The 57671-nt window shown below is 39.8% G+C and carries 34 protein-coding genes and 1 tRNA gene (2 of these 35 cut by a window edge); 18 read left to right on the top strand and 17 right to left on the bottom strand.

Annotation, left to right across the window (positions count from 1 at the left end):
* The 4 genes from BGO84_RS13015 to BGO84_RS13000 all read right to left on the bottom strand — a co-directional run.
* Positions 1-319: the start of a glycoside hydrolase family 3 C-terminal domain-containing protein gene (locus BGO84_RS13015; protein WP_291029771.1), read on the bottom strand. It extends 2222 nt beyond the left edge of the window; the window shows 319 of its 2541 coding nt (coding positions 1-319); its start codon is at positions 317-319; its stop codon lies beyond the left edge, outside the window.
* A gap of 303 nt (positions 320-622) precedes the next feature.
* On the bottom strand, positions 623-1327 hold the full coding sequence (locus BGO84_RS13010) for a DUF3823 domain-containing protein (RefSeq protein ID WP_135104511.1): 705 nt from the start codon (positions 1325-1327) through the stop codon (positions 623-625).
* A gap of 12 nt (positions 1328-1339) precedes the next feature.
* The gene (locus tag BGO84_RS13005) at positions 1340-3151 is read right to left on the bottom strand and encodes a RagB/SusD family nutrient uptake outer membrane protein (RefSeq protein WP_291029755.1); all 1812 of its coding nucleotides are present in this window, start codon (positions 3149-3151) and stop codon (positions 1340-1342) included.
* A 12-nt stretch (positions 3152-3163) separates the two neighbouring features.
* Entirely contained in the window at positions 3164-6334 is a 3171-nt protein-coding gene (locus BGO84_RS13000) for a TonB-dependent receptor (protein WP_291029753.1), read from the bottom strand.
* A gap of 531 nt (positions 6335-6865) precedes the next feature.
* Between BGO84_RS13000 and BGO84_RS12995 the strand changes: the two genes are divergently transcribed.
* The 6 genes from BGO84_RS12995 (at position 6866) to BGO84_RS12970 (ending at position 13699) form a co-directional block, all read left to right on the top strand.
* Positions 6866-7423: a hypothetical protein gene (locus BGO84_RS12995; protein ID WP_291029751.1), complete on the top strand. Its 558-nt coding sequence runs from the start codon at positions 6866-6868 to the stop codon at positions 7421-7423.
* A 256-nt stretch (positions 7424-7679) separates the two neighbouring features.
* A complete protein-coding gene (gene uxaC, locus BGO84_RS12990; protein ID WP_291029748.1) occupies positions 7680-9086 on the top strand; it encodes a glucuronate isomerase in 1407 nt (468 codons plus the stop codon).
* A 109-nt stretch (positions 9087-9195) separates the two neighbouring features.
* Positions 9196-10350, top strand: coding sequence for a DUF4861 family protein (locus tag BGO84_RS12985; protein WP_291029746.1), 1155 nt, complete (start codon positions 9196-9198; stop codon positions 10348-10350).
* Positions 10351-10378: 28 nt separating this feature from the next.
* Positions 10379-11416 carry a sugar kinase gene (locus BGO84_RS12980; RefSeq protein ID WP_291029744.1) on the top strand — a complete coding sequence of 346 codons (1038 nt, stop codon included), beginning with the start codon at positions 10379-10381 and terminating at the stop codon, positions 11414-11416.
* Positions 11417-11578: 162 nt separating this feature from the next.
* Positions 11579-12253 carry a bifunctional 4-hydroxy-2-oxoglutarate aldolase/2-dehydro-3-deoxy-phosphogluconate aldolase gene (locus tag BGO84_RS12975; RefSeq protein ID WP_291029742.1) on the top strand — a complete coding sequence of 225 codons (675 nt, stop codon included), beginning with the start codon at positions 11579-11581 and terminating at the stop codon, positions 12251-12253.
* Between the two features lie 9 nt (positions 12254-12262).
* Positions 12263-13699, top strand: coding sequence for an MFS transporter (locus BGO84_RS12970; protein ID WP_291029740.1), 1437 nt, complete (start codon positions 12263-12265; stop codon positions 13697-13699).
* Between the two features lie 100 nt (positions 13700-13799).
* Here the strand turns inward: BGO84_RS12970 and BGO84_RS12965 are convergent.
* The 9 genes from BGO84_RS12965 to BGO84_RS12925 all read right to left on the bottom strand — a co-directional run bounded on the left by BGO84_RS12965 (position 13800) and on the right by BGO84_RS12925 (position 30029).
* A tRNA-Gln gene (locus BGO84_RS12965) sits at positions 13800-13870 on the bottom strand.
* 35 nt (positions 13871-13905) lie between these two features.
* Complete coding sequence (gene tyrS / locus BGO84_RS12960; RefSeq protein WP_291029739.1) at positions 13906-15198, bottom strand: tyrosine--tRNA ligase; 1293 nt, start codon at positions 15196-15198, stop codon at positions 13906-13908.
* 385 nt (positions 15199-15583) lie between these two features.
* Positions 15584-18079: a DUF4965 domain-containing protein gene (locus BGO84_RS12955; RefSeq protein WP_291029737.1), complete on the bottom strand. Its 2496-nt coding sequence runs from the start codon at positions 18077-18079 to the stop codon at positions 15584-15586.
* Positions 18080-18107: 28 nt separating this feature from the next.
* A complete protein-coding gene (locus BGO84_RS12950) occupies positions 18108-20282 on the bottom strand; it encodes a hypothetical protein (protein WP_291029735.1) in 2175 nt (724 codons plus the stop codon).
* Between the two features lie 241 nt (positions 20283-20523).
* Positions 20524-21342 carry a DUF3823 domain-containing protein gene (locus BGO84_RS12945; RefSeq protein WP_283686618.1) on the bottom strand — a complete coding sequence of 273 codons (819 nt, stop codon included), beginning with the start codon at positions 21340-21342 and terminating at the stop codon, positions 20524-20526.
* A 23-nt stretch (positions 21343-21365) separates the two neighbouring features.
* Positions 21366-23420, bottom strand: coding sequence for a RagB/SusD family nutrient uptake outer membrane protein (locus BGO84_RS12940; RefSeq protein WP_283686616.1), 2055 nt, complete (start codon positions 23418-23420; stop codon positions 21366-21368).
* Positions 23421-23458: 38 nt separating this feature from the next.
* Positions 23459-26638, bottom strand: a complete 3180-nt coding sequence (locus tag BGO84_RS12935) for a TonB-dependent receptor (protein ID WP_291029733.1) — start codon at positions 26636-26638, stop codon at positions 23459-23461.
* A 21-nt stretch (positions 26639-26659) separates the two neighbouring features.
* Entirely contained in the window at positions 26660-28126 is a 1467-nt protein-coding gene (locus BGO84_RS12930) for a glycoside hydrolase family 76 protein (protein WP_291029731.1), read from the bottom strand.
* A 100-nt stretch (positions 28127-28226) separates the two neighbouring features.
* Positions 28227-30029, bottom strand: a complete 1803-nt coding sequence (locus BGO84_RS12925; RefSeq protein ID WP_291029729.1) for a carboxypeptidase-like regulatory domain-containing protein — start codon at positions 30027-30029, stop codon at positions 28227-28229.
* A 441-nt stretch (positions 30030-30470) separates the two neighbouring features.
* On the opposite strand from BGO84_RS12925, the gene BGO84_RS12920 reads away from it, so the two are divergent.
* The gene (locus tag BGO84_RS12920; RefSeq protein WP_291029727.1) at positions 30471-32966 is read left to right on the top strand and encodes a DNA-binding transcriptional activator; all 2496 of its coding nucleotides are present in this window, start codon (positions 30471-30473) and stop codon (positions 32964-32966) included.
* 99 nt (positions 32967-33065) lie between these two features.
* On the opposite strand, the gene murF is transcribed toward BGO84_RS12920, so the two are convergent.
* Positions 33066-34355 (bottom strand): UDP-N-acetylmuramoyl-tripeptide--D-alanyl-D-alanine ligase, encoded by a 1290-nt coding sequence (gene murF, locus BGO84_RS12915; protein WP_291029724.1) that lies wholly within the window; start codon positions 34353-34355, stop codon positions 33066-33068.
* 268 nt (positions 34356-34623) lie between these two features.
* Here murF and cysK point away from each other — a divergent pair, with 268 nt between their 5' ends.
* Both cysK and BGO84_RS12905 read left to right on the top strand, forming a co-directional pair.
* Entirely contained in the window at positions 34624-35571 is a 948-nt protein-coding gene (gene cysK, locus BGO84_RS12910; protein WP_291029722.1) for a cysteine synthase A, read from the top strand.
* 92 nt (positions 35572-35663) lie between these two features.
* Positions 35664-36959, top strand: a complete 1296-nt coding sequence (locus tag BGO84_RS12905) for an O-acetylhomoserine aminocarboxypropyltransferase/cysteine synthase (RefSeq protein WP_291029719.1) — start codon at positions 35664-35666, stop codon at positions 36957-36959.
* Between the two features lie 90 nt (positions 36960-37049).
* Here the strand turns inward: BGO84_RS12905 and BGO84_RS12900 are convergent, their stop codons facing one another.
* Positions 37050-39047 carry a glycoside hydrolase family 97 protein gene (locus BGO84_RS12900; protein ID WP_291029716.1) on the bottom strand — a complete coding sequence of 666 codons (1998 nt, stop codon included), beginning with the start codon at positions 39045-39047 and terminating at the stop codon, positions 37050-37052.
* A 145-nt stretch (positions 39048-39192) separates the two neighbouring features.
* Positions 39193-40581 (bottom strand): Gfo/Idh/MocA family oxidoreductase, encoded by a 1389-nt coding sequence (locus BGO84_RS12895; protein WP_291029713.1) that lies wholly within the window; start codon positions 40579-40581, stop codon positions 39193-39195.
* Between the two features lie 191 nt (positions 40582-40772).
* Here BGO84_RS12895 and BGO84_RS12890 point away from each other — a divergent pair, with 191 nt between their 5' ends.
* The 9 genes from BGO84_RS12890 (at position 40773) to BGO84_RS12850 (ending at position 56909) form a co-directional block, all read left to right on the top strand.
* Entirely contained in the window at positions 40773-41351 is a 579-nt protein-coding gene (locus tag BGO84_RS12890) for an RNA polymerase sigma-70 factor (RefSeq protein WP_135104489.1), read from the top strand.
* Between the two features lie 62 nt (positions 41352-41413).
* Positions 41414-42397, top strand: coding sequence for a FecR domain-containing protein (locus tag BGO84_RS12885; protein ID WP_291029711.1), 984 nt, complete (start codon positions 41414-41416; stop codon positions 42395-42397).
* A 221-nt stretch (positions 42398-42618) separates the two neighbouring features.
* Positions 42619-46005 (top strand): TonB-dependent receptor, encoded by a 3387-nt coding sequence (locus BGO84_RS12880; RefSeq protein ID WP_291029709.1) that lies wholly within the window; start codon positions 42619-42621, stop codon positions 46003-46005.
* Positions 46006-46017: 12 nt separating this feature from the next.
* Positions 46018-47553 carry a RagB/SusD family nutrient uptake outer membrane protein gene (locus tag BGO84_RS12875; protein WP_291029707.1) on the top strand — a complete coding sequence of 512 codons (1536 nt, stop codon included), beginning with the start codon at positions 46018-46020 and terminating at the stop codon, positions 47551-47553.
* 115 nt (positions 47554-47668) lie between these two features.
* Complete coding sequence (locus tag BGO84_RS12870) at positions 47669-50596, top strand: GH92 family glycosyl hydrolase (protein ID WP_291029705.1); 2928 nt, start codon at positions 47669-47671, stop codon at positions 50594-50596.
* Between the two features lie 14 nt (positions 50597-50610).
* A complete protein-coding gene (locus BGO84_RS12865; protein WP_291029703.1) occupies positions 50611-51465 on the top strand; it encodes an endonuclease/exonuclease/phosphatase family protein in 855 nt (284 codons plus the stop codon).
* 68 nt (positions 51466-51533) lie between these two features.
* Entirely contained in the window at positions 51534-53498 is a 1965-nt protein-coding gene (locus BGO84_RS12860) for an alkaline phosphatase (RefSeq protein ID WP_291029701.1), read from the top strand.
* Between the two features lie 123 nt (positions 53499-53621).
* Positions 53622-55076: a PA14 domain-containing protein gene (locus BGO84_RS12855; RefSeq protein ID WP_291029699.1), complete on the top strand. Its 1455-nt coding sequence runs from the start codon at positions 53622-53624 to the stop codon at positions 55074-55076.
* A 225-nt stretch (positions 55077-55301) separates the two neighbouring features.
* Positions 55302-56909, top strand: coding sequence for a trehalase family glycosidase (locus BGO84_RS12850; protein WP_291029697.1), 1608 nt, complete (start codon positions 55302-55304; stop codon positions 56907-56909).
* A 54-nt stretch (positions 56910-56963) separates the two neighbouring features.
* Here BGO84_RS12850 and BGO84_RS12845 read toward each other — a convergent pair whose 3' ends face one another.
* Positions 56964-57671, bottom strand: the end of a protein-coding gene (locus tag BGO84_RS12845) for a family 43 glycosylhydrolase (protein ID WP_291029695.1). 831 nt of this gene lie beyond the right edge of the window; 708 of the gene's 1539 nt are visible here — the last part of the coding sequence; its start codon lies off the right edge, out of view; the stop codon is at positions 56964-56966.

Raw genomic sequence — 57671 nt, 5'->3', positions numbered from 1 at the left:
GTGCTTCGTCAGAAATGGCTGTTGCTATCTGATAATGCAACTCTGGATTCCACATGCTGGCAAGTCCTATAGCTTGCGGAAAAACGGTGAACCGTCCGGGGCGTACCACTCCATGCAGAGCCTCATTTCCATGATAGTATTTAGGAATTTCTAAACGCGGAATACCGGACGAAGTGGCGGTAAGAAGGCTTATTTTTTCTTCTATCGTTAGTTTTGACAATAAGTCTATGATACGATCGTGCATAGGAGCTCTTTCGTCTCTGAATAATTGCTCTTGCTGTGCACATAATGGGATATGACTAACAAGTACAAGCCACATGATAAACAGTAGTTTACCATAACGTTTTCTAAAAAATATCATGCTTTATAATGTTGAATTATTTGTTAAATAGTTTTATAAACAGAAAGTATCAGAGCTTATTTGGTTTCGGTCTATTTATTTGATTAAAACAACGATACAGAGAAAATATATTTTGTATACTTCTGTACCGTTGTTACTTCAACCTTTTTTACCTAAATCTACATCATTATATACATCGACTCCCATCTATAACTTTTTCTATTTTTTTAAGGCTGTCTGAGAAGTGATTTTTGAACTTCTCATGACAGCCTCTTATAATCATTATGGTATTGTTATTTCTTTAATCTCAGAATAATTATATCCCTTTACGATAGGATCTGCAACACGTGCTCCGGCTCTGAGGTAGAATTTGCGTCCCGACTTAAGCCCGTCGATAGTCATAGAATGCTCGGTTGCATAGATCGTAGCATTAGTCATACCTTTCAGGTCTAGTTCATTTCGTCCGTAATCGCTTATGTATGCACCATTACCCACAAAGGATGTATTGTTTACAAAAACCTTCGCATCGGTAACCTGATACATATCCACCTCGCTCGAAATCTTGAACTTGACAGTAGCAGAAGTTCCATTCTGAATGATATCTGTTATTTCGAGATGTAAATATGGTTCAACTGTGAAATCTTGAGTTACTGTACCTTTGATATCTATTTCTACCGGATCGATGGGAACAAAAGGGCCATTTTCTAAAGTAACTCTGTAGTGTCCTTTGAAAATCATGGAATTGAAATATGTCCCATCCTGCTTATTCCCAAAGTATTGAGGGGTTGGAGTATCACTCCAGCTCAATTCTTCGAGCTTGATACGCATATGCCCTGTTTCGGTCATCATCGGTTTTCCCGTAAATTTGTCATAAACAGTTCCTTTGAGCGTTTCTTTCGGTGAATCAAAATCATCAATATCTGTCATACAAGATGTAACAGTGAATGCGATTGTGATGAAGAATAAATATTTAAATATCTTTTTCATAACTCCTGATTTTTAATATAGTGGATTATTCGGTAATAGATTAGGGTTCTTACCTATTTCACCACCAGGTATAGGTTCGTAATATTGTATTATATTGAATGTGTACCCTGTACGATGAGGCTCTTCCGCCTTCTTAAATATCCATTTATTCTCATTGATGATATAATATGGATAAAGGGCATGGTAGCGTTTCTCTCTTATTTGTTCACCTATTCTCCAACGACGCAAATCCCACCAAGTCTGGTTTTCGAAGGCTAATTCACATTGACGCTCTGTTCTGATTTTATCTATTGTCAATTCAGAAAGGTTTAACGAGTTGTCGCCACCCCTGCTTCTTATCTTGTTGATCTGAGCCAAAGCTTCTGCTTTCATTTCGCCTGTTCCCAATTCAAATGCAGCTTCTGCCCTATTAAGGAGTACCTCTGCATAGCGGATATCAATCCACGCTTGGGTAGACTTCCAAAGATTTGCTTCAGCAACACTTACTTTATAATTGTTGTACTTCCTCATGTGCAAGCCAGTAGGACTGGATGGCGATGCAGCTGTACCAATACCATCATACCCTATAATGTTGTATTCTTTACCATTGGTCGCTTTATATTTTGCATAAATATCATTGGTTCTTATCGGCTCTGCTGTAAGGCTATAATTCTCATAGAGTCCTGCCTGAACATCAACCACTTTTCCTCTGAAAACTTCTCCCGGGAAGAGGGCTATTGCTCTCTGACGTGGAGCTAAAGTAGTCAACAGATCTTCTCTTGCATTGAATTTTATAGGATTGCCTTGCGTGTCGTTTACCTTTACTTCTCCAAGCATTTCAACAACATCCAATGTAGGGCAAAGAGCACCCGCATAGCTACTCGAACTAGACCGTGGTGAAGCAAATGCATCCCAGCTGTGACGTGATCCCTCTACATTGTCCATATAAACGAAGTCTTTTATAAACACGTTTTCGGGGCTATTCGTATCCAAGAATACATCTACATAGTTTTGCACCAAATCCGAATTTTTTTGATACAGATCATAATGACCTTCAAGCAACTTAGCGGCATCGTAACTCTGCTTAAAATAATCTGTAGCTCTACCTTCAGGTATACCAACCAATCCGGCATCGTGAGCAGGAGTTCCTACAAAGTAATCTTTGCCATATTTGGCGATAGAACCGGCAAACAACATAGCTCTGGATTTCAATGCAGCTGCAACATATTTATTAGCTCTGCCGGATACGCTTCTTTCGGGTAAGTGATCGACAGCCCATTGCAAATCTTCGCTAATAAAATCATAGACAGCTTCTTCCTTATCTCTCGGAACTCTCAGCTCCTCAATGGATTGTTCAGGATATGATTGCAATTCTTTTACGATAGGCACTCCACCATAGCGTTTTACCATTCCAAAGTAATAGTATGCCCGACAAAAACGAGCCTCAGCCAACCACGCATTCACTTGCTCTTCGGTATACTTTGAAGCATATTCTCCCAAGTATTTAAGAAAATAATTTGCATTACGAATATCTGAATAAGGCCAGTAACCAAAGCCATTCCCATTTATATCCCACTGTCTGAAATCATTTGCCTGAAGCCATTCTCCTGTATTTGCTCCTAATCCCCAGAAAGCTGTAAACTTATTAAAGCCTTCTGTTCTGTTATATTTGAAGTCCTCAATGGGCAACTCACTATACAAACGTGTCAAGTAGGCTGTTACACCCGATTCTGAGTTGAAGATATCTTTATCAGTCAATATATTAGGGGGATCAACTTCGAGATCGTTACAAGCAAAGAATCCTCCAACAACCAAAGCCAATAATAAATATTTTAATTTTTTCATAATAGTATATCTTTAAAAAGTAAGACTAAAGCCGACATTATATGTACGAGTTAATGGATACATATAGCCATATAAGTCATTTTCGGGTTTATCATTAGCATCTGCTCCTCCGCCCGGATGCTCCGGATCGATATATTTCAAGCCTGTAAGAGTAAACAGGTTATAAGCATTTACATAGATGCGGGCATTGCTTACCCCAACCTTTGTTGTCAGTTTTTTAGGCAATGTATAGCCAAGCTCTATAGACTTCAGACGCAAATATGCCGCATTCTGAACTGCTCTTGTACCTTCGCCCCATGCCGACCCGTTACCTGTCATCGGGAAGAATCCTGAAGTCCATTCTGTATTCGGATCATAAACATCGGCATTAGGATCTGTCGGATGCCAACGATCCATAAAGAAATCTAAGGTGTTCTTATCAAACGCTAATGGCACATTTAACATTTCGTAATATCTTGTCCACGACTTAGCTGTTCCCTGAAATAGCATATTTATATCTATACCTTTATATTCAGCAGCCAGAGTAATACCATAATTTATATAAGGCAATTCTCTTGTGGCAATAGGAGTTTCGTCCCAACCATCAATAACACCGTCTCCATTCAGATCTTTATAGTAATAATCTCCCGGCAATGTAGCATGATTTCCTCCGCCTGCATTGACGTCATAATTAAGGATCTGGTCGTAAGAGGTAAATTGTCCGCCATAGGTTTGTCCCCACCAGATATTTTTGTAACGATTATTGTAATTACCTTTCCAATGTTCGTATGAGTTACCTGCACGTCCTTGCTCGAAATAGTCGTTTTTGGTACGAGTAAGCGACATGTTTGCAGAAACATTATAAACAAAATCACTAACTTTATTTCTGTGAGTCAAAACAACCTCATATCCCATTGTTTTATCACTATTCAGGTTCTCCTGAGGAAGTTTAGCTCCATAAGTTCCCGGTAGTGAAAGTAAACGGTCTGTAAACAGCCCTTCTCTTTTTCTGATAAAATAGTCATATTGGAAACCAAGTAAACCATCCCATAGGTCGATATCTACTCCAATATTAAATGTCTTAGAGGTGTACCATGTAAGGTATGTATTGGCTATACCACGGAATCCGATACCATTAATAAACTCACCTCCAAATACAGCACCTCCCGAAGGATAATCATATCCGGTAAGGAATTGATAATTTAATGCTCCGTCATCACCCATTTCACCATAGCTGGATCTGATCTTCAGATTATTAATAAAAGATAGTGGCTCAAACTCCTTCACAAACTTTTCTTCCGAAATTCTCCAACCGGCAGATGCAGATGGGAACCATCCCCAACGACCATTTGAACTAAATTTGGATGAACCGTCACGTCTGAAGCTGAATTCGAGTAAATATTTTGACGCATAATCATAGTTAATACGACCTACAAAACTTTTTCGCTGCTGATCATAAAGTCCTCCTGCATCCATACCTGCAATCTGACCGTCTGCATCACCCGCAAACAGGTGTAAAACCTCTAAGGAAAGATTACGTTGTGCATTGAAGTTGTCTCCTTCATTACCACTTTCTTCATAAAGGAACAACGCCTTCACATTGTGTTTTTCGAAGAATGTACGGTCATAATTTAAAGACAGCTGCATCAAATTTGAAATATTTTTACCAAATCCACGTGCAACTTTAGACGGTGTATTTTTCACATACTCATTATATGTATCATTTCCTGTATCATATTTGTAAAGTGAGTATGTTCTCACATAATTCTTCCAGTCATTATCTTTATAGTCGTAGCTATACATTGCTTTTGCCGAAAGACCTTTCACTCCGGGTACATCAAAGATCAATGCCAAAGATGACTGAAAAGAACGTCCTTTATTATTAAAGTATCCCGACTTGTTAGGATCCATCAACAACAACGGGTTTTCGTCTGTTTCGGCTGTAGGATACAGTGGATTGTTATTGGCATATATCGACTCTGTTGATTTTGCCAACCATGTATTCTTAATCAGGTTCCAAGAACCGCCATTGATATCGTTGCGTTCGTCCATCATACCCGCTACCCTGAATTCACTTCTCAAAAAGCTTGTAATCTTAGCATCAACATTGGCTCTTACATTCCACTTATCATAATTCGGATATTTAGTCTTGGTTATACCATCTTGTTTCATATATCCAAGATTAAAGAAGTATGATATATTTTTAGAAGATCCCGCCATATTCAACGAATGTTGAGACTGAGGAGTTATATCTCTCATAACAGCACCTCTCCAATCGGATGAAACACGAGTACCATTATTGAAAGCTTCAAACTCACTCTCTCCGTACGGAAGTGGTACAGGGTTAACATAGTTATTGTTGAAATTTCTTCTTGATGCCTCGTTCTTCAATGTCATATATTGAATTGCATCAGTACTGTTAGGAAAGCCAATAGGTTGCTGGAATCCGAAGTTAGCCGAATATGTTATATCAAACTTACTGCCTTCCGAGTTTCCTTTTCTTGTAGTGATCAGGATTACACCGTTAGCCGCCCGTACACCATAAATAGCGGCAGACGCATCTTTAAGTACCGATATACTCTCTATTTCGTTCGGGTCCATTCGAGCAAAGTCGTCGCGCGGCACACCATCTATTACTACCAAGGGATTTCCTAATCCTCGAATATCGAACCGGTTATTAAAGCTACCGGGCTCGGAACTTCTCTGAACAACCCTTACCCCGGGAATCTTCCCGGTCATCATGTTCACTAAGCTCTCATTTTTTGTTGTACTTATTTCTTTATTATTTATTGCAGAAACAGCACCTGTAAGGGTAGTCTTTTTTTGAGTTCCGTAACCCACCACTACAACCTCATCTAAAACCTGACGATTTTCTTCTAGTATTATAGACAGATTATTCTGATTATTTACAGGTACTTCTTTCTTACTGAATCCTATATATGATACAATTAGTACATCATTTCGGGAAGTTTCGATACTAAACTTACCGTCAACATCAGTCATTGTTGCTTTTGTAGTACCTTTGATGGTAACCGATGCTCCTATGATCGGATCATTTGATGAATCATATACAGTACCCTTTGTTATCTGGGTTTGTGAATATGCCAAAAGCGACATAAACATAAATAAGAGAAGAAATAGAAACCGTGTATGCAAGTTCCTGAATCTTTCTTTCGGAATTGATTTTTCTTGATATTTTTTCATAATCTATTTATTGTTTTTCAAAAAAACGGTTAAACAATTTTCATTACAATTTTAAGGCTCAGTCAGGAGGTGTTTAATAAGAACATACTAAAAGGAGATTTTTAAGGTTATAAAAATATGATTAGTCGTTAACGTTCGTCAAAGTAAAAGAGGAGTACTTAAAAAAGCAGAAGAATAAATGTTAGTTCTGTATTAAATATTTATTAAAATGCATTTAATTAGAATTAAGCATCCTTTTATGATTGTATCTCTCTCATTAGTAACCAATACCAAAACCGACCAATTTTCTCAAACCAGTCTATTTTATTATTAAGTATAGTCTCTTGCTATCATATACGAGAGGAACATCCGAGCATTTTAATTCAATAAAGGCATTTATCTCTTCTAACTTCTTATTTATAGAGACAAAAATAATCAAATGCTTCATAGAATTACTTCTTTTGAGAAATTAAAGAATGTAAAGCAGAGACTATGAATTCTTTCCTGATAACAAAAAATATAATATCTTAGAACCTAATTAACGACATATTGATGAATATAGACAAGATATCGGAAGAAAGGCTTTTTCAGAACAATACAAAAGAAGAAATAATTCGCTGGTGCCGCCAATTGCAGTTTTTCCATTACATGCGTTCGCGTGGAGGACACAACTGTGAGGGCGATTCGTTCTGTGTTTACTTCCAATATGACTACAGAGAGGACTTAATTGCTAAACTTTCGCAGATAGGAGTAGCCTTAAATACCTTGGCCGAAGGAGCAATTGCTTTCGATCCGTTAGAATCGTATTCTATCGATGATCTGGACAAACTTAGAATAGTAATACCACACTTCTGTGATTTGGAACAGCCTCAATACGTAGAGATATACGGATACAAGGCGCATGTGTGGGTAATGAACAACCGTTTCGAAATTTCGATATCAGGTAATAAAGACGAACAAACATATAAAGTCTCAGAAGAAGACTTCGAAGTATGCCTTGCTCTGGAAAAAGAATTTGACAAACTGGGATGGGGATCAATTTTAGACGAAGAGATCAAAAATCAAATTCATTGCATATCCAAAGAGAAGTATCCTGAATTATTCGAATAAGCGTCTAATATTTTACGTACACTATATTCTACGGAGGGGTACGATATAAATGTTTTAAAACATTTTTCAGCCCTCAAAAACTTTATAACAATCTATTATATTGCTATTTACTCTACACAGCATAAAATATGTGTGCGCACACATATTGATTAGTTATCATTAATAGTTATATTTGCAATAATTTGTGTGTGCGCACACAATTAATAAATGAAGTTAACTGGCAAACCTGATTCAAGAAAATAAAACCATAAAGCTCATGAAACACTTTCTAGATGACAATTTTGTATTGCAAAATGAAACAGCTCAGCAGTTATATCACGAGCATGCTAAATCCTTGCCTATTATAGACTACCATTGTCACCTCGATCCTAAAATGATTGCAGAAGATTATCAATTCGACAATCTGGGAGAGATCTGGTTGAGTGGAGATCACTACAAATGGCGTGCAATGCGTACAAATGGCATTAGCGAAAGATTTTGTACAGGAAAAGACACCAGCGATTGGGAAAAGTTTGAGAAATGGGCAGAAACCGTACCCTACACCATGCGTAACCCACTATATCACTGGACACACCTGGAATTAAAGACAGCTTTTGGTATTACCAAGTTGCTAAAACCTGAGACAGCAAAAGAGATATATGATGAGTGCACAGCAAAACTTCGCACACCCGAATTCTCAGCTCGGGGATTGATGAAGCATTACAACGTTGAGGCTGTATGCACCACGGATGATCCTGTAGATTCATTGGAATATCATGTAGCCTTAAAAAATGAAGGCTTTCCTATAAAAGTACTCCCCACATGGCGTCCCGATAAAGTAATGGCAGTAGAAGTGCCTCATGTATTTCGTATCTATGTAGAGAAGCTATCTCAAGTTTCGGGAATATCTATCAGTAACTTTACTGACTTGATTACTGCTCTTCGCAAACGCCACGACTTCTTTGCCGGTGTAGGCTGCAAGCTCTCCGATCACGGTATGGAAGAGTTTTATGCCGAAGACTATACTCAGAAGGAAATAGAGGCTATTTTCAACAAAGTATATGGAGGTAAAGAGCTATCACAGGAAGAGATCATCAAATTCAAATCTGCCATACTCGTAGAAGGCGCAATCATGGATTGGGAAAAAGGCTGGACTCAGCAGTTTCATTACGGTGTTATCCGAAATAACAATACGCGCCTCTTTAAGCAAGCAGGAGCAGATACAGGGTTCGACTCCATTGGCGATTTCACAGTAGCTAAAGCATTGTCAAAGTTTCTTGACAGACTGGACGTTGACAACAAATTGACTAAAACAATCATATATAACCTAAACCCGCGCGATAATGATATGATTGCAACCATGATTGGCAACTTTCAGGATGGTTCTGTTGCAGGAAAAATACAGTTCGGATCGGGCTGGTGGTTCCTCGACCAAAAAGCGGGGATGGAAGCTCAAATAAATTCTCTATCAAATCTTGGACTACTGAGCCGCTTTGTAGGCATGTTAACAGACTCCCGAAGCTTTTTGTCGTACCCTCGTCACGAGTATTTCCGTCGTATACTATGCAACCTCATCGGAACAGATATTGAACAAGGGTTACTCCCCTATTCCGAATTGCCATTTCTGGGCAAATTGGTTGAGGACGTGTCGTATTACAATGCCAAAAACTTCTTTAAATTCTAAAGGTCAATCTTAAAATATAAAATCGGACTGATGACGATATGGGCACTTTATCTACTGACAAGTTACATTAAACCTTAAGCAGATATTGTAAACTCAAAAAACAATAGAAATGAAGAAATTATATCTCATAATACTATCTACGATATTCTTATTAGCCTGTTCCGAAAAGGATGTTATAATTACGATCGAAAACCCGACGGATTTTGATCGGATGACAGAATTAGTAGAAATACCCATCGATAGCATCAAGAATAGGATTGTGGTATCAGATAGTCTGGTTTATATCATTAAAACGACCGAAGGTGAAATTATACCTTCGCAAGTGACATACGACCGCAAAATTATTTTTCAACCACAACTAAAAGCAAACGAATCAAAGTCATTTATGATAGAAACAGGCGAGGTTCAGCACTTTACAGCAAAAACATTCGGACGGCTTCTTTCCGGACATAAAGATGGCTTCGTTTGGGAAAACGACCGTGTGGCGTTCCGTATGTATGGTCCTGCCGGTATTGAAACAGATAGTCCCGGGAACGGTATAAATATCTGGTATAAACGCACCAATAACCTTATCATAGACAAATGGTATAAAGAAGATACCTCTGGAACAATATCTTATCAAGAAGATCCGAACGAGGGACTCAATGATTACAAGACAGGCTATAGCCTTGGAGCAGGTGCTATGTCTCCTTATGTAGACAGCAAACTTTGGCTGAACGAAAACTTTGTATCAGAAGAACTCCTTGATAATGGTCCATTGCGCACAACGTTCAAACTGACTTATAATAACCTGAATATAAACGCACAATCAGTAGCCGAAAGCAGAACAATATCTTTAGATGCAGGCTCTCAATTATCAAAAGTTATTCAGGCATACACCATAAAAGAAACAATGCCTGTAGCTGCGGGCTTTGTTAAACGAGAAAAAGGAGATTCAATTATCAGCTCTCTAGACAAGAACTATATTATTTACGCCGAACCAACAACACCCAAAACGTCCGGCGTATATCTAGGACTTGTTTTTCTTCAAGGTATGACAGAAAGCAAGATAGACACGTATGAGATAATTAATCCTGTAACAAACAAAAAAGAAAGACAAACTCATGTTCTGGGAGTTACAGCCCAACAACCCAACATTCCGGTAACATATTATACAGGTTATGGTTGGTCTGAATTTGGGTTCCCTATGTTGAGTGATTTTGAGCGATATATCCAAACCTTTTCAGAAGGGTTAAAACATCCATTGATAATTAAATATAACTAAACGCTAGAATATTATTAGAATCATAACAATGAAGAAAGTTGTAACATTCGGGGAAATCATGCTACGCCTTAGTGCTCCCGGATATCAAAGATTTATACAGTCAACAAGCTTGAACGCTACATTTGGAGGCGGAGAGGCCAACGTAGCCGTATCACTATCCAACTATGGTATTCCTACCGACTATGTAACTCGCTTGCCTGAGAATGATATAGCAGAATGGTGCATCTCTGATCTGAGAAAGTACAATGTAGGTGTTCAGAATATTATACGAGGTGGTGACCGTGTAGGCATTTATTATCTGGAGACTGGCGCAGTTGCCCGTGCTTCGAAAGTTATTTACGACAGGGCTAATTCTGCTATGGCAGACATAAAACCAGGAATGATAGACTGGGAAGAAGTAATTAAAGATGCCCAATGGTTTCACTGGACAGGCATCACCCCGGCTCTATCGCAAGGAGCGGCAGACGCATGCTTGGAAGCGATCAAAATAGCAAACAAAAAAGGTATTACAGTTTCTACAGACCTCAACTACAGAAAAAACCTCTGGAAATATGGCAAGTCAGCCTCTGATATTATGCCGGCTTTGGTTGAAGGTTGTGATATCATTTTAGGCAATGAGGAAGATGCTGAAAAGGTTTTCGGTATCAAGCCCGAAGGTTTTGACGTAGCACATACTGCAGGAGATGTGGATGCTGCAGAATTTGAGTCGGTATGCACTCAGTTGAAGAAACGCTTTCCACGTGCTAAGAAAGTGATTATCACATTGCGTGGATCCATTAATGCAAACCATAATACATGGGGAGGTTGCTTATATTCCGATAAGCTTTATCAATCGAAAAGATATGACATCACACACATCGTTGATCGTGTGGGCGGAGGAGACTCTTTTATGGGTGGGCTTATCTACGGACTTATCACCTACCCTGCTGACGATCAGAAGGCACTCGATTTTGCGGTTGCAGCATCATGTCTGAAACATACAATATATGCCGATTATAACCTTGTAACAGTAGCCGAAGTAGAAAACCTGATGAAAGGGGATGGCTCGGGTCGTGTTTCAAGATAAAAATTGAAAAAATAAAAAATAGTAAACAACTAAAATATGAACAGCAAGCGGGTATGATAACTCGATCCATTGTTTTTATTGATATATATATAAAACATACCTGCTTGCTCGTTCATGCTCTTTGATACAATACCTTTTAATTCTAAAATAAAACGACTATAGATGGCACGATTTTCAAGAATAAAAGCCTGTCAAGTAATGGCAGAGACAGGAATGGTTCCTGTTTTTTATCATAACGACCTCGAAACCTCCAAACAAGTACTCAAAGCCTGTTATGAAGGAGGTGTAAGAGTATTCGAGTTCACCAATCGAGGTGATTTTGCGCATGAAATATTCGGAGAGCTTAATAAGTGGGCAGCTAAAGAATGCCCCGAAATGATATTGGGTATCGGATCGGTTGTCGATGCCGGTACAGCATCTTTGTTTTTACAGCTTGGAGCCAACTTTGTGGTAGGCCCATTATTAAATCCTGATATCTTCAAAGTGTGTAACCGCAGGCAAGTAGCGTATATTCCCGGTTGCGGATCGGTATCCGAAGTTGGTTATGCACAAGAGTTGGGAGCAGAAGTAGTAAAAATCTTTCCGGCAGGTGATGTGGGAGGTCCTTCTTTTGTGAAGAACCTAAAAGCTCCGATGCCATGGTCGAATATTATGGTGACAGGCGGAGTAGAACCCACTGAAGAAAATCTGACGAAATGGTTTAAAGCCGGTGTTACTTGTGTGGGTATGGGTTCAAACCTATTCCCGAAAGAGATTATCGCAGCGAAAGATTGGGGTAGAATAACGCAAATGTGTAAGATGGCTCTTGAGATAATAGCTAAAGCAAAAACAATATAAAAACACCTTATGAATACCGGAAAAACAAAAATGACAAATTACAGGTGGACCATCTGCCTGATGCTTTTCTTTGCTACTACGATCAACTATCTCGACAGACAAGTACTATCCCTTACTTGGGACGAATTCATAAAACCTGAATTCCATTGGGATGAAAACCACTATGGAACAATCACTTCCATGTTTTCTTTTATATATGCAGTCTGTATGCTGTTTGCAGGTCGTTTTATCGACTGGATGGGCAGCAAAAAAGGATTCCTTTGGGCTATCGGAGTATGGTCGGTAGGAGCATGCCTTCATGCTGTCTGCGGACTGGTAACCGAAGCACATGTCGGTCTGCATAGTGCAGCAGAATTGGCTGCGGCGACAGGCGATGTTGCTGTAGTAATCGCTACTTTCAGCATGTATTGTTTCTTACTTGCCCGTTGCATATTAGCCTTGGGCGAGGCTGGTAACTTCCCCGCTGCAATCAAGGTAACGGCCGAATACTTCCCGAAGAAAGACAGAGCTTATGCAACCAGCATCTTTAATGCCGGAGCATCTATTGGCGCATTAGTCGCACCACTGAGTATCCCTTTGCTGGCAAAGTGCTGGGGTTGGGAAATGGCTTTTATCGTAATTGGAGCATTAGGCTTTATTTGGATGGGGTTTTGGATATTTATATATGACGCACCGGCAAAGAGCAAGCATGTAAATGAAGCTGAGTTGACATATATAGAACAAGACCGAAATGAAGAAGGTATTATAGATACCGGAAAAGCGGAGGATGAGAAAAAGATACCTTTCTGGAAATGCTTTTCATACAAGCAGACATGGGCTTTTGCCGCAGGCAAATTCATGACCGACGGGGTCTGGTGGTTCTTCCTTTTCTGGACACCTTCATATCTGAATACACAATTTGGAATAAAGACCTCCGAAGGATTGGGTATTGCATTGATATTTACACTATATGCAATCACCATGCTTTCTGTTTTGGGAGGAAAATTACCAACCATCATTATGAACAGGACAGGAATGAATCCATACGCCGCACGCATGAGAGCGATGCTTATCTTTGCTTTCTTCCCGCTGGTTGTATTATTTGCACAACCGCTGGGTACTATTTCGCCGTGGCTACCTGTCATAACCATTGGTATAGGCTGTGCAGCACATCAATCGTGGTCGGCTAATATTTTCTCTACCATAGGAGATATGTTCCCGAAAGGAGCTATTGCATCCATCACAGGGATAGGCGGTATGGCCGGAGGAATAAGCTCTATGATCTTACAAAAGTCTGCCGGAAAGCTCTTTGTCTACTCAGACGAAGTACAGCTTACATTTATGGGATTTGAAGGAAAGCCGGCAGGATACTTTATTATATTCTGTATATGTGCTTTTGCCTATCTTGTAGGTTGGGTTATAATGAAGAGCTTAGTTCCTCATTATAAACCAATCACTGATTTATAAGGTTTTAATTTTTACACACTAGGTCGATTAATAAAATGAGGCTATTCTAAAAAGAGGAAGAGGCTGTCCCCCAGAAAAAAGGACAGCCTCTTTAGTTTTGTTGTCTCACTAGGATTCGAACCTAGACAGGCAGATCCAGAATCTGCAGTGCTACCATTACACCATGAGACAATATTACTTTTGCGAGTACAAAAGTAATAATTATTTTATTTTGCGATCAACAGGAAGTAATTTTTCTTCCCTTTTTGTGCTATTATATATTTTCCGGCTATAAGAGATGAAGCGTCAATAGCATCGTCAAAGTTTTCCAGCTTCTCTTTATTGATCATTACACCTCCCGCTTGCACAGTCTTACGCATTTCTCCCTTCGAAGGAAAAACAGCAGCTTTCTCTGTCAACAGATCAACAGCTTTGATTCCTACTGCAAGCTCATCTTTCGAAATATCGAACGTGGGAACGCCTTCAAACACCTGAAGGAAAGTTTCCTCGTCCAGCTTCTTCAAAGCATCAGCTGTAGCATTGCCAAATAGGATATTTGAAGCTTCCACTGCCTGATTGTAATCGTCCTCAGAGTGAACCATTATGGTTATTTCTTTAGCAAGACGCTTTTGCAATGCTCTGAGATGAGGGGCTGCTTTTTGCTCAACAACCAAACCTTCTATCTCTTCTTTATCGAGTGCTGTAAATATCTTGATATATTTCTCTGCGTCTTCATCGCTTACGTTCAACCAAAACTGGTAAAATTTATAAGGAGATGTATATCTTCTGTCGAGCCATACATTGCCCGATTCTGTCTTACCGAATTTAGTACCATCGGCTTTAGTTATCAGAGGACACACAAGAGCAAAAGCCTCTCCTCCCGCTTTACGACGAATAAGTTCAGTCCCTGTGGTGATATTTCCCCACTGATCGGAACCTCCCATCTGAATACGACAACCCAGTGTCTGATATAAGTGAAGAAAGTCGTAACCTTGCATCAACTGGTATGAGAACTCAGTAAAAGACATTCCTTCCGAAGACTCTCCGTTAAGACGTTTCTTAACAGAATCTTTAGACATCATATAGTTCACTGTGATATGCTTTCCTATGTCGCGGATAAAGTTCAGGAAAGAGAAATCTTTCATCCAGTCATAGTTGTTTACCAATAAGGCTGCATTGGGTTTGTCAGACTCGAAATCGAGAAACTTAGCAAGTTGCTTTTTCAACGATTCCTGATTATGGCGGAGAGTTGCTTCGTCCAATAGGTTACGTTCGGCTGACTTCATAGAAGGGTCACCAATCATACCTGTAGCTCCTCCGATGAGAGCTATCGGGCGATGTCCTGCACGTTGAAAATGCTTCAAAATCATTACGCCCACCAAGTGTCCGATGTGCAATGAGTCGGCTGTAGGGTCGATACCCACATAGCCCGAAGTTAATTCTTTTTGCAGTTGCTCTTCCGTACCCGGCATGATTTCATGGATCATACCTCTCCATCTTAATTCTTCAACAAAATTCATCGAATCAGTTTTATTAATGTACTATGTAACTAAATTTTAGTTAGTGTGCAAAAATACGACCTTATTCCGAATAGAAAAAAAGTTATTACAAATAATTTAGTATCCATACTTTACTTCTTTTTATTTAATAATCATATTTCTAAGATCAGTGAGGAACAAAAGGTGACAATTCTCAAAAACAACATCAAACTATAGAACAGCACCTTAACCCTAAAAAGGTGACAAAAGTGACACTTTTAACCTCATTTCTTTCTGTCACCTTTTTATTGAACCTCTGTTCTTATATAGATAATTTTTTAGGGTACTTGATAATAATGAACTCCAACAAAAAAGAAGGCTCACAAATAATTTGTGAACCCCCTTCCATGAAATAGTTGCCTAAAACCTATTTACTTCCTTTTAGTTTTTCTTCCAGCATTTTGATATAATAGCCTCCGACTACCGAACGGGCTTTAAATCCTCTGTAGTTTGGCTTATCTGTAAATACCCAATCGGACATTGGTATTCTGTCTACTGTTTCGTTCATAAACAAATGCAAAGGATCTATAAACTTCTCGAATGTCGCTTTATCATCAGCAAGCGTAGCAGTCCATATTATCCAGTCTGTCTTGGTATATGTTTCACGATTGTCGAGAGGTAGTCCGTATTTGTTTTGTTTGCCTAAATAGTAAGCGATTTCTTTCTGAGCTACTTCGTCAGGGAATATATTCATCTTTAGAAGCTTATTCCATACCAGATTATACTTCTGGCTCCATGTTCCCGGCTTGTCGAATGTAAGGCGATAATGATCTCCATCATCAGCCATCTTCATCCATTCCTGTGCCATTTCCTTAGCCTTAGCGGTATACTTTTCGGCAACATCTTTTTTCCCGAGCATATCCGCAAGCTTGCCATACGAAGCAACACCCATAATGGCCTTAACAGACAAATTCACATTGTGAGCAAAGTGACCGGCAAAGTCGTCTGTACACAACTGGTTCTCAGGATCGAGACCGTATTCCACAAGGTAATCTGTCCATGTAGTCAGTACATCCCAATGTTTCTCCGCATACTTGGCGTTGCCTTCCATAGCAGCGATAGCAGCTGTAAGAGCGAGCATATTACCTCCTTCTTCTATCGGCATGTCCCCCCCGTAAGTTTGTCCGTTAGCCAATGGATAAGTACCAACATCATGAGCAGGGAAAGGTTTTGTCCATTTACCGCTTTCGCTATAATAGAATATATGGTTCAATAGACCTTTAGCCAGTTCAGGATTGTAATACAAGAACAACGGTGCTGACGGATATGTTACATCCACTGTACCAATAGAGCCATTACTATTGTTTTCTTTCGACAAGAATAGTAAATCACCATTCGGGGCTTTCACCAATTTATGAGCTGTAATAGCTTGACGATATGCCAAAGCACAAAGTTCTGCATATTTCTTTCCTCCCGCCAGAGATGCTTTATCCATTAGCTCTTTATCAAACGCATAGCATTTTTCTATCAGTTTGTTGTATTCTTTATTTGCCGCATGAAATTGTCCTGCAATAGTCTGGTTGCCGTCCTGATTCCAATAAGGGCGAAGGTTATCTCCAAAATATTGTATCGAATAGATATCATCATAACCAATCATTACTTTTCCTGAAAAGCTTTCGACAGAGCCGAGATTATGAGTCAAAGACATTTTCGACTTTTCATTTTCTCCTGTGGTTGCTTGCCCGTCCTGAACGTTGTTGACGAAATTAGTTCTCAAAGTATTACTCTCTCCAATATTAACCGATACATTATTTTTTTCGGCGACCAAATAGAAATACCCCCAGTCGATGCGCAGATCGTCGCCTTTTTTAGCGAGTATATTCTGTTCCTTGCTTCCCGATTTAAGGAATAACAAACCATTGTCTTCAAAGCTCTGGCTTACCGACTCCTGATAAGGTTGGTCAAGAGCCCAGCGTGGAGAAGCTTCGAAGTATATTTGTACATCATGAGCCTTTCCATCATTAGCCACAACCTGATAGGTAATATAATTTACAGGACGAGTTAGTAGGTTCAAATCATCCATAAACAGAGGAGCAGAGAAAGTCAATTTCAGATCAACCTCACCACAAGCAAATGTGTAATGCGTCTGCGTGGCTTGCACATCTACAGATTTTTGCACGGCAGTTTTTTCGAGAGCTGTATGCATCTCTTTCTGTACCAGCAAACCAAAATCCAACAGTCCGTTACCCACAGGGTTCTTACACTGAGCAGCTATCAAGTTATCCCCTTTCTTTAGTGCATTCACAACATCTGCCGACAATTTAATCATTGCATTTTTGTTGCATGTCGAACCTGTATTATGTACTTCAATACCATTGATGTAAAAAACGGCATCGTCATCATTCGAAAACTCCAGATAGATTTGTTTTCCTTGTACATCCTCATCTAAAACGATGTGTCTTCTGACCCAGATATTTTCGGTTGTCCAATCTGTTTTAGCTGTAGGCTCATTTATCTTTGTACCGAATGCACCTTTATCTTTTTTCCAAGACGAATCGTTGAAATTATTATCTTTCCAGTTTGCTGCCGGCTGCGTAGTCGTATAGCTTCCATACCATTCGCCTTGCTCCGATGTTGGTACAAGAGGATCCAACTCTACATCTTCAGTACCCATAAAACGATAGGCAACGCCATCCACCTTTATGGCTCCTATAAGCGGAAAGTCTTTTCCTGTCCAGTGCTTTACAGCTCCATCGTACAGATTGTCTGTCATAGACCACGCACTGGTGTATGGGTCTATTGTAACCAAAGGGTACGCAGGTGCTCTTAATTCATTCTTAACCACTTCATAATCTTTCACACCACTGCTTTTACATGCAAGTAAGCCAAACAGCGGAAGAAGATATAACACAATGCTCTTCATGCGATTTTCTTTTTGTTTTGTATATAATTTACCATTTAATATTAACAGATACTCCCTCAGGATTATTCTCAAATTCTAATAAATAAGTCTTGGTCTGCTGATCCCATGCATTAGCCAAGAATTCTTCTTTGCCGTTTACCGATACGCTCACAGGTTTTCGGGGTAATAAAATACGAGATGCATTCGTAGTATTTATAGGACTTTTTGCAACAAACGAATAAGAACCCTTACCTACCTTTTCTTCATATACACGGCATGCAGCGGCAAGCACCTGCGGACGCTGCTTATTTGCCACTCTGTCTATATTTAGCAAGAACGCTTGTTCTCCCGGATTTACGGTCTTCGATTGGTATACAGGTAGCTTCGGATCAAATAAGTCAATGAAATTCCCTTTTATTATATAAGGCTCATTGCTCACGCTTTCGTCGAGCACGGCAACCAGATCATACGCTCCTCTTTGGAGATAGAAATTGTTTTTAAAGATCAGCTTCCCTGCATTTGCTTTTTGTTCGTACATTCTTTTCACTACATCGAGCAATTGCTTATCGTTATGGGCTTTTAGAACAAAGTCTTTCGGATCGGTTCTGATAATATAAACAGTTCCTTTTCCATAACTGTATTCACCTTCTTTAGGCGACACGGCAATATTCATTTGCTCGAGCAGATGGTTAGACGGAGCAGTGTATTTATTGCCTCCTGTATTCCACCATTCCTGCACAGTCTGAAACGGATCGCTATCGAGCCCGCTATAAACCAACACACCTCCGGCCTTCACCCACTGAGCTATATATGTATGAGCTTCGGGAGACAAAGGCTTCATATTCGAATAAGACATAAGCAATACCTTCGTATCGGCTAGTGCTTCTTTATAACCTAAGTTTTCTATATGGGCTGTTTTTATAGGCACTCCACGTTTAAGGAAAGGCAACGCTTGCCCGTAGAAGTTTGCCAACTGAGGGTCTTCATATCCTGCGTGTGTAGGAAATCGTTGAAACATCAGTGAGTTTGCCATCAGCACGCTTATACCTCGCGAGCCTGTCACCTTATTATCAGATAAAGGCATACTGTTCAGCGAGTTTACCATTATTTGCATTTGTGTAGAATAATGTCTTGGGATTCTTTCCTTTTTGTCACTATTCGCACTTGTTCTGTAAAGTCCTTCATAAATACGTTCGGGCCAAGGCATTATTTCATAATCTGCTATATTGGGGTATAACAATTGAGCCGTAAAGGTTGCCTGATAGTTCTTTTTGTAATCTGCCCAGTCTCTCGGCCAGTCTTCGATCGGATCGGTGAGAAAGAACATCTTTCTGCCTGTGGGAGCAGTCATCGACTCCATCGAGCCATATTCGAGAAACGCTGTTTCGAAGACTCTCTCTTTTACTTTTCCATCAAAGTAGTTTGGTTCTCTTGACGTACCCGTCCATACTTGGGCTATATATCCGTCTACACAATCAAGAGACGCCAAACTTGCTTCAGGGCTAACTATCATCCATTGCGAATAATTAACCAGTGAGTGTGTGGGCACATAACACTTCACATCTATTCCCCGACTCTTACCATATTCTTTAGCGTATGTAAACACTTCTTTGAGTGCATTGTAATACAATTGATATTTTAGTTTATTGGCTAAGTATGTGTTTTCGGGAGACTCGTGTTGTGGTCTCCAGTCAAAACCATAATAGCTTTTCCATTCTCGTTTGAAGGCTTCACTATAGCCTGCACGAGCCCAGAATTCGGGTTCTTCCATAAATATGGCGTCAATGCCTGCATCGATCACCCGCTTTACATGTCTTTCTTTTATATATTTCAGGTAGTTCTGCGTAGGAACGATATAAGGAACCATATGTCCATGCCATATCGTATCTCCATTTTGCTGCACCTGACCTTCGTCCAGATGCATTTTGCCATCCCATTGTCCTGTAAAGTAGTCTTGGTATTCGCCCCAAGCTATGCCTGTCATGAAGTGAGCAATATAACCTCTGTCGCGCCACGATTGTACACGTTCTTCAAACGGTATTCTTTTCGATTTATCAGAAGGGTTTCCACCTACTCCATATACCATCACCGCATCGGCTCGGGTATCTATTGTTGGTCTCCACTCTCGTGAAGTCTGGAATGTGGTTTTAACATTGTCTTTGGTTTGAGCCCCCAGCTGAAGGCCAAGCCCCAAAAGGCATAAGATTAATACATTCTTTTTCATAATAAGGTAATAGCCAAGTTAATTTAATTTGTTTAAGATCAGTATCAAGTTACATAGAAGATAACTTTTTGCATAGAGAGCAAAGGCTTGTCAAAGGGCATTTTCTTTATATATTACAAACCTCATTAGTATACATCTGCAAATATAACCTGATTTAGGATAATAAATAAAGATTTAAGGTTTAAAGCCTAACCGGCAGGTCAATTACTTTAAACCTTAAATCTAATTTACTTTCTCTACATTATGGAATCATCACCTCCATTGGCTCATTATAATTCCATCTGCGTGTTCCACTTCCTTTCGGTGTATCGTAATTGATACGTGCAGCAGCACGAATAAATACAGTTCTTCCGGAAGGAATAGGCTTTTTGGGATTAGATTCGATCGTAATCGTTTGACCAAACAAAGAGTTAAAAGCTGAACCTGTATATTCTATTTGGTTCGACCATCTCTCGTCACGGGCACGGTATCCTACTGTTGACGAATAGCTGACGAACAACTGAATATCAGTCATATTCAAAAAGCTATTATTATAACTTCCCATCGGTTCTATTTTTGCACGGAAGTCTTCTTCAGACACAGCGCGCGTAACCTTAACCTTGGCTTTAATTATACCATTTGTAACAGTAGGCTCTTCTACCCATTCTACTTTGAGAAAAGGTTGAACTTCAAACTTAACCTTAGTTTTGCCCTTTATATCCATTGTTTTGGTATCGTCTGCCAAAAGAATGCCATCGGCTTCGCGGATGAGAGGAATAAAAGGTCCATCGATACGGATATTATAATTTCCTTTAAACAATTTTGTATTTCTAAACGATCCGTCAGGCATACAATAAAAATAAGGATTATGTAAAACATTATCGCCCCAACTAAGTTCTGTTAAACTCACACGGATACCTTCGCTACCTTGATCGGTAAGCACACGCTCGCCGGTAGCCACGTCTACTACTTCTCCTTCCAGTGTTTCGGCCGGCTCATCGTAATTGTCCATCTTGAACAAATCGCAGGAACTGAAAGATAGCAGTACGCATATTAAAGAATAAAATACTATTTTTTTCATATTCTGTGTTTTATTATTGCTCATTATCTATTTGGCTGTTGATCAATCACTAAGCTCTTAGCAACTTCTCCATTAGGGATTTCGAAATAATAATCGATCGGATTATACTCGAATGTTCTCAAACCTACCATTTGGAAATGGGCATCGAAGAAATATTTACCTGTTTGAGTAGAAAGGAACGGATACAATCCACGGAAACGATAACGAGAGTTATTGCTGTAAGCATCCTTATTCCGTGTTTCACCCCAAAAGCCATCACGTCCATCGTAATGTTGTACACGCCAGCGTCTCAAGTCCCATTTAGTCTTATGCTCAAATGCAAGTTCCTTACGTCTCTCTTTGCGCACAGTGTTGCGTCCTTCTACAGATGAAGTAAGGTTAGAAGTAAGCTTGGTTGCTCCTGCGCGTTCACGAATCTCGTTTACTGCATCTGTTGCTACTTTCAACAAGTCTGATCCGTCAGGAGACGGCTCTCCTGCCAATGACAATTCTACAGCAGCCTCTGCGGCATTGAGCAATACATCAGCATAACGCATCAGGATAAATGGTTGCTCCGATTTTCCTTCTGCTGCCACAAAAGCAGGGTCAGGATTTAGCCATTTACGTCCATAAAGCCCTGCCATTGCAGATTCTCCCTGATCGTAGAACGGACCATTTGCTCCGGAAGCTGTTATTGTTTGCCCATTGAATTCTACCTTTTCAGGATTTTCTGATTTTGGACTCAGATACAATGTCTTAGGTTTCTGTGTATAAACATCCAAATGCTGGTAATACGTTTCGGCATTAGCATACGAATAATCCTTGAACAAAGGCTTAACCGGTGTTGAGCCTGTGTATACTCCCGCACGAATTTCAATTTCTTTGCCCTTAAACATATCTCCCGGGAATATTACATAAGCACGTAATCTTGGCTCTGCATTTTTGAAGAAGTCCATTGGCTTGTCATACAATATATAATCACCGTTTGTATTCGATGTTCCTGTTGTTACCTTAACTGTTCCATCAGCGTAGCGAGCAAATCCGTCAAACAACTCAAGGAAGTCAAGAGTAGGACATGTTCCAGACGACAACGGCGCACGAAATATAAATGGTGCACTATAAGCATCATACCCGTGAGTTAGAGTTGGATACATATATTTTCTCACATAAATATTTTCTGGGCTTGAAAGGTCACTAAACATATCCACCATATTCTGGTATTGTGCTTCACGATCTGTAGCCGACCATTTTTTCTTATAGAGAGAATAGCCTCCGGTCTGCATTACTTCACGTGCGGCTTTATATGCTTCTTTGAAATATCTCTTGGATGCACTTTGCCATGTATCTTCACCGAAACCAATTACACGAACACCGGTCTTCTGACCAAAGCCGGTAAGGCGTCCTGTTACATTTTCGTTGTATTTAGCAACGCTCCCTGCATACAACATTGCTTCCGATTTGAAAGACAGAGCTACGTATTTGTTAGCATATCCGGACTTTGGACTGGTTGGGCTCAACAATGAAGCTGCCTGATCGAAGTCTGCTAGAATCTGATCCCATGTTTCCTCTTCGCTGGCACGTGGTACTTCGAGTGCCTCTTTATCATTCGGATACTGAATCACCTTTGTTACCAATGGAATTCCTCCAAAACGACGAGCCATAGCATAAAATACAAAGGCACGTACAAAGTATCCTTCTCCTAAATAATGATTGTATGTCTGTTCCTGAAACGAATCCTTATATTTAGGTAGTGTCTCAAGCAAATAATTGGCTTTGCGCAACAACGAAAATGCATTTCCCCAATAGGCTGTGCGTTCACCTGTGAAAGTCTTACATATACCGTCACGATTAAGGGCTTCTCCTGTTCCTTCTATACCCATAGATCCCAGCCATGAGTTGAATTCTACACCCCATTCGCCCATATATTTAAAATCCTCGAAAGGCATGTTGCTGTACATAGTCGCCATGTAAATATCCATACCCGATTCATTGGTAAGAAGGTCTTCGTCGGTTATCAGATTTTTTGGCGGAATATCTAGATCGTTGCAAGCAGCAAAGAATAACATGCTTAGCAAAGACAGTATTAATATTTTTTTCATATCTATCAAATTTATTATTTCGTTACTAATACAAGTTTTTAGAACGTAAGAGACATACCGACGGTGTACGTTTTATTGAGTGGATACAAACGTCCCAATTCATCATCCGGGTGCTCAGGGTCAACAAATTTCACTCCTGTTATAGTAAATAGGTTGTAAGCATTGGCAAACATGCGCAATCTCATAGACGACAATGCCTTTATCTTAGGCAATGTATACCCTAGTTCGATACTCTTTAGACGCAGATAAGCTGTGCTTACACGGTTGAACTCAGAATCTGGGTCAGGATAATGTCCTGTATAGCCATAGTAACCCGATACCCATTGTGTTGCCGGATCGTAAGGATCTGCAAACGGATCTACCGGATGCCAACGATCAAGGAACTGAGTAAGTGTACCACCACCATTGCTACCCCATATAGCATACAATGGTTCTTGGTATTTCATAGAACCAAGTGCTGATCCTTGCAACAATATATTCAGGTCGAAATTCTTGTATTCGAAATCAAAGTTGAAACTGTAATTCAACCACGGCGTTTGGTCATACGCATAAGGGTGTTTATCTAAATCACTTATTTCACCATCACCATTCCAGTCTACATATTTATAGTCGCCCGGTAAAAGTCCACGATCTTTATAGATCGGATAAGACCAGATATCTTTCCAGTTCTGATAACGTCCGGCAGAAGTATAACCGAACTGTACTCCCTGATAACGATTAGTCAAGTTGTCGCTACGCCATCTGTCGTACGAGTTTGCCCAAGGTCCTTTTTCAGAAGCGATCATGTGTTTTTGACGGGTAATTGTACTAATCGCTTTTACACGATATGAAAAATCATTTATCTTGTTACGGTGCGATAGTTCAAGATCTATACCGAAATGACGGTCACTGTCCAGATTTTCATTTGGAGCCTCAGCACCTACTACGGTAGGCAGATCTCCTTTGCGACGGGCAAACATACCTTCGCGACGACGATCAAAATAATCGGCGGCAAAACCAAACAATCCGTTCCATCCTTCAAAGTCTACCCCAACATCGAATGTGCGAGACTCGTACCAAGAAATGCCTACATTAGGAAGTGGCTTGGTAGATGCGGCAGAAATATATTTATCTCCGATGATGAATCCCGGTGCATACTGATTGTAATATCCCGATGCTGAGTTAGAGTTTGTAGCAGGATAGTTATATCCATTTGCCCACTCATAATTCCAATTACTAGACAAGTCATCTCCTAACACCCCGTAGCTAGCACGCAGTTTCAACTGATTTATAAATGACAAGGCAGAAACTGACTTGAAGAAAGGCTCTTCAGAGATACGCCATCCTGCCGATACAGAAGGGAAGAATCCCCATTGGTGTCCTTTTGCAAATTTAGAAGATCCATCGTAACGAAATTGGGCTTCGAGAATATAGCGGCTGCCATAAGCATAATTTATCCTACCGATCATTGCAGCATTAGCTTCTTCATAAAGGTCATTGTTGCCAATATTCATACCGCCCAACTGGTTTTCGTCAACACCTGCAAAAAGATAATCTGTAGAAAATGCAAGCTCACGCTGTGCATAGAAATTATCACCGGTACGCTTTTGTGTTTCCATACCAACTACTCCACCAAAAGTGTGCTCACCGAAAGTACGGTTGTAGTTCAATAATAGCTGGCTCAATATCTGTTGCTTATTATATGATTCGCGGCGAAGACGGCTTGGCGAACTGGCATTGAACAATGCCTGATCATAAGAACCGGTAACCTCATTGTATGCATACTGATAGTATTCTTTACGATATGCCTTATTGTTATCCATACGGTAATTGAAGCTCACTAACGCTTTTGCCGATAATCCTTTCAATACGGGAGCAACAACACCTAAATCGTAATTAAGCGATGCCGAAGATTGAAAATATTTTTGTTGATATTTTCTATATCCCGATATATCGGAAGTCATTTGTGCTACGGCATTTTCCTGCATTTCCAACCCTTGATAATTTAGCATTGTGTTTTCAGGGTCAGCATACGCCGGATTCAAAACACCTTGTCTCCAATAAGTACGAATGATATTTACAGCATCTGTATATGGATTGTTGCGCTCATCGGCAACACCGCTTAAATTAATATCAAAAGTTAATCCGTCAAGAATCTTAGTAGTAACGTTAGCTCGAAGATTATATTTATTATAATTAAGGTCGCCCGACTTAAAGAACCCTTCCTGATAGAAGTAACCCATACCTACATAGAACTGAGTTTTGTCATTACCACCGGTGATGCTTAGGTCATGTTGCGTTTGCGGTGCATAATTAGAGAATAATAAGTCTGTCCAATTCGTTGTGCGGCGAGTACCGTTGCGAAAAGCTTCAAAATCCTCCTCTTTATAGATGATACTTCCTCCATTGATATTGTTCATCGACCTTTCGTTGTACAATGTCATAGTTTGGTAAGGATCGGCAAGAACCGGCATACCCGATGGCTTTTGGAAAGTATATGTACCGTTATAAGAAACTGATGTTTTTCCATCCTTCGATCCTTTTTTGGTAGTTACCAATACAACTCCATTTGCCGAACGAACCCCATATATAGCTGCCGAAGCATCTTTCAGAACAGAGATATCGTCAATATCATTTGCATTCAAACGTTGAAATTCTTCTGTAGTACTCGGAATACCATCAATAACGACCAATGGTGCACCTAGTCCGCGAATGTCAAAGTTGTTATTGAATGTACCCGGCTCAGCACTCTTTTGCCAGACACGCACCCCGGCAATTTTACCGGTAAGCATATTCTGAGGGTTTTCATTTTTGGTTTTCAACATCTCGTTCCCTTTGATGCCGGCCACAGCTCCGGTTAAAGTAACTTTCTTCTGTACGCCATATCCCACAACCACAACATCTTCGAGAGTGGTTTCGTCAACGGTCATTGCCACATTGATCAGGCTACGTCCGTTCACCTTCTCTTCTTTCGTTCCATATCCTAAGAACTTAAAGACCAAAGTAGCATTTGCAGGAGCATCGATAGTATATTTACCATCTATATCTGTGATTGTACCAACAGTCGTATTCTTAATTGCTACACTCGCTCCGGTTACAGGTTCATTGTTTTCATCTGTAACTATACCCGATATGGTCTTGTTTTGAGCCCATAGCGAAGGCGCAAAGACAAGAAAGAGCATCATTAAAATGCAGGAACACAAAAATTGCATCCTTCTGGCATGATGTGTTTTTATCATAACAATATAAATTTAAGTTAGTTAATTTTTCTCCAATTCGTATCGTGCTAAGGTTGCGTATTCGGCAGCAAAAGCGAATGTAAACATCCCTTCCAGTCTGTTATTTACATTTTCGCGACTCCAACCAACCAGCAGATTTGCAGGAAGTAATCCTCTATAGAAGAAGTTATCGTATCCGTAATCCAAATTCTTCTGGAAAGTATCGATATATTGCGATGCGTTTTTGTAAGATGAGTATGCATCTACATATCCACGCATCAGTACGCCATTAAACCAGTTGTTGAAACCAATCAGGTCGTAGGTATAGTATCCCGGAACATTAAGACCAAGTTTTGCAAAATATTTGAAACTTGCATCCGATAGTTTTTTTCCATCTTCCAGATATACATTTTCCCCTGTTGCACGATACAGATCGGCTGCGCCTGAAATCATCGAACCGCAATTGTACGAATAAGGAGTCCCTGTACGATCGCGCAGATTGGTGTGCTTGCGATATTTTACCCCATTTACGGTTTCGTATGCCACATCACAGTTAGGGTCGCAACCACCCATCATATCATGGTATACACCATCTTCACGCAAGAGGTTTGTTTTTTGCCAGTCATAAACTGCTTTAGCAAATTTCAGATAGTAGTCGCTCTTTTTCACAGTTGCTGATTTACGGCTATTATCTGTAGCAATATACTTATAGGTAATTTCATCATTCTTACCTTTATAGAGCTCTGACAGCCAAACTAACGGACTAACCACAGGACCGTTGCTACACGAGTGCTTTGTTACATAGCCGGGTCCCCACGGAATACCACCATATTCTTTACCATTGCTGTCGAGAACACAGTCCCAACCATCGAGCACGTATTCTGTCAGATACTCGGCTTCTGTGAGATAAGTATTATTTCCGGTAAGCTTATATGCTTCCAGTAATTCACGTATCAGCCATTGCTGGTCGTCATATACGTTGTGTATACCCTCTACCAGTGCAGTTCCTTTGGCATTGCCTCTATCTACGCCGTATACAGACCAGTCTTTAGTCTGCGTATATGAAGTAAGACTAAATGTTCCTTTATAATACGCGGCATTGGTATACAGCTTGTTCAACAATTCGGCATAGCGGTTGAAATTCTTATCATAAAGTTCGGCTTTGCCTTTCTCCTTGTGAGCTTTCAACCCATGTAATATTGCATTCACAGCCTCGATAGAGCTGGTGTACATCCATACACTACCCTTTTCGTCAGAGCCGTCTCTATTCGCATTGGATTTAGTATAAGGATTATAAAATCTCGACATTGCCATTCCTTCGCCTTTGAAATGATAAAGCATTGCACTATCTACCATTTGCATAGCACGAAGGATGTTCTGCTCGGCAAGATTATCGGAAGTAATAGTTCCCGGTTTTTTGCCTCCTCCATTGTCTATTTCGGGATTATCGCTGCATGCAACGGTTATTACCAACAAAGAACAAAGAATAGTTGTTACTATTTTTTTCATTTTTTCTATTTTTCTTGTATCTCAGTGTACTCTCTGCATAGACAATACTTTTTATAGTACTGCCTTATGCAGAGGATTCACTAAGACCACAACATTTTTATTAATTTAGATTGATACTATAGAATACCAGCTTGCTTTCGTCACCGTTGCTTTCGCCTTTGTATACACCGAACACCAATACTACATTGTTGCCGTTGAACTGTGACAGATCGTACACAAATGAAGCATAAGCTTCAGGCTCACCGGCTCCACCCGCACCGTGTTTGAATTTCCAACAGCCATCTGCGGCAGCGGAAGCTTCTTGAGCGGTATTAGATTTTGGAGCGACATGCACAACTGTTCCGTCTTCTTTGATTGCAGTCAGCTTAAAGAATGTATAGTTACTTCCAAAGTTACGAGTCTTCAAAGTCAGCTGATTATTACCTGCTCCTATCGCAAACTTAGAATAGAAGTATGCTTCGGGCTCTTTGGTATTAACAGCAGTGCCTGAACCTCTGGTCTTAATCAAGTAACCTTCTGAAGGGAATACTTCAGGATCTTTATGAAGAGGAACAAAAGCCCATTCAAACGCTATATGAGAATTTTCGCGCCATGAACGATAAGCAGCTTTATAGTTATCTCTACCACCACTTACTTTACTTATTCCACTAAATGATTTCTTTGGATGTACCATCGTAGAGCGTACCATTTCTTGAGTAAGCTTCCATCCATCTACGACATCTGTTCCCGGTAACCAATCCCAGTTCTCTACTTTTTTATCAGCAAAACGGATAGCACGAAGAACTAATTGTTTCCAATAATCGCCTGTTTTTTGTCTATAGATACCAACAGCCACAATCACTTCTTTACCGACATATGCACTCAAATCGAAATCATAGTCAGCATAATTACCAGAGCCATGAGTCTTTGTATCTCCTATTTTCACATTAGTAGGTTCTGCTGCCGAAAGATCGATAACCTGTACCCCAAAATAGGCTGGAGAAGCCTCATCAGCATCATGGGTACGTATTCTAAGAGAAAGAATTTTATTATCCTCTGTTATTTTTTTACTACCGTATACAAAAGAGTCAAAAACATCAAGATTAGCCGGATTGTTTCGTTCATCACCAGAATTACGGATTTGTAGTGTTGTCCCCTCATTCTGCTCATCCCAAGCTCCTCTTAAGTCAAGTGCACACATGTAATCGCCAGACCAATCCCAGTGAGGATATGCATCGCCATTACGTCCACCACGGTATTCATTGTAATACCACTTATCGGCAGTTGCCAAATCTTCAGCGGTTAAACCACGCAGTAATTCAACACCGCCCATTCTGAGGTCTACTGTTGCCACTCCATCAACGAAATCACTTTCGTTTACTGTTTTGGTTATTGTTACATAGTCCGTTTTGGTAAATGTTACTGTATAAGTTCCTTTTACCAAATCTTCGATAACAAATTTACCATCACTCCCCGATGTTGCAGAAACATCAGCACTTATGCTAACAACAACTCCGGCAAGAGGTGCACCACCATTTTTAGCATCGGTAAGCGTACCTACTATTTTAGAATCCGCATTTACCATTTTCACACTTGTAGATGCTACTTTGTTGGCATCGAATTTACCGGCAGTAATAGTTACACTAATTGTTTGAAATCCCTTCTTTGAGAATTTTACCGAATGGGAATCAATAGATACGTTCTGGGCAGTATATTTGCCATCACTTCCTGTTGTCACCGTTTCCTCTACACCCGATATGGTAACTGTAACACCACTAATAGGAGCATCCATCTCATCTAATACAATCCCCGTAACAGTGCCGTAATCGACATGTTCCGATTCATCATCATTACATGAGGTTGCTATAGATACTATGCCGCCAAGCATAGCTACGAACAGAAATGTTCGCAAAATTTTCTTCATTAAAATCATGTTATAAAAGTTAAGAGTTAACATTAATTAGAAACATCAATGTACATAGGCTGATTTTTGGTTGGTTGATTAATAGATTTTGGTTATTAAATTATTTTTCTTTCATGATATGGCTCGACATACGTATTGCCCGTTATCATTTTTACCAAAGATTGGCGCTCGAAGGTTAATTATTGGGTTAAATTTGGGTTATTAAGTAAAAAAAAACATTAATCTTATGCTTTTTACCTTATTATGTGCACATTATAAGAAATCTTAAAAAACCAGTTAAAACGGTATTAAAAGGGAATCTCTTTCTATTAAAAAGATTTTAATATCTTTATATCTTGATAAGACACCTCTACCCCTTCTCCATTTATCACAAAACAGAGTATTACAATAGAGGTCACCCGGAAACAATCTTATTAACTTGAAAATTGTATTTTCTATCCCATGAAACTGTATCTATATATATTTTTCATACTTAGTTGTTTTTATTCACAAACAGCCTTATCTCAAGGTCTAAAATTTTGTGGAGGGGAACAATCTATAGATAAAAGAACCTCTTACGATGTTTTCAAAAATTCATCCGTTGCCTTTTCCAACTATTTCAATATTGACTTTAAGATAGCCCTTTATCCTGCAAAAGAAATTGGATACATTCTTCGTATAAAAAATGAGAAATCCGATAAAATCTATAATTTATTTTATGACGGACAAGGCAGTAGTTTTGTATTCAAATTCAATGAAGAAGGGCGAAGCAGCTTGATCACAGCCGAACTAAATAAAGAAGAACAGCTTGATAAGCATTGGCTCAGAATGATAATATCATTTGATCTAAAGAGTGATTCGATAAGATTAACTGTAAATGACAGAGTATTTAGAGCTGTAGCCTCAGGGCTTCCGGAAAAATACTATCCGATTATTCTCTTTGGTAAAAGCGACCACATTATCGATACTCCTTCTTTTGCAATCAAAGAGCTCTCGGTTGGGAATAATGAGAAATATATATTCCCTTTAAGAGAGAATGAGGGAAGTATAGTACACGATTCGAAGGGGAAGGCATTGGGAGAAGTATTAAATCCACAATGGCTGATAAATGATGCTTATCACTGGAGCTTTAAGACTTCATTCAAATCCGAAACTGTAGCCGGAGCAAACTACAACGTAAGAAAGAAAGAAATATATTATTTCAACAGGGATGCGATATCTATATATAATGTAAGATCGGGCGAAACAAGAACAAAAGTCTTCGATGAAAAATGTCCGGTAAACCTTGCTTTGGGTACAAACTTCATAGACACGAAAAACAATAGACTATATGCATATGAGGTGTATCACAATATAACGGATGAACAGCCCATGATTGCCAGTTTGAATCTGGATACCTATCAATGGACAACAGAAAGTACTGAGCGACTTCCCAGACAACTACATCATCATGGGGCTTACTATGATCCTTCAACGGATAAATACACCATATTTGGAGGATTCGGCAATATGTACTATAGTAAGAACTTTTATTGTTTCGACCTAAACGAGAGAAAATGGTCAACACTCGATGGATTTAGCGGAGATACAATACTTCCTCGTTATTTTTCGTCAGTAGGATATCTGAAGAAAACAAATTCCATATATGTATTCGGAGGGATGGGTAACGAATCGGGCGAACAGGTGGTAGGACGAAAATATTTCTATGATCTGCATAAAGTTGATTTAAATACAAAACATATTACAAAGCTTTGGGAAATTCCATGGGATAAAAACAATGTAGTACCTGTACGAGGAATGGTTATTCTTGATGATTCCTGTTTTTATACATTGTGCTATCCGGAGCATTTTTCGAAATCATTTTTACAATTATACCGCTTCTCGCTGAAAGACGGGAGTTATGAAATACTAGGAGACTCGATTCCGATATATTCGGATAAGATTACAACAAATGCTAATTTGTATTACGACCATCAGCTAAACAACCTGTATGCAATTGTACAGGAGTTTGCCGATGATGTATCTTCCGATCTTAAGGTTTATTCATTGGCATTCCCACCCATTACAGCAGACGATCTTACAAATTATCCCAAAGAAGAATCAGGTATTATTGTTTTAATAATTATCGGCCTAACTTGTATATGTATCTTTATTATAGGGTATCTTCTATATCGGAGGTTTGTTCAGAAAAATAAGAACAGCAGAAACACCAGCCAAACATTAAGAATGCTGAACAACGATAAAGAACGGATTGATAAGCCTAATTCCATTTATCTATTCGGAGAGTTCACTGTGCGCGATAGAAACAATAAAGATATTACCTATATGTTCAGTACAAAGCTAAGGCAAATGTTCTTTCTTGTTCTGCAATATAGTATCGAAGACGGTATCACCTCCCAACGACTTAGCAACCTCATATGGCCCGATAAGCCCGAAGATAAAGTAAAAAACTCAAGAGGGGTAACTATCAATCACTTAAGAAAGGCATTAGGTGAATTGGATGGAATTGAATTTGTATATGACAAAGGCTATTTTAAAATAGTATTAGCCGACGAATGTTATTGCGACTTTGTGAGGTGCATTCAAATAATATCTACCGGTATAGAAGAAAACAGAGAAGAATTAATAGAGATATTAACACGTGGTAAATTCCTAAGATCTTCAGATCAGGCTCTTTTTGATACATTCAAGATAGATATGGAACATAAACTGGAACCTGTATTATTAATAGAAATCGAAAAAAGCTTTACCACAGAGGCCTATCAGACAACTATAAATCTAACAGAGGCTTTGTTCAATATAGACCCGTTGAACGACGAGGCCTTAGTTTTCCAGACCAAAGCTTTACAAAGATTAAAGCTAAATGAAGAGGCTCGCATCCGCTATCAGGCATTTGTTGTAGAATATAAGAAAACAATGGGTAGTGACTATCCTCATCCTTATAAGGATTTGATTTAAGATACTCAATCTCTATTCTGTTCAAAAAAATCAATCAAGTATATAAATAGAAAAAGATCCCCAAATGAGGATCTTTTTCTATTATATTATATTATCTTTTTATAGCATGTCAATGCATTTCTCAAGTTGTACTCCCCTCGAGCCTTTGAGTAATATGTAACTATCTTCAACCGGATCTTTTTCGAGATATTCTTTCAGATGGTCAAGATTTTTAAATCTCGGATACTTTGTTTTTACCCTGCTGAAATTATCTCCGATAAACATAACCCTGTCAAAATTATGATCGCTTATATAATCTGCAATCTTCTGATGCTCCATATCTGTATCAGGTCCTAACTCCTTCATATCTCCAAGGATAAGAACCTTATGATTTACATCCATATGGTCAAAATTTTCGAGAGCGGCATGCATACTTGTCGGATTGGCATTGTATGCATCTATTATAAGCATGTTTTTCTCTGTTTTCTTTAGTTGCGAGCGGTTATTAGTCGGCACATACTCCTCTATGGCTTTACATATCAAAGATGCTTTTACTCCGAGATACTTACCAATAGTTATTGCAGCCAATGCATTAGAGAGATTGTACTCTCCTATCATATTTGTTTGCACCTTATTCCGTTTATTGCCAAATTTCCACTCCAGTGCAAGGAAAGGACTGATAGATGTTACTTTTCCTGAAATAAATAAATCTTCCTCCAGTCCGTAATATATAGACGTTATCCCTTCCGACATTTCACGTAAGAGCAAATTGCTGTAGTCTATAAATATCTTTCCATCATTAGTGTTGCGGATAAATTCATACAACTCCCCTTTGGCCTTCACCACATTTTCGAATGAACCAAACCCCTCGATATGTGCATGTCCCAGATTGGTAATCAGCCCATAGTTTGGCAAAGCCATCTCGGCAAGAAAACGGATTTCACCTACATGGCTCGCTCCCATTTCTACAATCACAATCTCGTGTTCTTTTTTTATCCTCAGTAAGGTTAGCGGAACTCCGATATGATTATTCAGGTTTCCTTGAGTTGCCAATACATTATACTCCTGAGACAAAACAGAATAAATCAATTCTTTTGTAGTTGTTTTTCCGTTTGTTCCGGTGATAGCGATAATTGGCTTTTTTATAAATTGTTTCCGGTGATGGCGGGCTAATTCTTGTAGTGTTTCCAGACTGTCTTTTACTAGTATTATATTCGGTCTGGTTGCGTATCTCTCTTCATCAACAACAGCATAGGCACAGCCCTGATCGATTGCTTTTTCAGCGTATTCATTCCCGTTAAAATTTGCACCTTTTAATGCAAAAAATATTGAATCTTTAGGACTATTACGTGTATCAGTTGAAATTTCCGGGTATTTCTTATATATATTATATAGATCTGATATCTCCATAGCGTTTATACAAATTTATTGTTTCCTTTCAAACGTTTATTAATGTATTACTTTTTAGATTTGTAAAGTTCCACAAGATTTGCTTAAAGCTCTACGAATATACGTTAATAATTTCTATCAAACAGTCTTCTTAACGTTTTTTACTTTATCAAATATCTCAGCAAAATATACCATAAACATGGTAGCAAAATACCTTACTTTAGCGATTTTATATGTACCTCAAAGTATGTACCTTTGTATCAATAATTAAACAAACAAATCAACGGTTATGGGAAAAATTGCAAAAAAATTAACTGATCTTATCGGAAACACTCCGCTATTGGAGCTATCGAATTACAATAAGAAACATGGAGTAGATGCTCATGTAATTGCTAAATTGGAATATTTCAATCCGGCATCGAGCGTCAAAGACCGTATTGCCAATGCAATGATAGAAGATGCAGAGGCATCGGGACTACTTCACCCCGACAGCGAACTGATAGAACCAACCAGTGGAAACACAGGGATAGGGCTTGCTTTCGTAGCTGCGGCAAAAGGCTATAAGCTTACATTAACAATGCCTGAAACCATGAGTATAGAGCGTAGGAATCTACTTAAAGCACTTGGTGCAAATATTGTTCTTACTCCGGGCCCGGATGGCATGAAAGGTGCTATAGCAAAAGCCGAAGAACTACAAAGACAAAACCCGAAAGGAGTTCTTCTTCAACAATTTGCAAATCCTGCAAACCCTGCAATACATAAAAAAACGACTGCTGAAGAAATCTGGCGTGACACCGACGGTAAAATCGACATCTTTGTAGCTGGAGTTGGTACAGGCGGAACTGTAAGCGGTGTAGGCGAAGTTTTGAAGAAATACAATCCAAATGTGCAAATAGTGGCTGTAGAACCAACAGACTCACCTGTATTATCAGGAGGCAAACCCGGCCCGCACAAAATACAAGGTATAGGAGCAGGCTTTGTTCCAAAAACATACAATGACTCTGTTGTAGATGAAATCATTCAGGTAAGTAATGACGATGCCATCCGCACAAGCCGTGAACTGGCTCGCGAAGAAGGTCTATTGGTAGGTATATCTTCGGGTGCAGCAGCGTATGCCGCTACACTGTTAGCAAAAAAACCTGAAAACAAAGGAAAGAATATCGTTGTAATCCTTCCCGATACAGGAGAGCGTTATCTGTCTACAGTATTGTATGCTTTTGAAGAATATCCACTTTAATCAACATAATACGATCTTAAAGGTTATCTTTATTTAGTTATGAGTAATTGATTTTACAATCAATTACTCTCATTTTATAAAAACAAAAAAATATGAGCAACTATAAATTTGAAACGTTACAAGTACATGCCGGACAAGAGGTAGATCCGGTTACACGATCACGTGCTGTACCTATTTATCAAACAACGTCATACACTTTTGATGACGCACAACATGGAGCCGATTTGTTTGGACTTCGTAAATTCGGGAATATATACATTCGTCTGATGAATCCGACTACAGATGTATTTGAAAAACGTATAGCTGCTCTTGAAGGCGGAACATCTGCACTGGCAACAGCTTCAGGTCACTCCGCTCAATTTTTGGCGCTTAACAACATATTGTCGCAGGGAGACAACTTTGTTACTACTTCGCATTTGTATGGTGGAACACACAATCAGTTCAAGTCACAGTTCAAACGTTTGGGAGTAGAAGCACGCTTTACACCGGATGACGAGCCGGCTTCGTTCGAAAGGCTGATTGATGACAGGACAAAAGCTCTTTATCTGGAGACAATCGGAAATCCTGATCTGAATATCCCTGATTTTGAAGCTATCGCTGCTGTAGCCGACAAATACGAAATACCTCTAATTGTAGATAATACGTTCGGTGCAGGAGGTGCACTCTTCCGCCCGATAGAACATGGGGCTACCATTGTAGTAGAAAGTGCTACCAAATGGATAGGCGGACATGGAACGTCTCTTGGCGGGGTGATCGTAGATAGCGGTAAGTTCAACTGGGGCAATGGTAAGTTCCCTGAATTTACAGAGCCATCCGACAGCTATCACGGACTTGTATTCTGGGATGTATTTGGTGCAAATGGTCCATTCGGTAATATCGCATTTACGATACGTGCCCGCGTAGAAGGACTTAGAGACTGGGGTAGTACCATCAGCCCGTTCAACTCATTCCTTCTCTTGCAAGGACTGGAAACACTTTCTCTTCGGGTAGAACGTCATGTGGAAAATACATTAGCTGTTGCTAAATGGTTGGAGAAACACCATAAAGTAGAATATGTAAACTATCCGGGACTCGAAAGCAGCCCATACCACGCATTGGCTAAAAAATACTTCAAAAAAGGAGCCGGTGGCGTACTTTCTTTCAAGGTAAAAGGATCGGGTGATAATGCCGACAAAGTAATAAACTCACTCCAACTGATAAGCCACTTGGCAAATGTAGGTGATGCCAAATCTCTCATAATCCACCCTGCAACTACAACTCACGAACAACTTTCGGACGAAGAAAGAGTTTTGGCAGGTGCTATTCCGGGGTTGTTACGCTTATCTGTGGGTATCGAAAACATTGACGATATCATCGCTGATCTGGATCAGGCGCTGAACAATATATAAAATAAAGCCGTGATTATTTTTTTATAAAAGAGGCTGTCTCACAAAATAGTTGAGACAGCCTCTTATCTTATAATAGAAGAATAATTATTTTTATTTCTTTGTTATTTTTACAACATAACCTCCACCCGGAGCCATTGATATTGGAAGTTTCCGATCGGCAGGAATATCTATTATTTCTTTTTTGTAGTCTTTAGCAACACGATCGGCGTTTATACCGTCTTTAAACACTTCTCCTTTGAAGTTGCCTTCGCCCAAGAATGACAAATCCAGTTCCATAGTACGGGCATCCCAGTTTGTCAATGCACCCACATACCATGCATCTCCCTTTTGACGGGCGATAGCTACATATTTTGCAATTTCACCATTCAATGCAACTGTATTGTCCCAAATGGTAGGCACAGCAGCGATAAACTCAGTACACTCCTGTTCTGCCATATAGTTTGACGGGCTGTCGCAAAGCATATTCAACGGAGATTCGAAAATAACATATTCAGCAAGCTGACGGCAACGTGTACCTTGGCTCATGGCTTCGTTATTCACGCTTCTGTAATTCCCCTTTGTAGCATTGCGCATCGCACCTTGCGTGTAATCCATAGGCCCTGCTACCTGACGAATAAACGGAATAGTAACATCATAGGTAACCTGATCGAGGTTTTCTGCCCATTTCATTTGCTCCAATCCATTTACGCCCTCGAAGTTAATCACATTAGGATATGTTCGTTGCAAACCTGTAGGCTTGTAAGTACCGTGATAGTCTAACATCATTTTATATTTAGCCGCCGTTTCTGCACCACGACGGTGAAAATCAACAACAACCTGATCGTCTCTATCCATAAAGTCTACTTTAAAACCTTTGATGCCCATCTCGCTATAATGTTTGCAAACGGCTTCCATATCACGATCGAAAGCATGAAACCCTGCCCAAAGGATAAGACCTACATTCTTCGATTTAGCATAAGCGACAAGTTCGGGCAAATTAATTTCGGGAACAACCTGAAACAAATCGGCTTTCAAATTCACGGCCCATCCCTCATCCAGAATCACATATTCTATACCATATTTAGAAGCGAAGTCTATATAATATTTATACGTCTGATTGTTCACTCCTGTCTTGAAATCTACATTATAAAGGTTCCAATCGTTCCACCAGTCCCATGCTACCTTACCCGGTTTTACCCAAGAGTAGTCACCCTGAGACGGTGTTGCCAGCTTGTAGACCATATCGCTATCTGCCAAATCTGAATCTTTTTCGGAAACGATTACAACACGCCAAGGGAAATTGGTAGCACCATCAAATTTTGCAAGGAAATTCTCACGAGATTTTACAACCATCTGCAGATTATTGTGTCCTCCTTGTTCTACATCTTTCGGATACGGTGCAAAAATCCCTTTCAGAATATTGGCTTTATCTCCCGGATATAAGAACATTCCAGGATAGTTAAGAAGGTCAGCTTCTACAATGCAAACCTTTTTACCCTTTACTCCCTCTACTACCAAAGGGCTTATGGCAAGTCTTTTCTTATTCCACTCAGACAAAAGATTATGAACATACGGTTGTTCGAATGAATTAAAGAATTGTTCTTCAAAAGACGCCGATTCATATTTATTCGTATAATTGATAAAAGCTTTGCTGTCTGCAGGAAAATTAAACTCAACCTGTTCGCCTTGTACCGCAAATGGCTTCTTAGACGCAGACACAAAACGGTAAGCAATACCATCGTCGTATGCTCTAAAGAGAATACTGTGATCTTTAAATTTGAGCGTAAGCTCATTATAATTATCTTTTATCTGTTTACGTTTATATACCTGTGCACTAATTGTCTGATTTACGGTCTTTGTAGATGACCCCGACAACTTCGCGTCTTTTCCATAGAAAGTTCCGTCACTGAGTGACATGGAAATTGTAGACTTGTCGAGCATAAGATCGCCGTTATGCAAAACAGAATAATCGATTGTTTTACCTACATTAATTACAGCTTCCAGCTTACCATTCGGAGATTTAAGATTAAATAACTTCTGGGCTGATACTGTCATTGAAAACAGAGCCGTGCAGAATACGACTAAAATAATCAAGTAATTTTTTTTCATAAGTATATTTAAGTTTAGAATATAGAGAGATCACTCCCTTTTGCTAAAATAATTCTTTTTCAAGTTTATCCCTACCCCTTTCAACTAAAATGAATACCGACAACTCCTTTTCCTTTATCCTTTTATAAGGGTCTACGGAAGAGGATTACTGAGCAAATTTCAATCCTTTTATTTTATTCCACCCTCCACGTGTGAAGTCGGGAATCTCTACAGGAGCTGAATTATTGTCGAGCGAAATTTCCGTTAATGGTATCAGGCTGCACCATTCGGCAAGGTCATACACATCCATATCAAGCGGAAGTCCCCTTTGAAGACAGTATATCAGACGATAGTCCATTATGAAGTCCATTCCTCCGTGTCCTCCGACTTTCTTAGCCTGATCTTCTATATCTTTTGCTATAGGGTGTTTATATTTCTCCATCAATGCCACTTGCACATCTTCGGGTACGAAGCTGTGAGCCGTCAGGTTTTCATGATTCTTGGTCAATGCAGGGTCAAGCTCTTCACTGTCTAATGCATATCCTTCTATCGGATATTTATTCGCAAATCCCTTTGTCCCGGTAAGCTGATACATACGGTTGTATGGACGAGGTGATGTTACATTATGCTCTATCAATATAGATTTCCCATTCTCTGTTCCAATCATAGTGGTGGTATGATCTCCATTGCGAAAGCCTTTTACTTCTTCATTTCTATTCTTTTTCAAAAACTCAGGATTGCCTATCGCCTTCGTATCCATCGCAACCAAATAGTTCAGTTTATCGCCACGGTGTATATTCATTGCCTGACATACAGGTCCAAGTCCGTGCGTGGGATACACATCACCTCGGTGAGCTTTATTAAAGTCCATGCGCCAGTCGTTCCAGTACTCATCCCAATATGGTTGTAAACCATGAATATATGCACCTTCGCCATGAATCACCTCACCCAACAATCCTTGCTGTACCATATTTAGGGTTGTGAGTTCGAAGAAATCATATACGCAATTTTCTAATTGCATGCAATGCTTTCTGGTTTGCTCGGAGGTATTGATCAATCCCCATATTTCATCCATTGTTACAGCAGCAGGAACTTCAATTGCCACATGCTTGCCGTCTTTCATCGCCTGAATACCTATTTTTGCATGCGACAACCAGTCTGTTGCCACATAAACAAGATCTACATTGGGAAGGGCTGTAACCTTGCGCCACACAGAGGTGTCTCCATAAAACTCCTGAGCCTTAGGAAGGCCTTTTTCTTGTAGCATTTTATTTACTTTCTCTGTATTTTTTTGCTCTACATCACACAATGCAACAACCTCCACTCCCGGGATATAAGTCATTCTGTTCACAGCTCCGGGGCCTCGCATGCCTAAGCCGATGAATGCTACACGCACCACAGGTAAGGGTTCGGTTCTCAACTCAAGTACATCTGTTTGTCCTGCCGGACGCTCTTGAACAGGAGTTTTCAATAAGAGAGATTGTTCTTTATGTTGCTGAGCTACACAGTTAAACGATAACAAACATGAAGAAAATAAAATAATGAATTTTTTCATGGTGAATATTTTATGTTTAAAATATTTTACTTCAAGGTCTATATTTACAGATTAAAGATTAATCTTCTATTTTCTGAATATAAGGAAGGTATAAAGATAAGGGAAATCTTACATATTATTTTCTTAATTAACATTTAAGCCTGAAAATATATCATACATTTGCAGGATGTTTGTTATATATCAGTTTTCGAATGGAGAGGGAAAACACATATGATAGATTGTTTGATCTGATAAAAGAAGATGATCACAATGCCTTCGACAGGCTATATAATCTTTTTTATGCACCATTATGCGTATTTGCAAACAGATACATATCCGACCAAGACTCTGTTAGAGATTGCATACACGATGTGTTCTTAAAAATGTGGAGAGACCGAAAAAATATATTTATCAATACCTCTGTCCGTTCCTACCTACTTACTGCAACACGAAATCACTGCCTCAATTTGATAGAAAAGCAAAAAACACAAATGACATACGAGCAGTATATATTGAATACGTACGACCCCTACACTTCTGACGATTTATATTCTGTTGAGGAACTGGAAAATTTGATTGAAAAAGCAATAAATGAACTTCCCGAAAAATACAGGGAAGTATTCAGAATGAGCCGATTTGAACATCTTACTTATAAAGAAATAGCCGAAAGAAAAAATATTTCGATAAAAACAGTAGAAGCATACATGCATAAATCGCTGATTATATTATCGGTATCATTAAAAGATTTCCTGCCTTACGTTCTCCTTTTCCTTTTCTTCAACAAAAATTAATTTTTTTCATAGGGTGACCTATGAGTTATCTGTCTTATATATAGAAGCCACTAAATTCTATTATGGATAAAGAAAAATTTGAAAAGTTAATATTCAAGTTTCACAACAAAGAACTAAGCTCTGAAGAAAAAGTAGAGTTTGAGTCTTTTTTGTCGTCTTCTGACGAAGCTCGTAAGATATTCCATCAATGGAACCTTGTGTATAAGGCTTCGCAAGCACTGTCTATAAACAAAGAGATTCCTGAAATACCGTTCTCTTTGACGGAAAAGAAAACAATCAACTGGCGTCGCTGGCTAGCCAATTCGGCTGCAATCATCACAATTCCTTTGATATTAGGCTTCACATACCTGCTGATAGATAAGTACAAGACAGGCCCTGTGGTTTATAACGAAGTAGCTGCAACAAATGCCAAAGTAGTAAATATCTCTCTACCCGACGGGTCGAAAGTATCCCTGTATGCAGGGTCAACACTCAAATATCCTGATCGGTTTTCTGATGAAGAGCGACTTGTTATTTTAGACGGTGAAGGAACTTTTGAGGTGAAATCAAACCCAAAGAATCCTTTCTATGTAGAAACGACAGACGGAACAAGGGTAAAAGCATACGGGACTAAGTTCTCGGTAAGAGATTATGATGCAGATAATACAATACAGGTATATCTGGAACGAGGTATTGTAGACTTCAATTCGCCAAGGCTGAATCACCCGATAACAATGAAGCCTGATACCCGATTGGTGTTTAACAAAACAGATAGAAAATATACAATATCAAACAGTACACCGAACGAGTATGACGCTTACGAACAGGGGATTTTATTATTCAATAATAAGCCACTCGAGGAAGTCGTACAAAAGTTGAATAGGGTTTATGGGGTAGATATTGTGATACAAGATGAGAGCCTGAAAGAATATCGCTTTACGGCGACGATCAAAGATGAATCAATATATCAGATAATGAACATGCTATCATTGAGTACACCTCAACTGGAATGGAAAAGACAAGGACAAAAAATAATATTAACTCAGAAACTTAAATCTAAAATTTAAAACCTAAAATCGAACCAGTATGATCAAAATGTGTTATTCCTTTTAATTAAAACTTAATATCGTCGAAGTGATTCCTTAAGAATAAGGATATTCATTTGTATGATGTTTTTTAAAACAAGAAAATTTATGAAAAGACATTACCACTTACTTCTAAGGGGGCTGGATTTTTTTGCTCCATCTGAACCCGTATTTTTCAACATTAACCTTAAAAAAAATATACCATGACATTAATGAAATTTATTTTAGGAGGGAAAAGCAAATATCTCTTATTTTTAGGGCTATTTTTAATGTCCTTCACCGTCCAATCGAAACGGATAGACAGCATTTCCATCAATAGAACAGGAGCTATCCGCTCTGTACTAAAAGAAATAGAAAAAGCGTCTTCTTACCACTTTATGTACAACGACAAGCTTATCAACACAGATAAGATTGTATCGATAAATGTAAAAGACAGACCGGTAAATGAAATACTAAACTCACTATTCGAAGATTCGAACATCACCTATACCATAGTAGATGATCAGATTATATTATCTGTTGCCGGAACAAACGAAGTAAAAGATAGAAAACAAACAGGCCGTGAAATTTCGGGAGTCATCAAAGATGAAAAAGGCTTCACACTTCCGGGGGTTAGTATCGCCGTTAAAGGCACAACCACAGGAACGATTACTGACATTGACGGAAAATATTCTATAAATGTTCCCAGCGGAGCGGTTCTAGCATTTAACTATGTTGGCTTTGTTCCTCAAGAAGTAAAAATAGGAAATCAGAGCACTTTAGACATCGTCCTGAAAGAAGATACTCAGGCTTTGGACGAAGTTGTTGTTGTGGGATATACAACACAGAAAAAAGCCGACCTGACAGGAGCGGTATCATCCGTAAAAATGTCGAACCTGAACGACATGTCAGTAAGCGGTATCAATAGTGCGCTGCAAGGCCGTATGTCGGGTGTTACCGTACTGCAAAGTAGTGGAGCTCCGGGATCGGGAACTTCTATCCGTATCCGTGGGATGGGTACATTTGGAAACAACGAACCACTTTATGTAATCGACGGCATGCCGGCTGATAATATGAACGATATCAATCCGGGCGACATAGAGCGTATCGACGTGTTGAAAGATGCTGCATCTGCGGCTATCTACGGTTCACGTGCAGCAAACGGAGTTGTTATTATTCAGACTAAAAAGGGAGGTAAATCCGACAAAGTGAATATTGCATTCAATACTCATCATGGAGTATCGATGGCTCAACGAAAAATAGATGTTTTGAATGCTGCACAACGTAATATGATCCATTTGGAGGCATACGACAATGCTATAAAATATGACGGATACGACAAAACGGCTCCGGATTATTACACATCTGATTTTGCAAAAGTGAGCAGGACAAACTGGCAGGATGAAATTTTCTCAAGTGCCGCTTATCAGGCTAATTATGATTTGTCGCTCTCAGGAGGTTCCGATAAATTCAAGTATAATATCATGGGAGCCCATCTTAAACAAGACGGACTTCTAAAGAATTCAAGTTTCAATCGTACAACACTACGTATCAATACAGAACTGGAAGTTTTCAAAAATTTCAAGGTAGGAGAAAACTTGATGATCACACACTCTAAGCAAATGCTGGTTCCGGAAATGGGAGCAAGTGGAGCCATTGCTTCTGCACTTCAATTCGACCCTTCTGTTTCTGTTTACGAAAACAAAGCCAAAGGCATTTATAGCGGAAGTGGAGAATTAGGCGCCGACCTCATAAACCCGGTAGCTGTTTTAGACAGATCGGACCGTGCACGTACTCGCGACCGCATATTTGGAAATGTATATGCAGAATACAAATTCTTAAATGATTTTACAATCAAAACTGATTTAGGTTATGATTGGTCTGATTGGGGTGACAAATGGTTTGTAACCAGAGTACCTGAAGCCGGACGTGCGTCCAATACAAATGAACTTACCGAAAGAGGATGGAAAGATACAAAGTGGATCACAACCACTACTTTGAAGTATGACAAAGTGATAGGACTCAACAAGCTGATGCTCTTGGGAGGTACTTCTTACGAAGCATTCAACTCTGAATATACAAATGCTCGCGGTACAGGTTTTATCTCCGAAGATAAATCGCAACGTTATCTTTCTGCTGCTACAAATATAGCATGGATGCAAGGTGGTCGCGAAGAATGGGCTATGAATTCTTATTTCGCCCGACTCGATTATTCATTTGGAGACAGATACCTATTATCTGCAAACTTCCGTACCGATGGTTCTTCTAAATTTGCAAAAGGAAATCGTTGGGGATACTTTCCTTCAGTTTCGGGAGGATGGCGTATTTCAGAAGAGTCTTTCTTCGAAACCCTGAAAGAAAAAGCAATCCAAAACTTAAAACTGAGAGCATCGTGGGGTAAATTAGGAAATCAGGATATGGGAAGCAATTATCCTACCAAAGTGCTTATTGCCAACACAACAGATAATGATGGATACAACACTGTTTTTGGCAGTACAGAAACTGCAGGCTTTGGACGATATGAGTCTACATTAGCGAATCCTGACCTGAAATGGGAAGTAACGACTCAAACAGATTTAGGTTTAGATATCAGCTTCCTCAACAAGTTTGATTTCGGATTCGACTATTTCATCAAAAAATCGTCAGATGTATTGCTAGAGATCCCTGTACCTTCATTAGCCGGTGTAGACGGAGGAATGATGGTAAATGCTGCCGAAGTGCGTAACCGTGGTTTTGATATGAACTTATCATACAATACTAAAGTTAAGGACTTTAATATAAGCGCATACGGCAATTTCAGCAAGGTAAAAAATGAAGTTCTTTCGATGGGTACAGGTAACAGAAACATGTTTACAAGTTCTTACCGTGGCACTAACATCACAAGAACAAGAGTGGGTGAACCGATAGCACACTTCTATGGTTATAAAAATGGAGGTGTATTCAAATCTCAGGAAGAAATAGATACTTACGTAAATGAAAAAGGAGAAAAAATACAACCTGCCGCAAAAGTTGGAGACCTTAAGTTCCTCGATTTGGATGGTAATGGAAAAATAGACTCTAACGACCAAACAAATATTGGTAGCGGATTCCCTGATTTCACTTATGGACTTGGAGCCGATCTTGAGTATAAAGGTTTCGATCTTAGCTTCTTCTTCCAAGGTGTTGCCGGATACGACATATTCAACGCCATCAAATATGAAGGTATGTTCGTTGATCCTCGTTACAATCAGTTTGCAGCTATCCTAGACCGTTATCACCCAACAAACAACCCCGGAGGGAATGGACCACGTGTTACAATCAAGGATACCAACAACAACCGCAGGATGTCTGATTACTATGTTGACAAAGGTGATTACCTGAGACTAAAAACACTTACCTTAGGTTATACTTTCAACAGAAACACAATCAAAAAATTAGGATTGCAAAAACTAAGAGTTTACGCTACCGTACAGAACCTGCTTACATTCACCAGCTATAAAGGCTTCGACCCTGAACTTGGTGAAACTTATGCTAATGAATTGGATAGTTACGGAGTTACCGAAATAGGTGTGGACAGAGGACAATTCCCTCAGCCTAGAACTTTCATTATGGGTGTAAATATTAACTTTTAAATCGAATAAAACATGAAACTATATAAATTATTACTATTCATCCCATTCATTTTTATCACATCGTGTGATTTAGATAGGGAACCTTACGGGCTTTCAAACTTTTGGAATACAGAAGCCGATGCTCAATTAGGGTTAGATGCTGCCTATGCCCCTTTTTATGAAGAAGAAGGTTTCGGGCGCGGACACTGGTGGGTAGGTGCTGCCAGCGACGATATGGTAATCAATCGTAGTAAAGGCGACGATGAAGCCCTCACCGAATTCAGAACAACAACAAATGCATCAAGCGGACAGTTTTCGAACTGGAAAATAATGTATAAAGTAATCAGACGCTCAAATGACGTAATGAAATATGCGCCTAACATTGAAATGTCTGACAAAAACAAAGATATTATTCTTGGTGAAGCTAATTTCCTTTGTGCTTTTGCTTATTTCCATTTAGCAAAAAGATATGGAGGATTGCCATTCTATGATTATAACAAACCTCAGGAAATAAACAAGCCGCGCGAAACAAAAATCGAGACATATACACGCATCGAAGGTTATTTGAAAACAGCCATTTCTCATTTCGAGAAACAAAGTCTTTGGACCAGAGACAAAGGTGCTGAAGGTCGTCCACAACTAGGTGCTGCTTACGGGCTTCTTGCAAAAGTATATGCACATTGGGGTAAATATAACGAAGCTAAAGCTGCCGCAGAAAAAGTAATCAACTCGGGCAAGTATTCTTTAGACAAGACAAATAATAACGGTTATGCGCACTTGTTCTCTCCAGCCGGAGAAAAGCATGAAGAAGTACTTTTCAATCTTACTAACAAGCCGGTGAGAAACCAAGGAACAGTAACATCTGTTATCCTTCTTTCGGGAACTCTTTCGGGTGGTACAGGATGGTATTACTTTGCTCCTACCAAAAGCTTGTTCGATGCATTCGAAAAACCAAACCTGACCTCAAGCGGAGACCTTCGCCGTCTGGTAACGCTTAAAGGTGCGGGTGATGATGTTTTCTTCTTAGGTAAACAAACAACGCTTACCAGTGCCCTTATTAAGGACATGAGTACAGGATATATGGGAACAAAATATTCTGCTGCATATAATGATCTTACAGGCTGGAACTGGGAAACCGGTGCAGATGTACCTCTTTTACGCTATGCTGATGTATTGCTTATCCATGCCGAAGCCGAAATATTCTTAGCCGGAGGAGGTCCGAACGATCGCACTAAAGGTGTGGCTGCGGCTGCGGCCTCATTCAACGAAGTTAGAGTAAGAGCTTTTGGCGGAGACAATTCAAAAGCAATATCCGCTCCTACATTCAATGATTTGGTTAAAGAACGCCGTTGTGAGTTAGCTTATGAAGACGAACGTCATTACGACCTTGTTCGTTGGGGATTAGCAAAAGAAGTATATGCTGCTGCAACAACCGCAAGCGATCCAAGAGGTCCTAGAACTTTCGATCCAGCTAAAGATGCACACTTCCCGATTCCGCAACGTGAGATAGAAAACACTGATTATTTATTGGTTAATAACCCGAATGATGGATATTCGAACTTTAAATAAAACAGAAATTTGATATTGTCATAGAGAAGGAACTGTCGCAGAAGTAGAAAATACATTTTGGATAGTTCCTTCTTAATGATAAATTGAGGCAATTGTAATTAATATATAAAACTTAATGAAGAAAATACTCGTATCAACCTTTATTATTGGATTTTTAATTAGCTGTACAAATCTACCTAAAAACCCTATCGACTATGTAGACCCATTTATCGGAACAGGTTTTCATGGACACACATATCCCGGAGCTACCACTCCGTATGGAGCAATACAGTTGAGCCCCGACACCCGTACAGGAGACTGGGATGCATGTTCGGGCTATCATTATAGCGATTCTTCTATTTTAGGATTTTCGCACACACACCTTAGTGGAACAGGCTGTGCCGATCTGGGCGACGTGCTTTTCCACCCTACCACCAAAGACATAAAACCGGTATCGAAAGGTTATATTTTCGAGCCTCTTGCCTTTTCGCATCAAGACGAAAAAGCCTCACCCGGATATTATTCGGTTGATTTCAAAGAAGAAGGAATTAAAGCTGAACTGACAGCTACAACATATACAGGTGTACACCGATACACCTTCGAAAAAGATAAAAACCAAGCCATAATTATAGACATGGCGCATGTGTTGGCCGAAGAAGTTATCGACTCGCTTGTTATCAGGCAATCGGCAGACAATGAAGTGTCGGGAATGAGAAGAACTCAGGGATGGGTAACCAATCAGTATGTGTTCTTCGTTGCTCAGTTTTCAAAAGATATTCAGTCTTTCGACTTAGTTAACGATGGTGTCATTCTGGACAAGGATACCAAACCTAAAACGAATAATCAGCAAGCCGTACTCAAATTTGGTTCTTCGGACGGTACACCTATTATAGCCAAGGTTGCATTCTCGGTTGTAAGTGAAGAGAATGCACGAAAAAACCTGAGCCACGATGTAGAAGATTTCGACTTTGATGTAGTACACAATCAAGCCCGCAACCTTTGGTCTGAAGCATTATCGGAAATCGTTGTAGAAGGCGGAAGCGAACATGATTTAAGAAACTTCTATACCGCCATATACCATTCAAAGGTAGTGCCCAATATAATGAGCGACGTAAACGGACAGTTTCGCCGCCATGATATGAAGGTTGGTATATTGCCCGAAGGAGAGAAATATTACTCTACATTTTCCATTTGGGATACATTCCGCGCATGGAATCCTCTCATTACATTAACAGATACTACACTCGTAAATAATATTATCAACTCTTACCTCGATATGTATGATGCCTCGGGCGAGCTTCCTATCTGGCCGCTATCTGCCGGAGAAACAAACACTATGATCGGCTATCACTCGGTATCGGTAATTGCTGATGCTTACATGAAAGGAATACGAGGTTTTGATATTGCTAAGGCTTATGAAGCCATGAAGGTTTCGTCCGACAAAAACAAAAAAGGTTCTGACTATTATATCAAATACGGATTTATACCTTCAAACATAAAACGAGAGTCAGTGTCATGCCTTCTCGAATATGCATACGACGATTGGTGTATTGCGCAAATGGCAAAAGAGTTAGGGAAAGAGGATGATTATAAAGTATATACGGAAAGAGCACTATCATACATCAATGTATTTGACGGACATACCAAATTTTTTAGAGGTAAGCGTATGGACGGAAATTGGGACAGTCCTTTCAATCCTTTTGAACCGGGACGTGCATATACAGAAGCTACTGCATGGCAATACCGATTCTTTGTACCGCATGATGTAAATGGTCTTATACAGCTCTTCGGGGGGAAAGATGAATTCACCTCGCAGCTGGATAGCCTCTTTGTGGTGGAGTCAAAAGTTGACGGACACATGTCTGATATCACAGGACTCATAGGGCAATATGCGCACGGCAACGAGCCGAGCCATCATATGGCATACCTATACAATTATGTTGGTCAGCCGTGGAAAACGCAGGCTATGACCCGCCGCATACTATCGGAGATGTATCAGCCAACCCCTGAGGGAATCAGTGGCAACGAAGATTGCGGACAGATGTCTGCTTGGTATATCCTTAGCAGTATAGGTATTTATCCTGTATGCCCGGGCTCGAATGAATTTTCGTTGACAACTCCGCTGTTTGAAAAAGCAACAATTAAATTAGCGAACGGAAAAACATTGACTATCAAGGCTAATCACCCTGAAAAGAATGTGTATATCAACAAGGTTTCTCTCAACGGAAAGGAGATAGCTGCTAATTACATTACCTACCAAGAACTAATGCAAGGAGGGGTACTCGATTTCAACTTGTCATCCACCCCAAACAAGTCCAGAGGCATAGCAGAATCTGACTATCCGCATTCGATGACCACAGGAAAGATTGTTTCGATACCATATACAACAAAAGATCTGGATCTCTTCATTGACAATACAACTGTCGATTTGCATTCGGCGACAAAAGATGTGAAAATTTATTACACCCTCGACGGGAAAGAGCCAACCGAAGAATCAGCACTCTATTCCGAGCCAATAGAAATAGCAGCAACTACAACGATCAAAGCTCGTGCATATAAAGATGGATTTATCCCGAGCCGTATATTTACGATTCAAGCCACAAAAGCTGTATTTAAGAACCCTGTAGCAGCCTTGGCCAAAGAGAATGGTACAAACTTTCATTATTACGAAGGATACTTCAGTGCTGTAGACCAGATACAGAAGGCGCCTCTCGTAGAGAAAGGAATAATAACCGAACCATCAATAAACGGAGCAAAACAAGCAGATCATTTTGCATTTATATTCACAGGTATTATCTTTGTACCAGAAGATGGCGTCTATGAATTCATGACTACCTCCGACGACGGCAGTGTCTTGTATCTTGATAATATAAAGATAGTTGACAACGATGGTTCGCATGCAGCCATATCCGCCACCGGCCGAATTGCCCTGAAAAAAGGCCACCACACATACAAGCTCCAATACTTTGAGGATTACGAAGGAGAACACCTGAGTTGGGGTTGGAAAAAACCAACATCCGAGAAGTTTGAGAATATACCAGCATCTAATTTATTCATAAAATAAAAAACCTTGATAAGATGAAAAAGTTATTTTATTTTCTTGCTGTAATCGTACTATTGACTTCATGTAATAGCAAGCCGGTAGACCTCAATGTAATGAGCTTCAACATTCGTTACGATAATCCTGACGACAGCCTGAACAACTGGCAGTACAGGAAAGATGTTGCGGCAAAGACGATAAAGAATCAGAATGCAGACATCGTTGGAACACAAGAGGTACTTGTAAACCAGCTGAACGACTTAAAATCTCGCCTACCCGAATATAATGCGATAGGAGTAGGTCGTGAAGACGGTATCGAAAAGGGAGAATACAGTGCTATATTATATAAGAAGGATAGATTCAAGGAAATAAAATCCGGTTACTTCTGGCTGAGCGAAACACCCGAAGTGGCGGGGTCTAAAGGTTGGGATGGAGCTTGTGAGCGCATAGCTACATGGGCTATACTGGAGGATATAAGCAGCAAAAAACAACTTTTCTTTATCAATACACACCTCGATCATGTGGGTAAAATAGCGCGTCAGGAAGGTGTAACTTTATTGCTAAGCAGAGCGAATGCTCTTGCTAACGGTTTGCCTATCATTATGACGGGAGACTTTAATGCGACACCCGAATCGGATGTAATCAAACACGTTACGGATGTGAATAGTCCTGAACATCTTATTCATTCGAAAGATATTGCAGTAGAGAAAAGCGGTACAGACTGGACATTCCACGGATTTGGAAGAGTCCCTATGGAAAGACGTGAGTTTATCGATTATGTTTTTGTAAGCAAAGGCATCAAGGTAGCTAAACACAGTGTACTCCCTGAAAAATTGGACGATACATTTATTTCAGACCATTCTGTCGTAGTTGCTCAAATAGAAATAAAATAATTATAGAATTTGTGCTATCCTGCGTGTAACGAAGTATAGTCAACAACAATCAAAAAAGGTTTTTAATCATGAGACATATTTTAAACAAAATATATTTATTAGTCTTCTTGACGGGGTTGATAAGTATATCTATCAATGCACAACAACGGATACTCATTCACTCTCATAACGATTATGAGCAAAGAGTTCCGTTCTATCAGGCTTATGCGCAGCAAGTAGCATCTATAGAGGCTGATATTTACACCACAGGGAAAGCCAATGAGTTGAAGGTGGCACACGACCTGAAGGACGTAGCCAATGCCCCGACTATAGACGAGGCATACATCACCCCATTGGTCAATCTATTTAAACAAAATGGCGGGAGACCTTGGAAAAACTCAGATAAAACGCTTATTCTTTTGGTAGATCTGAAAACTCCGGCAAATCCGACTTTGGATATATTAGTATCCAAACTGAAAGCCTATCCTCAGGTTTTCGACGCTACGGTTAACCCTTATGCCGTAAAGGTTGTTATATCGGGGAATCGTCCTGCCGAGAAAGATTATTCTAAATATCCATCATTTATTTCATTCGATGGATATAAAACAGACTATACGCCCGAACAGCTGAAAAGAATAGCAATGATAAGCCTTTCTTTTGCCGACTATTCGGTATGGAACGGTAAAGGATCTATTAAAAAAGCCGAGTTGGAGAAAGTCGTAAAAGTGATCAATGAAGTACACGCATTGGGCAAGCCTATCCGTTTTTGGGGAACACCCGATGGCGTTACCGCATGGAATACGTTCCACAATCTAGGCATAGATTACATTAATACCGACCGCCCTGAAGCCTGTGCCGATTATTTCTCGCATTTCGACAATAAGAACTACCAAATAGGGAAGAATGAAGATATAACCGATGATGTAGCACGTGCCAAAAGGCTGGATAGAACAACAGTCGGATTTCAAGGTTTTAACAACAAGCTTCTGCAACTATCGAAAGGTATCAACGTATATACCCCTACTTACAAGAATGATGGAAGCAACAAGCCTATCAAGAATATCATATTCCTTATTGGTGACGGTACAGGACTTGCTCAACTACAGGCAGGAGCTGCAGTAAATAATGCCAATTACAAAAACGGAAACGGGCTTACAATTTTCAACATGAAATATGTAGGATTGCAAAACACCAGTGCCAAAGATTCCTATACAACCGATTCTGCGGCAGGAGGCAGCGCATTAGCAACAGGCGAACTCCACAACAACCGCCATATCAGCATGAGTGAAGATGGAGTAGCATACCCATCGATGGCAGATGTAATGCATGCTGCGGGATATGCTTGCGGGGTTGTAACGCTGGGTAATGTTGCCGATGCTACCCCTGCCGCTTTTTACGGACACTCGGTAGAAAGAGATAACTCTGACGAGATAACTTCGTATTTGCTCGATGGAAAACTAACCCTTCTGAACGGTGCCGGTATGTCTGTTTTCACACGTCGGAACGATGGCAAGGATATTTTAAGTGAATTGAAGAAACAGTATAGAATCAGTACATCTATTGACGACATCAATACTGATAACAAGAAGGTTATTTGTATTGACGAACGAATGGATCTGGCTGCATCTGAAGAAACGCTGACAATGCTTGCCGACGCCACAAATCAGGCTATAAAAAAACTATCGACAACAAATGACAAAGGGTTTTTCCTGATGGTAGAAGGTGCAAAAATAGATTATGCCGGACATGCCAATTCTTTTCCGGGCTCTGTAATGGAAACATTAAGCTTCGACTTGGCGGTGAAAGCAGCCCTTGAGTTTGCAGATAGTAATGGAGAAACATTGGTTGTAGTAACAGGCGACCACGAAACAGGAGGTCTTACATTGGTGGACGGAAATGTTGCCAACGGACATCTCACTGCCCGCTATATGACCGACGACCACACTCCGCTTATGCTGCCTGTCTTTTCTTACGGGCCGGGCTCGTCCGAATTCATAGGAGTGTATAAGAATACTCAGATTTTTCATAAGATGAAAAAATTATTAGGATTGTAAAAAATGATTATACCATCTCTGCCATGCTGAGGCACGAAGCATCCCAAAGCTGAACATTTCTATAAAAAGAAAGCGAGATACTTCGTTACACTCGGTATGACAGAGAGAATACAGATAAAGACCATGAAAAAACATACACTAATACTCGTAACTCTCTTTTGCGCAATTACGTTATTTGCACAAAAGAATAATATACAATTGAAATTCAATAAGGACGGTTATTTCAAGATCGCCCAATTTACAGACCTGCATTGGAGCAACAACTCTCCTAATTGCAGCAAGACTGTTGATGTGATCAAACATGTTTTGGCAACCGAAAAGCCGGATATCGCTATCCTTACGGGTGACGTAGTAACCGATATGCCTGCCAAAGAAGGATGGAGATCTATTGGCAAAATATTTGAAGAGGCTAAAACACCATGGGCTGTCACCTTGGGAAATCACGATGAAGAAGCAGGGCTTACCCGTGATGAGGTTTTTGATCTTATCGCAAACTACCCTTACTTTATCGGAGAAAAAGGACCGGAGCTATCGGGATCGGGAAACTATCCGTTAGAAGTTAAGGCATCAAAAGGAGCTAAGACTGTGGCTGTATTGTATTGCATCGACTCGCACAACAAACCATCTGCACACAAGTACGGTCATTACGACTGGATACACTTCGATCAGATAGACTGGTACAGAAAAACCAGTGATAAATATACAGCACAAAATGGCGGAACACCGCTTCCTGCTCTTGCATTCTTCCATATTCCTATACTGGAGTATAACAACGTGGTTGGAAAAGAAAAAACCATCGGCAATAAAGAAGAAGAGGTTGCCTCTCCGGAAATAAATTCAGGAATGTTTTGCTCGATGGTAGAGAAGAAAGACGTAATGGGAGTGTTTGTAGGGCACGACCACGATAACGACTATATAGGTATCGATCAGGGAATAGCTCTCGCATTCGGACGGACAACAGGTGTAGACGCTTACGGTAAATTAGAGAGAGGCGGACGCATTATCAAAATGTATGAAGGCAAAAACCAGTTCGATACATGGATACGCACACCGAAAGGTATCGAGTTTGAATATTATTATCCTTCAGGCTTGTCTTCTGCCGACGAACAAGCAACGGAGTATTTGCCTGCAAAAAATATTCAGGTAAAACAACAAGGAGTAGAGTACAAGTATTACGAAGCCGATTTTAAACTGACCCATACAGATATGATCGCTTCTGCTAAACTTGTAAAAGAAGGTACGATGAACAATTTTTCGATTGCCTCTGCTACAGCTAAAGATTCTATGGCATTTGTATTCAAAACATATATCAAAATACCCGAAAAGGGCGTTTATCAATTTTATACTTTCTCCGACGATGGTTCGAAGTTATTCATTGACGGCCAAACCGTTGTTGACAACGATGGCTCTCACAGCCTGAAACGTGCCGAAGGAAAGATTGCTCTCGAAGCCGGATATCACGAATTGAAGTTATTGTATTTCGAAAACTATATGGGAGAATTCCTCGAAGTAGGTCTTTCGAGCCGCAGTATCAGAGAAGATATTATTCCTGATAATATGTTGTATATTGCAAAATAGTTTATCTATATAAGGACGCTGTCTAGTGTTTTTTCTTGTATCCTAGCGGAGATGATACTTCTCTTCGTTGAGCTTGATAAAAAACAGAAAAAGGTGACAGATAAAAAACAGAATAAAAAGTGTCACTTTTGTCACCTTTTATTTATATCACACAGGTTATAAGGCTTATATAAAAACAGTATATTTGTAAAAAGTAACAATAAAAATCGATTATAATACCCTAAGATGAAAAGACTTGTTAGTTTAATTATTCTAAACTGTATCGTAACATTCAACCTCTTCTCTCAAGAAAATGAAGAGGTACCGCCAAAATACAACCTGCCATACAAAAATACGTATGTAAAGGAAGCGTTGGTTACGGAGAATGAATACCGTATAGCAAAACCCGAGGAAGTAATTCCTAAAAGCTTCGAGGAGGCTAAGAATATATTGCCCAGTCCTATTTGGGAAGGACATGCGAAAGAGATAGAGATGTACTGGAAAGCATGGCAAATAGCGATCAGCAATATCCGTCAACCACAAAAAGGTTCGGGCTTTGTTTCCAGTTATCTGGATACAGCTTATAACGGAAATATCTTTATGTGGGATTCATCTTTTATGATGATGTTTGCCCGCTACGGATACCGCTTTTTCCCATTCCAACATACATTGGATAACTTCTACGCCAAACAGCATCCCGATGGATTCATTTGCCGCGAAATCAAAGCCGATGGAGCAGATTGCTTCGAGCGTTACGACCCGACAAGCACCGGACCTAACCTTCTGCCATGGAGTGAGATGTTATACTACAAGCAGTATGGCGATAACGAACGCTTAGAAAAGATATTCCCGGCACTATGTGCATATTACAAATGGCTGAAACTAAACCGTACATGGCCTAATGGAACATACTGGTCGAGCGGTTGGGGAACAGGTATGGACAACATGCCACGTGTACAGCCTCAGTATAATATGATATATAGTAACGGACACATGGTATGGCTGGATGCATGCCTGCAACAAATATTGATGGCAAATGTATTGCTCGAAATAGGTTTCTATCTGGAACGCTGGCAAGAGATCGAAGAATTTGAGGACGAGATAAAAATGCTTACCAAATATGTACACGACAATCTTTGGGACGAAAAAACAGGATTCTTGTACGATCAGTATGCTGATGGTAGTCTGAGTACAACGATGGGGATGCCTGCATTCTGGGCATTGCATACCGATGTATTGGATGCTAAGCAACTAGAGAGAATGGTGAAGCATTTGGACGATCCTAAAACATTCAACCGTCCGCACAGAGTTCCGTCTCTTTCGGCCGACAATCCGAAATATAACCCGAGAGGACGCTACTGGCAAGGTGGTGTTTGGCCGGGAACAAACTATATGGTCATCACGGGACTTGATAAGAAAGGATACACAAAACAAGCGAAGGAGATAGCCAAGAACCATTACAGTAACGTTTTTGAAGTATACAAGAACACAGGAACATTCTGGGAATATTACGCTCCGGAAGCTGCAGAACCGGGATTTATGGCTCGCAAAGACTTTGTGGGTTGGACAGGTCTTCCTCCTATTGCGGTATTTATAGAGTATATCTTAGGTATCCGTTCCGACTATGCCAATCATTCTGTAATATGGGATATTACTCAGACCGAAGCACACGGGATAGAGCGCTATCCATACGGCCCCGACGGCTTGGTTTCGTTTAAAGTTAATAAGCGTAATTCGGCTGATGAAACACCATCGGTTACGATTGATTCGAACGTTGCTTTCGAGCTAACATTGCTTTGGGGAAAAGACAAGAGTAAAAAGGTAAGTGTTCAGGTAGGCAAGCAAACTATTTGATAATCACATAAAAGAAACTGCCTTAGGAAGTGAATTCTTAAGGCAGTTTCTTTATTATTTTATATTCGTCATCTTAAAGTAAGAGAATTCAGCAGGCTGAGAAGTGTCTCCGATCTGTATTATTCCGGGACGGGCAACTCTATCCCATCGGGTTAAATAATCGGCTTGGATAGGAGTCTCATTTATCTTCGTCCAGTTTTTCCCATCCTTACTCCAAAAGAAAGTCATATAACAACCTTTCTCTACCTGAGCTCTGAGATAGACAAACTTCTGTGATATTGTTGAATTATAGATCAACGATTGCTGACCATCTTTTATTGATTTCAACTCTAACTTTCCATCCGATACACCCCATACTATGAGATTCTTATCATCTCCATACATGGTAAGCCCTTTTATACTCTTATTGCTATTATTCACCAATGTTTCATAAGTATAATAAGGTGTTTGCGGACGTAGGCATAATGCTGTTCCCCAATCATTCCCTTGTTTTGGAGTGCCACTAAGCAGAAGTTTTCCATTCCGAAATTCAGTCTTTATATCTGAATAAGGAAAGTTCCAAGTCCAATCTATTTTCAACGTACTACCTTCGAATCTATCTTCAAAATCAGCACCTCCCATCTGCACAGTTCCGAGATATGGCATAGCTTGCTCTGCTTTACCCACTGTTCCAGTGCGGAAATGTGGCCAACTATCTTCTCCCATGTACATCTCTTGCAATACAGGTTGTCGTCCGGCAAAAAAGCCTTCACCTTTGAAGTA

This window comes from Dysgonomonas sp. 37-18, assembly GCF_001899125.1.
GTDB lineage: Bacteria > Bacteroidota > Bacteroidia > Bacteroidales > Dysgonomonadaceae > Dysgonomonas.
This window is presented reverse-complemented; position numbering and strand designations above follow the sequence as displayed.

Bases quoted from the DNA above. Each gene is read 5' to 3' on its own strand.
- BGO84_RS12935 (WP_291029733.1), bottom strand. From the start codon at position 26,638: ATGATAAAAACACATCATGCCAGAAGGATGCAATTTTTGTGTTCCTGC.
- BGO84_RS12870 (WP_291029705.1), top strand. From the start codon at position 47,669: ATGAAGAAAATACTCGTATCAACCTTTATTATTGGATTTTTAATTAGC.
- BGO84_RS12900 (WP_291029716.1), bottom strand. From the start codon at position 39,047: ATGAAAAAAAATTACTTGATTATTTTAGTCGTATTCTGCACGGCTCTG.
- BGO84_RS12950 (WP_291029735.1), bottom strand. From the start codon at position 20,282: ATGAAAAAGAATGTATTAATCTTATGCCTTTTGGGGCTTGGCCTTCAG.
- murF (WP_291029724.1), bottom strand. From the start codon at position 34,355: ATGGAGATATCAGATCTATATAATATATATAAGAAATACCCGGAAATT.
- BGO84_RS12985 (WP_291029746.1), top strand. From the start codon at position 9,196: ATGAAGAAATTATATCTCATAATACTATCTACGATATTCTTATTAGCC.
- tyrS (WP_291029739.1), bottom strand. From the start codon at position 15,198: ATGAATTTTGTTGAAGAATTAAGATGGAGAGGTATGATCCATGAAATC.
- BGO84_RS12930 (WP_291029731.1), bottom strand. From the start codon at position 28,126: ATGAAAAAAATAGTAACAACTATTCTTTGTTCTTTGTTGGTAATAACC.
- BGO84_RS12940 (WP_283686616.1), bottom strand. From the start codon at position 23,420: ATGAAAAAAATATTAATACTGTCTTTGCTAAGCATGTTATTCTTTGCT.
- BGO84_RS12855 (WP_291029699.1), top strand. From the start codon at position 53,622: ATGAAAAAACATACACTAATACTCGTAACTCTCTTTTGCGCAATTACG.
- uxaC (WP_291029748.1), top strand. From the start codon at position 7,680: ATGAAACACTTTCTAGATGACAATTTTGTATTGCAAAATGAAACAGCT.
- BGO84_RS13005 (WP_291029755.1), bottom strand. From the start codon at position 3,151: ATGAAAAAATTAAAATATTTATTATTGGCTTTGGTTGTTGGAGGATTC.
- BGO84_RS12980 (WP_291029744.1), top strand. From the start codon at position 10,379: ATGAAGAAAGTTGTAACATTCGGGGAAATCATGCTACGCCTTAGTGCT.
- BGO84_RS12860 (WP_291029701.1), top strand. From the start codon at position 51,534: ATGAGACATATTTTAAACAAAATATATTTATTAGTCTTCTTGACGGGG.
- BGO84_RS12970 (WP_291029740.1), top strand. From the start codon at position 12,263: ATGAATACCGGAAAAACAAAAATGACAAATTACAGGTGGACCATCTGC.
- BGO84_RS12955 (WP_291029737.1), bottom strand. From the start codon at position 18,079: ATGAAGAGCATTGTGTTATATCTTCTTCCGCTGTTTGGCTTACTTGCA.
- BGO84_RS12890 (WP_135104489.1), top strand. From the start codon at position 40,773: ATGGAGAGGGAAAACACATATGATAGATTGTTTGATCTGATAAAAGAA.
- cysK (WP_291029722.1), top strand. From the start codon at position 34,624: ATGGGAAAAATTGCAAAAAAATTAACTGATCTTATCGGAAACACTCCG.
- BGO84_RS12920 (WP_291029727.1), top strand. From the start codon at position 30,471: ATGAAACTGTATCTATATATATTTTTCATACTTAGTTGTTTTTATTCA.
- BGO84_RS12875 (WP_291029707.1), top strand. From the start codon at position 46,018: ATGAAACTATATAAATTATTACTATTCATCCCATTCATTTTTATCACA.
- BGO84_RS12925 (WP_291029729.1), bottom strand. From the start codon at position 30,029: ATGAAGAAAATTTTGCGAACATTTCTGTTCGTAGCTATGCTTGGCGGC.
- BGO84_RS12895 (WP_291029713.1), bottom strand. From the start codon at position 40,581: ATGAAAAAATTCATTATTTTATTTTCTTCATGTTTGTTATCGTTTAAC.
- BGO84_RS12905 (WP_291029719.1), top strand. From the start codon at position 35,664: ATGAGCAACTATAAATTTGAAACGTTACAAGTACATGCCGGACAAGAG.
- BGO84_RS12880 (WP_291029709.1), top strand. From the start codon at position 42,619: ATGACATTAATGAAATTTATTTTAGGAGGGAAAAGCAAATATCTCTTA.
- BGO84_RS12975 (WP_291029742.1), top strand. From the start codon at position 11,579: ATGGCACGATTTTCAAGAATAAAAGCCTGTCAAGTAATGGCAGAGACA.
- BGO84_RS12885 (WP_291029711.1), top strand. From the start codon at position 41,414: ATGGATAAAGAAAAATTTGAAAAGTTAATATTCAAGTTTCACAACAAA.
- BGO84_RS13010 (WP_135104511.1), bottom strand. From the start codon at position 1,327: ATGAAAAAGATATTTAAATATTTATTCTTCATCACAATCGCATTCACT.
- BGO84_RS12865 (WP_291029703.1), top strand. From the start codon at position 50,611: ATGAAAAAGTTATTTTATTTTCTTGCTGTAATCGTACTATTGACTTCA.
- BGO84_RS12850 (WP_291029697.1), top strand. From the start codon at position 55,302: ATGAAAAGACTTGTTAGTTTAATTATTCTAAACTGTATCGTAACATTC.
- BGO84_RS12995 (WP_291029751.1), top strand. From the start codon at position 6,866: ATGAATATAGACAAGATATCGGAAGAAAGGCTTTTTCAGAACAATACA.
- BGO84_RS12945 (WP_283686618.1), bottom strand. From the start codon at position 21,342: ATGAAAAAAATAGTATTTTATTCTTTAATATGCGTACTGCTATCTTTC.
- BGO84_RS13000 (WP_291029753.1), bottom strand. From the start codon at position 6,334: ATGAAAAAATATCAAGAAAAATCAATTCCGAAAGAAAGATTCAGGAAC.